Genomic DNA, 56,408 nt, shown 5'->3' with positions numbered 1-56,408 from the left:
CCTGATTGGCCTGCTTGTGGGGTGCTGCTGGCTGGCGGGGTGCGGGCGGCCGGCCCCGGCCGGGGCCGCTACGCCCGGCCGGGGCTGCGCCCGCCTCGTAGCGGCGCAAGTAAACGCTGCCGCCATGCAGCGCCTCGACGGCCCGGCCAGCTGGCGCTACCAGCCCGGCTGGCCGCCGGGCTGGGCTAGCCCCACTACCCTCGACCAAGACTGGCCGCTGGCCGACCCCGACTTTCTGCTGGGCCGGGAGCCGCCCGGCTGGCGCGGCACGGGCTGCTTCCGGCTGCGCTTCACCCTCGACTCGGCGCTACTGGGCCGGGCGCTGGGCTTGTATATTTTGCAGTCGGGCGCTTCAGAAATTTACCTCGACGGCCGCCTGCTGGGGCGCTACGGCACGCTAGGCACCTCGGCGCGCACTACCAGGGGCTTCGAGCCGCGCTACCTGCTGCTGCCGTTTATGCTGCGCGCGGCGGGCCCGCACCTGCTGGCCGTGCGCTATGCCCGCTTCGGGGCGTGGCCGGGGCCCTACGGCGGCCTGTCGCTGCGCGTGGGCCTGGCTAGCCACCTGCTGGCCGAGCAGGTGCGCGTGATGCGCCTGCGCTCGCTGCACCTCCTGGTGGTTACCGGCACCGGGGTGCTGGCGCTGCTGCACTTCTTTCTGTTTTTGTTTTACCGGCCGCTGCGGGCCAACCTCTACTTCAGCCTCTACGCCACGGTGCTCATGGGCACGGCTCTGGTCGTGTACTTCCGGGCTACCGAGATGGATGTGAGCCTGCTGTGGTGGCTGCAGCTGGGCTTCGAGGGTGCGCAGGCGCTCAATACGGTGCTGCTGCTGGCCTTCCTCTACTCGGTGTGCGAGGGGCGCCTGCCCTGGCGCTGGCTGGTGCCGCTGCTGGCGGTGCGGCTGGTGCAGGTAGGGCTGTGGCTGGTGCACCCCACTTCCAAAGCCCAGGAGTGGCCGCAGCAGCCGCTGCTGCTAGCCGCTTTCCTGCTGCCTTGGGCCGATATGCTGCTGGTGCTGGGCCGCGCCCTGCGGCAGCGGCAGCCCGGCATTGGGCTGGTGGCGCTGGGCGTGGTAGCTACCATCCTGGTGCAGGTGTTTGCCTCCTACGATGTCTTTCACGTGTGGCCCCAGCACTATTCGCTGGCCCATATGCTCGTTATTCAGCTAGGCTTTCTGCTGCTGCCGATGTGCATGTCGGTGTACCTGGCCCGCGACTTTGCTACCACGCGCCGCCGCCTGGAGGCGCAGCTGCGGCAGGTGGCGCAGCTTTCGGCCCAGACCCTGGCCCAGGAAACCGAGCGCCGCCAGCTCATCAGCGCCCAAAACGAGCGCCTCGAAGCCACCGTGCAGGCGCGCACCGAAGAAATAAGCCACCAAAACCATACCCTGGCCGCGCAGCGCGACGAGATAAGCGCCCAGGCCGACCGCCTGCGCACCCTCGACCAGGAGAAGACGCGCTTTTTACCAACCTCACCCACGAGTTTCGCACCCCGCTCACGCTCATGCTAGGCCCCGCCGCCCAGCTGCTGGCCGCTACCCACGACCCCGCCACCCGCCAGCAGGCCGCCCTGGTGCAGCGCAACGCCCAGCGCCTGCTGCACCTCATCAACCAGCTGCTCGACCTGAGCCGCCTCGAAGCCGGCCGGCAGCCGCTGCACCTGGCGCCCGGCGAGGTCGTGGCCTTCGTGCGCGGGCTGGCGGGCTCGTTCGAGTCGCTGGCCCAGCAGCGCAGCATCGGGTATTCGTTTGCGGCCGATTGCCCCACGCTCTTCGTGCTCTTCGATGCCGACCAGTTGGAAAAAGTGGTGCTCAACCTGCTCTCCAACGCCTTCAAGTTTACGCCCAGCGCGGGCGCGGTGGCCGTGCACCTGCGCTGGCTGGAAGCTGAGAGCGACGCCTTTGCCGGGCTGGAGCTGACCGTGCGCGACACTGGCTGCGGCATTGCGCCGGCCCAGCTGCCGCACGTGTTCGACCGCTTTTACCAGGCCGATGCCTCCGACACCCGCGAGCACGAGGGCTCCGGCATCGGCCTGGCCCTCACCAAAGAGCTAGTGGAGCTGCACGGCGGCACTATTGTGCTGCGCAGCGAGCCGGGCCGCGGCACCACCGCCGTAGTGCGCCTGCCACTGGCGCCGGCCGCTGCGCCTGCGGTGCCGGCCGGCCCGCACCCCGCCGACCCCGCCGAATGGCTGCCGGCCGAGGGGCCGGCCCCCGCGCTGGCCGCGCCCGCCGAGGCCCCGCTGGTGCTCGTCATCGAAGACAATGCTGACATGCGCGCTTACTTGGGCACGCTCCTCACCGCCGAATATCAGGTGCTGGAAGCCCCCAACGGCGAAGCCGGCCTGGCCCTGGCCCGCGAGCACCTGCCCGACCTCGTGCTGAGCGATGCTATGATGCCCCGCCTCGATGGCTACGGCGTGTGCCGCGCCCTCAAGCTTGACGAGCGCACCAGCCACATTCCGCTGGTGCTGCTCACGGCCAAGTCCGACCTGCCCAGCCGGCTGCAGGGCCTCGATATTGGGGCCGATGCCTACCTCACTAAGCCCTTCCGGCGCGAAGAGCTGCTGGCCCAGCTGCGCAACCTCGTGCTAGGCCGCCAGCAGCTGCAGGCCGCCTACCGCCGCAGCCTGGCCGAGCCCGCCCTGCCGCACCCGCCCACCATGGAGGAAGCCTTTCTGGCGCGGGTGCGGCAGGCCGTGGAAGCCGCCCTCGACGACGAAACGCTGGGGGTTGAAGCCCTGGGCCGCGAGCTAGCCCTGAGCCGCACCCAGCTGCACCGCAAGCTCAAGGCCCTCACTGGCCAGGCGCCCGGCGATTTTATTCGCCTGGTGCGCCTCAACCGGGCCCACGCGCTGCTGGCTGGTGGCACGGCCACCGTGGCCGAGGTAGCTTATCAGGTGGGCTACGGCAACCCGGCCAACTTCAGCACCAGCTTCTCGCGCCACTTTGGCTACGCCCCCAGCGAAACCCGCCGCCGGGCCGCCCTTAAGTAGCGCTGGCTATTGCAAGGGCGCGCAGGTGCTCTGCTGGCGGCGCTAGGGGCCACCAATGGGTCAGTGCCGCCCTACCTGCTGATATTTCTGGCCTCTGGCATAGCAGCAGGGCTGATGCTCACGGTGGGCGAGCTGGGCGCGCGCGTTCATGGGGCCAGGCTCTTTGCGCTCAGCGTACCGGTGGCGGTGAGCGTACTGTTCTACGTGATTACGGCGCTGGTGTCGCTAGGGGGCGCACTGGTGCGGGTCGAGCGCGTGCGCTAGCGACGGGGCAAAGTAGTTTTCAGTAAAGCCAGCGCGTAGCTCCGCTGCACATAGGGGCGTAGCGGCTGGTGTTGCTCAAGCCGTTCGATGGCTTCGCGCTCGCGGCGGTGGCTATACTTAAGCCGGTCTACGAGCATTATTACTAACAGCCCAGTGTTGGCACCCACAGCTACCACCCCTATTATTTGGCGGCCTTGGCGCGGGTCGCTAAGAGCATTCATGCCAGCAGTGATGCCAGTGGTGGCCGCCAGACCCAGCAAGCCCACGCGGCGAGAGTGCCTGAATAGCTGATGCAGCACTGCGGCACTGTCTACCGGCGCGGCTGCTTGGTGGGTAGGGCTACTAATTGGGGCAGCAGGTGCAGCCTGGGCCGCCGCTTGGCGGCCTAGCCCGGCCAGTAGCGCAGTAGCGAGTAATCTGTGCTTCATCGAATTAAGTGCTAATATGATTCGCTGTTGCCGCGAATATAGAAGCCTAATCGCAACTGCTAGCTGAGGGTGACAATAATTTTACACCGCCGCGTAGCTCACCAGCTCGCCGCCCAGCTCGCGCAATATTTCGCTAGCCTCCCCAGTCCGCCAAAAGGTGTATTCGGGCACCCGCATCAGCGGCGAGCCGGGGCGCTCGCTCAGGCCCGGGTGGCTCATAAACTCTACTACGCTAGCCCGCCGAAACGCCGCCGCCACCCCGCGCCGAAACCCCGCCGCGCTGGCCGGCTCGGTCGAAAACGTGCTCACCAGCGCCCCCGGCGTAGCGAAGCCGCGCAGGGCTAGCCGGCTGCTGGCGGCAAAGGCTTGCAGCACCAGGCCGCGCCCATCGCGGCGGCCGGCGGCCGTGAGGCGGCGCACCCGGCGCACGCCCAGCTCGCGCAAAATGCCCAGCAGCGCCGGGCCCAGCAGCGGGTATTGGTGCAGGTGCTGGTGGCTGTCGGCGTGGGTGAGGGCTAGCCCGGCGCCGGCCAGGCGGCGCAGCTGGGCGGCCACTTCCAGCTTCAGGTCGGCGCGGCGCACCTGGCCGCGCAGGTAGCGCTGCCACAGTTGGCTGGAGGGGTAAAACTGCCCGTCCTTATCCACGAGCGAGGGCACGGCCGAGGCGGCGCTCAGCGGCTGGCCGGCATTCAGGGTCAGGTGCAGGCCCACCGAAAGGGTGGGGGAGGCTAGCCGGGCCAGCGCCCGCAGCTCTGCATCGCTGGCGAAGTTGGCCATCACGGTGGTGCTGCTCACCTGCCCGGCGGCGCCCAGCTCCAGAATGGCCTGGGTGGCGGGCGCATCCCAGCCGTAGTCGTCGCAGTTTATGATGAGCTTTTTCACGACAAGGCAGCTAGTAATGCCGCTGGTGCAGGAGCCGCGGAAGCTCCTTATTCAGGTTTGATTCCTAACGAGACTACTCAGTTACCGCACCGGCTCGTGGGCGGCCGAGGTGGCCAGGTGCCGCACCACGTAGGGCTTGCGCGTGCGCCGCGAGTAGTAGTTGTACATCCCAATCTCGGCCAGCACGCCGAAGCAGAGCAGGAAAATACCGGCCATTATCAGAAAAAGGCTGAAGATAAATTCGAGCGGATAGCGCGCTTCAATATTGAGCCCGAAGAAGATGGAGCGCACCAAAAACTGACCCGCCAGCACCCCGCCCGTGAGCAGGCTCAGGAGCCCCGCCAGCCCAAACAGCCGGAACGGCTTGCGCGAGTGCACAATGAAAAAGCGCAGGATAAACAAATCCAGAATAACGTAGAAGAGCTTGCTAATCTTGTAGTTGCTCTGGCCAAACTGCCGCTCGTGAATCTCAATCGGGAACTCGCAGTAGCGCAGGTTTTTGCGCGCTACTAGGGCGCCCAGAAAGCGGTGCGCGTCGCCGAGCATCTCCACGTTCTTCACCAGGTAGCTCCGATACGCCTTGTACGTAGCCCCGAAGTAGCGCAGCTGCACCCCCGACAGGCGCCGGATGATGCCGTGCGCCGTGGTGGCCAGCGCCGTGGCAATGGGCCCCTCGGGGCGCTTGGCCTTGGCGCCGCCCACCATGTCGTAGCCCTCATTGATGAGGCTGATAAACTGCGGGATATACGCCGGGTCGTGCTGCAGGTCGCCGTCCATGGCAATAATAACCTCGCCGCGCGCCTGGGCAAAGCCTGCGCGCAGGCTGATAGTCTGGCCGTAGTTGCCGGCCAGGTCGATGGCCACCAGGTGGCGGTCGTGGGCGGCCAGCTCTTGCATCATCTGCCAGCTGCGGTCGGTACTGCCGTCGTTGACGAGGATAAGCTCGTAGTCGTAATGGTGCTGCTGCATCACGGCGGCCACGCGGCTCACGAGCTGGGCCACGGTATCGACCTCGTTGTATAAAGGAGCAACTACCGAGATGAGGCCGGCAAAAGCAGTGTTGGCAGTGGGCGTGGCGAGCGGCGGCATGAGCAGGGAGTGAAACCACAAAGGTACTGGCTAGGGGGGCGGCCGGGCTAGCCACACTTTTAAGCTCAACGGCTGAATGTTTCTCTTCCAACCCCGGTTAAGGCAGTCGTAACTTTGAAGTATGCAATACCTGGAAGGCCGGCGCTACGTGGTGCTGGCAATTTTTACCCTCGTGGGCCTGCTCTTTGCCAGTCGGCTGTTCTACTTGCAGGTACTCGACGATTCTTACAAGACGGCCGCCGACCGCAATACCCTGCAGCGGCAGGTGCAGGTGCCCTACCGCGGCCTCATCTACGACCGCCACGACTCGCTCATGGTGTCGAACACGCCCGTGTACGACCTGATGGTGGTGCCCCGCGAGGTGAAGCACCTCGACTCGGCTAGGTTTTGCCAGCTCATGCAGATGCCCATCGAGGACCTGCGGCTAGGCCTGCGCACGGCCAAAGTGTACTCGCGGGTGCGCCCCTCGCCGCTCATCCAAAACCTGAGCACGCCCGAGCTGGCTTCTATTAATGACAACCTGATAAACTTTCCCGGCTTTCGGGTGCAGGCGCGCATGGCCAGGGCCTACCGCACCCAAAACCTGGCCCACGCCCTGGGCTACGTGGGCTCCATCACGCCCAAGCTGCTCGAAACCCCCAAGTACGCGCACTATTCGCCGGGCGAAAACGTGGGCATTTCGGGCCTGGAATCGTACTACGAGCCCGTGCTGATGGGCCGGCGCGGCGTGCAGTACCGCCTGGTAAACGTGCGCGGCATCGACAAAGGGCCGTTTCGCGGCGGGCAGTTCGATACGCTGTCGCAGGCCGGGCAGGATTTGCACCTCAGCATCGACGCCGATTTGCAAGCCTACGGCGAGAAACTGCTGGCCGGCCGCCGCGGCTGGATAGTGGCCCTCGACCCCAAAACCGGCGAAATCCTGTGCTTTGTTTCGGCCCCGCACTACGTACCCGAAACGCTTACTGGCAAGGGTATGGGCAACCGTTACATGGACTTGCTGCGCAACCCCGACCGCCCGCTCTTCGACCGCCCGCTAATGGCCACCTTCCCGCCCGGCTCGGTTTTTAAGCTGGTGAATGAGCTAGTGGCCCTGCAAATGGGCGTAGTGTCGCCGGCCACCGGCTTTCCGTGCGACCAGCACCTCATCCACTGCACCCACCGCCACGAGTACCCTAGCAACGTCAACATCGCCATTAAGCAAAGCTGCAACCCGTATTTCTACCAGGTGATGCGCGCCGCCGTAGTGCGCGGGCAGTCGCCCAACCGCTTTGAGGATGCGCGCCTGGGCCTGGGCCAGTGGCAGAAAATGGTGAAAACCTTCGGCCTGGGCGAGCGGCTAGGGGTGGATATGGGCCACGAGAAGCGCGGCCTCATCCCCTCGCCCGAGTTCTACGACAAGCTGCGCGGCTACCACCACTGGAACTTCAAAACAGTGTACTCGCTCAGCATCGGGCAGGGCGAAATTGGCATTACGGGCCTGCAAATGGCTAACGTGCTGGCCACCATTGCCAACCGCGGCTACTACATCACGCCGCACTTTGTGCGGGCCATCGGGGCTAGCGGCCAGCCCATGCCGCAGTACCGCACGCGCCACTACACGGCCGTCGATACCACGCTCTTCAAGTACCTCATTCCGGGTATGCAGGAGGTGGTGGACGGGCGTGGCGGCACGGGCTCGTTTGCCAGCCTGGCGCAGTACGGCATTTCGGTGGCCGGCAAAACCGGCACCGTGCAAAACGCCCACGGCGAAGACCACTCCACCTTCGCCGCCTTCGCCCCCGCCAACGACCCTAAAATCGCCATCGCCGTGTTTATTGAAAACGCCGGCTTTGGCGGCACCGCCGCCGCCCCCGCCGCCGGCCTGATGATGGAAAAGTATCTGCGCGGCAAGGTAGCGCCCCACCGCAAGCGCTGGGAAGACTGGGTGATGTACGGCGACTTTACCAAGCGCCACCACTAGCCCGCACGCGTATCTTAGGGCCATGACTACCACCGCTCAACAGCTTGAAGCCACCCTGCGCGCCCTGCAGCCGATGCTGGCTCAGCGCTTTCACGTGCGCCGGCTAGGATACTTTGGGTCGTTTGCCACGGGGCAGCCTGGGCCCGACAGCGACGTGGATGTGCTAGTGGAGCTGGCCCAGCCGCTGGGCTGGGATTTTTTTGAGTTGGAAGAAGTGCTGGAAAAGGCGCTGCAGCGGCCAGTAGACTTAGTGACGGTCGATGCCCTGAAGGCACAGCTGCGCACCAGGATACTGGCCGAAACATGCTACATCGAGTAAGCCCCGCGCATGGCAACGGCCCGTTCCTACTTGTTGTTTTTAGAAGATATGCAGGCGGCTATGGAGCGCATTGCCCGCTAGTGCGCCGGGCTGGATTTTGCGGGCTTTTGTGCCAATGCCCTAGTAGTCGATGGCGTAGTTCGTAACCTCGAAGTTATTGGTGAAGCGGCCAAAAAAGTGCCGACTACCGTGCAGGAGCTGTATCCACAGTTGCCTTGGTCGCAGATGTACCGAATGCGCAACCGGATTTCGCACGAATACTTTGGGTTGGACCTGGCTACTGTCTGGCGCGTAGCAACCGCGCATATGCCCCAAAACTACCCTGATTTACTGCGCGTGCTGGCCGCCGAGCGGGCACGCCTGGGGCAAGGCACAGCTTAAGCTAGCCAGTCCGCCCCCGGAGCCCGACCTTTGCCGAAAGTTTCCTGAATGTCTCCCGTTACCCCCCGTTCGTCGCGCAGCATCGACTGGCCGCTGCTCTTCCTGTACCTGGTGCTGGTGGGCCTGGGCTGGGTGGCCGTGTACGCGGCCAGCTACTCGCCCGAGGCGCCCGCGCACCCGCTGTCGGTGCTCAGCTTTTCGGAGCTGATGGCCTTCAATTGGTTCAAGCAATTGCTGTGGATGGGCACGGCCGCCGTGCTCATTGTTATTCTGCTAGTTGTTGATTATAAGGCCTATGACACGCTGGCCTACGTGCTGTATGGCGGCATGATAGGGCTTCTGCTCGTCACACTGGTGATAGCGCGGCCCATTGCGGGCTCGCGCTCGTGGCTCGAGTTTGGGCCGGTGCGCCTGCAACCCGCCGAGTTTGCCAAGTTTACCACGGCCCTGGCCGCCTCGCGCTTCATGGCCGGCATCAACCTGCGCAATCAGAACTGGCGCGACCAGGCCGTGCTGGCCGGCCTCACGCTGCTGCCGGTGGCCCTCATCCTGGCCTCCAATGAGACCGGGCAGGCGCTTGTGTTCGCGGCGCTGCTGCTGGCCTATTTCCGCGAGGGCATGTCGCCGCTCATTTTGCTGCTGCTGGCGGCGGGCGGCGTTATTCTGCTGCTGGCCCTACTAGTGCCCAAGCTGTGGCTGGTGGGCGGGTTTACGGTGGTGCTAGGGGTGGCTTTTGTGCTGAATTCGCGGTTATGGCGCCATCATTTGCCGCTGAGCCTCAGCGCCTGGGCGCTGGTGATTGGCATGGTGTTCGGCGTCGATTTCTTCTTCAATAAGGTGCTGCAACCGCATCAGCGCCAGCGCATCGAGATGCTCATCGACCCCGGCAAAGACCCGCTGGGCAAGGGCTGGAACGTGACCCAAAGTAAAATCGCGCTCGGTTCGGGCGGCTGGTTTGGCAAGGGCTTCCTCAACGGCACCCAAACCAAGTTCGACTTCGTGCCCGAGCAGAGCACCGACTTCATTTTCTGCACCGTGGGCGAGGAGTGGGGCTGGGCGGGCTGCCTGGTACTCATCGGGCTCTACCTCACGCTGTTGTGGCGCATTTTGCTGGTGGCCGAGCGCCAGAAATCGGTGTTTGGGCGCACCTACGGCTACTGCGTGGCCAGTATCCTGTTCGTGCACTTCACCGTGAACCTGGGCATGACGATGGGCCTGATGCCGGTGGTGGGCATTCCGCTGCCGTTTTTCAGCTACGGCGGCTCGTCGCTGTGGTCGTTTACCATCCTGGTGTTCGCCCTGCTAGCCCTCGATGCCCACCGCAAGCAGGATTTGCTGCGCTAGCTGGCTAGCTTCCGGCTTACTTTAGCCGGCATGAAAAAATTTCTGCTTCTGTGCGCCTGCGTGTTGGCGCTGGCCGCTCCGCTGCGTGCCCAAACTGGACCAGCCGGAATCGTGGTAGTACGCATTTTTGAATCAAGCACTACTGGTTCTGCTACAGCCGTCATTATGCATGAAGGTGGTAAGAGCGAAACCGTGAAGTTTGAGAAGGGTCACTCTGAAAAAGAGTTGACAAAAACGAGTGAAGTGTATTATCGAATGTTTGAAAGTCTTTATCAGGAAGGGTATCACTTGCAAAGTACATTCGGTACAGCTGAAGGGTATACAACCCTGCTTTTTACAAAAGCGCATTAACGGATGAGCAAATAAATTCCGGCTAGCCCTAGCTTGCGAGCTTGATACCGCGCCGCACCCACTCCTTTCGTCTAAGAACCGGCCGCGCCTGGCCCAGCGGAGCCGTGGCCGGGCTGCTCACGGCCGTTTGCCTGGCGCTACCCACCCACAATGCCACCGGCGATGCCTGGTACTACGCCGCCTGCGCCCGCTGGGGCCAGGAGCTGGGGCAGCCCCACCACCTGCTTTATAACGGCATTGGCTGGCTGTGGCTGCGGCTGGTGGGCGCCAGTGGCCCGGCTCCGGCCGGCCTGCTAGCCCTCACCTGGCTGCAAATGCTGAACGCGCTGGCCGCCGGGGCCAGCCTGCTGGTGCTGGGCCGGCTGCTGTGGCGGGCGGGGGCGCCCACGGCGGCCATTCCGGCGTGGCTGCTGCTGGTGGGCAGCTGCTTCGGTATGCTGCGCTTTGCCACCGAAAACGAAACGTACATCCAGCCCCTGCTGCTGGCGCTGCTGGCTAGCCTGGCCTGGGCGCACGCCGCGTATGCCGAGGCCAAGCCCCGCCGCTGGCTGCTGCTGGCGGGGCTGCTGGCGGCGCTGGCCTGCCTGGTGCACCAGCTGATGGTGTGGTGGTGGCTGGGGCTGCTGCTGGGGCTGCGGCCCTGGCGCCGGGCGGCGCGCGGGGCCGCGCTGAGCTATGCGCTGCCCGCCCTGCTGGTGCTGGTGGCCTACGCCCTGGCCGCGCCAGGCAGTGGTAGTAAGAGCGTGTGGCAATTTGCGTTGCACGACTACCTAACGGGCGCGGCCAGGGTCGAGCTAGGCTACAAGGCGCTGCTGCTGACGCCCATCAGCCTGGTGCGCACGGTGGTGCAATTGCACGGCAACATGCCGCCGCTGCTGCGCCACTGGCCACTGTTGCTGGGCGGCATCGGGCTGGCTAGCCTGGCGCTGGGCGCGTATGGCCTGCTGGGCTGGCGCCGGGCGCGCACACTGCCCGGGCCCAAGGGGGCTAGCCCGGCCCACGCCGTGCGGCGCACCCACGCGCTTATTGGCGTGCTGCACCTGGGCTTTGCGGCGCAGGCAGCCGGCAATGCCGAGTTTATGGTGATGCTGCCGGCGCTGGCTGCCGTGGCGCTGGCCGGCGGGGCGCTGGTAGCCTGGCCGGCCCAGCGGATAGCCGCCCTGGGCACCGCCCTGCTAAGCTGGAATCTGGCCTTTGGGCTGGTGCCGGCGCAGCTGCTCGACTACACGGGCACGGGCCCCGCGCTGCGGGCGCGGGTGCTGGCCGCGCCCGGCGCGTGGTTTTTGCTGCGCGACCCCAATCTGCTGCGCAATCAGCTGCAGTATTTCACGGGGCGGCCCACCAGCGCGCCGCGCATAGTGGGGCTGGCCGGGCAGGATTCCGCGGCTTTCCGGCAATGGCTGGCCGGCCGCCTGGCGGCCGGCGATACCGTGTACACCGATGCCCTGGGCGGCTACCAGCCCTTCGACCGCGCCCGGCTCACGCAGGGCGACCTAGCGGCCCGGCTGCTGGCGGGGTTGCCCGCCCGCCGGGTCGATTCGCTGGCTACGTTTTTTGGCCCGCGCTACCTCTCGCGGCTAGGGTCGGCCGGGGGGCGCGGCCGGCGTAGCCGCCAGCCGCCCCAGCCAGCCGATACCCAGCGCTAGCGCCGCCGTAAAGGCCGGGGCCAGCAGGTAGCCCATCCGGCCGAGGTCAGCCGATAGCAGCATGTGCACGGCCACTACGGCTGCCAGCCCGGCTTCGGGTGCGCCCAGCACCGGGGCCAGCGTGCGCCGGCCGCCAGCCCGCAGCAGCGCCGCCCCCACCGGGAGCCAGAACAAGCCAAAAATACTGCCTAGCTCAGCCAGGCCCTTTAAGGAGAGAATCTTATGCAGGGAGTAGGTGAGGTTTTCGACGTGCGCGAAAGCGTTGGTTACGCTGGCGGTGGCCGGGGCACCAGCGGCGCGGTCTACCACTACGTGCGCGGCGGCCAGGGCGGCCCCGCCCAGCGCCAGCGCGGCTAGCTGCCCGCGCCAGCCCAGCGCCTGCCGCCCGTGCCAGCATAGCCAGGGCAGCAGAAACACGAACGATTCCTTGGCCAGCGGCCCTAGCAGCAGGGCCAGCGCCACGGCCCAACCCGCCCCCGCCCCGCGCCGGGCGGCGTAGTAGCTCAATCCAAAAACCAGCAGGTACAGGCTGTCGGTAAGCGGCAGGCCCGCCGCGTAGCCCGCCCAGCGGCTGCTTAGCACTGCCACCAGCGCCAGCGCGGCGGCCCCCGCGCTAGCCCCCGCCAGCCGGGCCGCCCCGTAAAAGCAAGCCCCGGTTGCGCTCAACAGCAGGCAGTTGACCAGGTAAAACGCCAGCCGCAGCGGCCACTCGCCGGCCGGCCGCGGGGAGCTGGCCGGGTCGCCCAGCACCGCCAGCGGGCGGGCCAGTGCTCCGGCGGCCAGCGGCACCAGCAGGCGGTAGCGCCGCGTCACGCTCACGCTGTCGAAGCGCCCGGCGGCCAGGCGCAGGTAGCTGCGCGTGTCGAGCGAGTGCGAAAAATCGTAGTGCCGGTACGTGGGGTAGGCCGCGTTTAGCAGCACGCCCAGGCTCAGGGCCCAGGGCAGCAGCCAGCGCCGCACCCGCCCGGTGGTCAGCCAGGCCGGCACTAGGCCGCGGCAAACTTGCGCTCAATCAGCTTGAGCAGCTTGCCCACGTGCTCCTGCTTCAGGCTCCAGTCGTGGTTGGTAGCCAACTCCTGTTGCACGTAGGCCGCCGCTTCCTCGGCCGTGGGCAAGGTGTCGAGGTGCTGAATGGCGGCATGATACTCCATGTTTTCGCCGTTAAACAGCTCATTAATAAAGCTGAAGCGCTGGTTAATAGAGATGGCCTCGCGCAGGCTGGTGACCTTGGGCGCGCCGCGCTCGGCCAGCGACGCCGGGCCGCCGGCCGCGCCGCGCAGGGTATCGGCCAGGTGCGCCGTGCTGGGCTGGGTGGCCTTGAGCTTGGCATACAGCGGCGCCTCGGTGGGTGGGCTAGCCGGGGCCGGAGCGGCCGGTGCTTCGACCGGGGCCGCCACTGGCTGGGCGGCGGGGGGCACCGGCGCTGGGGCAGCCGTAGGTTCGGCGGGCGTCGGCGCCGGCGCTGGCGGAGTAGTAACCTGCGGCGCAGCTGCGGGCGCCGGGGCGGGTGGGGTAGGGGCGGGCTCGGGCGCCATTGGGGCGGGGGCCGGGCTAGCCGGCGCGGCGGGCTTGGCCGGGCCGTCGCCCCAGAGGTCGGCTTCGGTGAGGGGCAGCAGGGCGCTGAAAGCGGCTACTACCTGCGCCAGCGCGGGCAGCTCCTTGGCGTGGGCGGCGTGGTAGAGGTCGAAGCGCTGGCGCAAAAACTCGCGGCTTAGGGGCGCATTGCCGGTGGGCAGGCTGTTAACAAAGCCCTCGAAAAAAGGCTTGGCCTGGTCAAAATACCGCAGGTGGTCGCGCAGGGTAGCCAGGGGCACGGCCTCCTCGGTGTCGGCCGTGGCGGGGGGCAGCAGCAGGCGCTCGAAGGCGGTGCCGGCCACGGTGGCCAGCACCAGGGTATCGGCCACGGCCTGGGCCAGCAGCGGCTCCAGGGCCTCGCGGTTGAGGCGGATGTGGCGCGACAATACGTTCATGAACTGCCCTAGCGCAGCCCGCACCGGCGGCGCTTCAAAATCGAAGTAGGGGCTGCGTAACGCATTGGCTTCCTGCTGCCAGCGGCCCAGCAGCTGCCGCAGCACCAGCAGGTTTACCTGCCGGATGGGCGTGAACTGGAGCAGCGCCGGGCCATCGAGGGTGGCGGCGGGCTGCGGGCCGAAAAACTGCTGGCTGAGGCGGGTAGCCAGCCGGCGGCCGTATTGCTCGCACTTGGCGAGGCTATATTTGTCCTGCATAGCGTGGGCCGGCCGCAGGGCCGGATTCAGGCGCCAAGTTAGCCACAAAATGCCCCTGCTGACCATTCTGGGCCTGCCCGGCCCTCCGCTCGATGTGCCCGCGGGCCGCACCGTGCTGGCTGCCATCCACGCGGCCGGCCACGACTGGTGGCACGCCTGCGGGGCCAAAGGCCGCTGCACCACCTGCCGGGTGCGCGTGCTGGCCGGCGCCGAGTTTCTTACCCCACCCACCGCGCCCGAGTTGCGCTACCGCGAAGCCGGCCGCCTGGGCCCGCACGAGCGGCTAGCCTGCCAGGCGCGGGTGCTGCCCGACGTGCTGCCTTGAGGTAGTTCCCCTTCAGGAGTTATATCCATCATTAGTGCTCGTATGGCCTTTCCGCTACCCGCCAATTTTGAAGCCTTGTTTCGCCGCGAGCCGTATCAGGAGCCCGCCTTAACCGGCCGGGAGGCCTTTAACCGGGCCATACTCATTGTGGCTGGAATGGTGCTAGGTGCGGCACTGCTGCCGGAGTTACCTCGCCGGCCTTTTTTTCGCCCGAAGCCGCCAATGAATTTTTGGGTTGCTTTTGGCGTGGTGGTGCTGGTAGGTAGCCACTTCATCTATACCGTAGCTTGGCGGCCCTGGCGCGATGGCCCACCCGGCTACCGATTAGTGGGGGAGTTTGAAGTGCGCGAGAAGGACCACCTATTTTCCAAGTGCTGGGTGCGGCTGGCGCCTGGCGACAACTACCAACTTGAAGTTGAGCCCAAATTGCATGAGCAGTTGCGGGTGGGTAGCCGATTACGCTTGGTATACACGGCCCAGGGCCGGCTGGTCAGCCTGATTCAGCTCCAGTAGTAGTTCAGCTAAGCAGGCAGTGCCGTACTTTGTATGAGTTATCATCGCTAGCCGAGTAGTTATGCAGTTGCAGTCAACGCATAACTTTTAACTCATAACTTTTAACGCATTTTGTTTACCGAACCCCGCCGCTACTCCGATTTTCCGCGCCACCGGGGCTGGCTGGAAATCATTTGCGGCTCCATGTTTTCGGGTAAAACCGAGGAGTTGATTCGCCGCCTCACCCGGGCCCGCATTGCGCGCCAGCGGGTCGAAATCTTCAAGCCAGCCCTCGATACCCGCTACCACGCCCAGGATGTGGTGAGCCACAACCAAACCAGCATCCGCTCGACGCCGGTGCAGTCGCCCAGCGAAATCCTGCTGCTAGCCGGTGGCGCCACCGATGTAGTGGGCATCGACGAGGCGCAGTTTTTTGACGAAAGCCTGGTCGAAGTCTGCAAGCAGCTCGCCGACCAGGGCACCCGCGTCATTGTGGCGGGCCTCGACATGGACTATCTGGGCCGGCCCTTCGGCCCCATGCCCGCGCTGTTGGCCACCGCCGAGTTTGTGACCAAGGTGCACGCCGTGTGCGTGTGCTGCGGTGAGCTGGCGGCCTATTCGTACCGCATCGCGGCCAGCGAAAAGCAAATTCTGCTCGGCGAAACCGACAGCTACGAAGCCCGCTGCCGCCCCTGCTTTCTGGCCGGCGAAACCATTAAGACCACGGGCAACGAGGCCGCTATCGGGAAGCAATAGCGCCCGGCGGCCCTAGCGAAAACCCCCGGCGGCTGGGGCCAGCGCCGCGCCATACTGACTGCCGCCCGCGCGTCGTTACTTGCCCTTTGATACTTGCTTACTGCACCTTGCTTATGCCGCGTTTTTCCGCTTGGGTTTTATTGCTAGGGCTGCTGACGGCCGCCCGGGCCTGGGGCCAGGCGGCCTACGGCGACTGGCAGCTGCACCTGCCCGCCCGGCACCCGCTGAGCCTGGCCGATGCCGGCAACCGCCTCTACGTGGCCGATGAGTCGTCGTTTTATTTCTACGATAAGACCCTGCACACCACGCAGCTGCTCTCGCACCGCGATGGCCTCAGCGACGTAGGGGTGGCGGCCCTGGCCTACGACTCGGCCTCGGCCCAGCTGGTGGTAGCTTACCGCAACGGCAACCTCGACGTGGTGGGCGCTAGCGGCGCGGTGCGCAACCTCACCGACCTGCTACGCAAAACCAGCACCAGTGCCAAAACCGTGTACCAGGTGCAGGTTTACAACGGCCTTGCCTACGTGGGTACCAACCTAGGCCTCGTGGTGCTGGACCTGGCCAAACTCGAAGTGCGCGATACCTACAGCGCCATTGGCGCGGGTGGGCAGGTGGTGAGCGCTTACGCCACGGCTGTGCTGCACGATACCATTTATGCCGCCACTTCGGCCGGCGTGCTGCGGGGGCGCATCAGCTCGGCCATCAACCTGCTCGACTACCGCAGCTGGACGACCGAAATGCCGAACCCCGGCAACGCGGCCCAAATCTACTCGCAGTTGGTAGCTTACCGGGGACACGTGGTGGCGGGCAGCGATTTTCGCAGCATCGATTACCTGGCCGGCGTGGGCCCGGCCCGCGCCTGGCGCTACTCGCCCAACAGCTACGGCACCGCAATGCGCCGCCTGCGCGTGAGCGCCGGCCAGCTGCTGGTGGCCCAGGCGGGCAGCCCCTTGCGGCGCTTCGACGCCCGAACCGGCGTAGTGACGGACGTGCTGCCCGTAGCGGCCGTGGGCAGCCTCGTGACCGATGCCGTGGCCCAGGCCGATGGCTCGTACTACGTGGCCAGCTACGACAAAGGGCTGCTGCGTTTCTCCTCCGGCACGGCGACGCCCGAGCTTATTCAGCCCAACGCGCCCGAGCGGCCCGACGCCTACGGCCTGCTGGCCGATGCGGCCACCAATACGGTGGACGTGTTCAGCGGCGGCTACTCGGGCGATAGCGGCTTGCAGCTCGATAGGCTCAATGGCTTCTACGAATACAAAGCCGGGCAGTGGACCAACTATACGGCCACGACTTACCCCTCGCGCACCGATTTTCCCAACCTGCGCGACCTCTCGCACGGCACCCGCACGCCCGATGGCACGCTCTACATTGCCAGCTACGGCAACGGCCTGCTCGAATGGAAGGGCCCGGGGCAATTTCGGCAGTTTACGCAGGGCACGCCCGGCTCGCCACTGCGCACTGCCCTGCTGCCCTCCGACCCAAACTATGCGGCCAAATACCTCGATTTTGTGCGCGTAACCGACGTGGCCGCCGACCCCAACAGCGGCCGCGTGTGGGTCGTCAACCGCCACCAGCAGGCGGGCGTGCCGGGGCTGCTGCGCTTCCGGCCCAGCAATGCTACCTGGACGGCCGCGCCCGCCTACCCGGGCTTCGAAAACCTCGACCGCATTGCGATTGATAATTTTGGTAACCCCTGGGCCACCGAGTCGCGCCGGGGTGGGCTAGGCCTCGTGGCCTTTGATACCATCACGCAGCGACAATTTTACTTTACTACCAGCAACGGGCTGCCCAGCAACCTGTTATACGCCATTGCCCGCGACCGCAGCGGCGATATCTGGGTGGGTACCGGGGCCGGCGTGGCCGTCTACAACGACCCTAGCCAGCTGCTGAGCGCGGCGGCCAGCGGCACCAGCCAGGGCGCGTTTCGCCAGCCCGTGGTCACGCGCGGCACGGGCACCGGCTTTCAGGCGCTCTACAACGAAACGGTGCGCTGCATTGCCATCGACGGGGCCAACCGCAAGTGGTTTGGCACGCCCAATGGCCTCTGGCTGTTCAGCGCCGACTGCACCGAGGCGCTGCTCAACTTCACCACCGCCAACTCGCCGCTGCCCAGCAACAGCATCGTGGATGTGGCCGTGAACGACAAAACCGGCGAGGTTTTCGTGGCCACCGATGCCGGCGTAGTCAGCTACCGGGGCTCGGCCAGCGTCACCGACGGGGCCCCTAGCTGCGCCCAGGTATCGCCCAACCCCGTGCGGCCCGAGTTTGCGGGCACCGTGGGCATTAGCGGCGTGGTGAACAATGCCCAGGTGCGCATCACCGACGTGGCCGGCCACCTCGTGTATAGCACTCGCGCCGCGGGCGGCACCGTGACGTGGAACCTCACCGACACCGACGGCCGCCGCGTGCGCTCAGGCGTGTACCTGGTGCTCACCGCCGATGCCGAAGGCAAAAATACCTGCGTAAGCAAAGTGGCCGTACTTAGCCGCTAGGGTAGGGCACCAAAGAAAACCGGTGTCCAGGCTGCCGAAGGAAGCATCCTGCCCGTATCCGTGTTAAGAAATTCCTGCCGGGGAAGGTGCTTCCTCCGGCAGCGAGCTGCCTTTTTGCGACTTCCCCTTAGTTACGCTATGCTAATCAAAACCCGCGGTATCGTCCTCAGCTACCTTAAATACCGCGAATCCAGTATCATCGCCCGCGTGTACACCGAGCAGCGCGGCGTGCAGAGCTACCTCGTGAATGGTGTGCGCCGGGCCAAGCCACCGGGGCGCATTGCCCTGTTTCAGCCCTTTACTTTGCTAGAGTTAGTGGCCTATGTGCCGCGCCAGGGCGGCGGCCTCACCCGGCTAGCCGAGTTTCGGTGCGCCGAGCCGTTTCGCTCCTTGCCCTACGAGGTGCGCAAAAGCAGCGTGGCGCTGTTCCTGAGCGAGGTCGTGAGCAAGTCGGTGCGCGAGGAAGAGGAGAACGTGTCGCTATTCCGTTTCCTGCACGATTCCATCCTGGCCTTCGACCAGCAGGAGGTAGGGGTCGAAAACTTCGCGCTGCTGTTCCTGCTGCACCTGGCCAGCTACCTGGGCTTTGGCGTCGAAACCGGCGGCGAACTTATCGACCAGGTGGCGATGGCCGGCCCCGCGCCCACGGGCAGCTACTTCGGCAGCGGCCCGGCTACGCTGCGCCTGCGCGAGTTCGAGCACTACTTCGATGAGCTGCTGCGCACGCCGGCCGCCGTCACCCTTCCCAATGGCGTGGTGCGCCGCGAGCTGCTAGCCGTTGTTATCCGCTACTACCAGCTCCACGTCGAAAATTTGGGCGAAGTCAAGTCGCTGGAAATACTGAGTGAAGTGCTAGGGGGCTAATAGCAAACGGGCCGGGGCCAGGGTATTCACCTGCCTCCGGCCCGTTTGGTTAGTAGCTCCCTAGCGGCTATTTCTTGGTGGTTTTGTGCGGGGTGGCTGCTTTGGTACCAGGCTTGGCCGTATGCTTTGCGGCGGGCTTGGCTGCCGGCTTTTTAGCCGGCGTGGTAGCAGCGCCTTTCACATCCACTAGCTCCACGTCGAAGCGCAGGTTGGCATCGGCTGGAATGTCGGCCCCGGCCCCGCGCGTGCCGTAGGCCAGCGACGACGGAATGAGTAGCGTGGCCGTGCTCCCTTTGGGCAGCATCGCAATGCCCTGGTCCCAACCCGGAATAACCTGCCCCGTGCCCAGCACGAAGTCGAAGGGTGCGCCGCCGTGCTTTGCCGAGGAGTCAAACTCCTTGCCGGTAGCCAGCACCGTGCCGCGGTAGCGCACGCTCACGGTTTGCCCGGTTTGGGGCAGCGGCCCGGTGCCGCGCTTGGTAATAACGTACCAGGTGCCACCGGCGGTTTTTTTGGCTGTCGCGGTCAGCTTATTGTCTTCTAAATACTTAGCAATGGCCGCGTTGTCTTTAGGTGCCTGCTCGGCCTGGTGGGCGCGGGCGCGGCGCTGCTGCTCGGCCTGCACGTCTTGCTGCAGGCGCTGGGCGGCGGCCATTGCCGTGGCCTGGTCTACCATGCGCACGGCCGTGGCCTGTAGCACCAGCACGTTGCCGCTGCGCCGCAGCTCAGCTGGCACTGGCCGGCCCCGAAACAGCGAGTCGGCCGGGATGCGAAACACCGCGCTGTCGCCGGGTTGCAGCATTGCCAGCGCCTCCTCGGGCGAACCCTTGCGGAAGCCGGCGGCCAGGGGCATGGGCACCGGCTGGCCGTGGGTCATTTGCCGCGTGCTTTGCAGCACCGAGTCGCGGCCCGTGAGGTAGCTCATGTGCAGCATCATAAACTGGCCGGCCCGCGAGGTGTCGGTGGGGCTAGGGGCGGCCCCCAGCGGCCGGGGCACGTAGCGGCCCGCCGCGTCGCGCCGAAACAGGCGGTACTCGGTGCCGCTGGGCAGGCGCTCGAAGCCGGGCGTGGGGGCGGTTTGGGCGTGGGCCAGGGCCGGCAGCGCGGCCAGCGGCAGGAAAAGGAGAAAGCGCATGGCGAAGGAATAAAACAAAACCGCCGCGCCAGGTGGCGCGGCGGCAAGTAAACTAAAAATCGAAGCGGCAGCCTAGCGGCCGGCCGGCGGGGCCTGCATAGCAGCCGGCGCGTTGGTGATGTCGGTGAGTTCGATATCGAAGCGCAGCGGCGAGTTGGCCGGGATGGCGGGCGGCGAGCCCTGCTTGCCATAAGCCAGCGACGACGGAATGAGGATGGTAGCCTTGCTGCCTTTGTTAAGCTGCTGCAAAGCGGCATCCCAGCCCGGAATTACCTGGCCGCGGCCCAGCGGGAACGAGAACGGCTGCCCGCCGTGCTTGGCGCTGGCGTCAAACTCTTTGCCATCAAGCAGCAAGCCGCGGTACTGCACCGTCACGGTCTGGCCGGCTTTGGCGTTGGGGCCGGTGCCGGGCTGCGTCGTGATGATGTACACGCCGCTGGGGTCCTTCTTGGCGTTGGTCAGGTTGTTTTTCTTCATGTAATCCTGCAAGGTTACATCGTCGGCTTTATCCTGGGTTTCGGCGTAGGCGCGCATCTGGCGCTGCTGCTCGGCCATCATCTTCTGCTGGTCGGCCATCGCCTCGGCCATGGCGGCGTCGCGGGTTTGCAGGTTCACGGCCTTCACCGTGAGGATGATGTAGTTGCCTTTCTTCTTGAGGTTGGCGGGGGCTAGCTGGTGGGCGTTGCGCTTATACAGCGTGTCGGCGTTGAAGCGGAATACGCCGCTGTCGCCGGGCTGCAGCAACGAAAACGCCTCGGGCTCAGCCCCTAGCTGCTTGGCCGTGAGGGCCTCAAGCGGAATGCGCACCGGAATGCCAAACTGGCGCTCGCGCGACTTCATCATCACCGAGTCGCCGGCCGTGCGGTACTCGATGTGGGCCGACATTACCTTGCCCACGCGGTCCTTGTAGGTGGCATCTTCGCCGCCGGCCACCTCGCGGGGCGAGTAGCCGGTGCCGTCTTTTTTGAAAATCTTGTACTCGATGCCCGACTTGGTTTTGGCATAATCGCCGCCGCCTTTATTGCACGATGACAGGAAGGAAGCTGCGCTGAGCACGCCCGCCGCCAGGGCCAGGTGCCGGGCCGCGCCGGGCCGAAGAGAAAACTGCATGAAAAACAAAAGTTGGAAAAGAGACGAACCAGCCCCAAAGTTAGGCCACGGGCGGCGCAACTACCACCGGCTCGGCGGGCGTGCCGAGTAGCTGGGCCTGGTACTGCGGCAGCAAGCCCACAAAGCGCTCCACGGTAGCATCCAGCGACTCGGTGCTGACGCCGCCCGAGGCGTTGTGGTGCCCGCCGCCGTCGAAATGGTTGCGCGAAAAATCGGCAACCGAAAAGTCGCCCACCGAGCGGAACGATATTTTAACGGCCGAGCTGCGGTCGATAAACACCGCCGCCAGCACGATGCCCTCGATGCTGAGCGCGTAGTTTACGAGGCCTTCGGTGTCGCCGGTTTTGCTCTCGTACTCGCGCAGCTCCTCCTTGGTCACGGCAATGTAAGCCGTGTTGAACTCACGCAGTACCACGAGCTTATCCTTCAAAATATACCCAAGGAAGCGCAGCCGAATTTCGGAGTGCGAGTCGTAAATGCGGCGATGCACCGACGCCAGGTCGATGTGGGCATTGAGCAGCTCGGCAATGATGAGGTGCACGTTGCGCGAGGTGCTAGGGTGCCGAAACGAGCCCGTGTCGGTCATGATGCCGGCGTAAAGCGCCTCACCCATGCCCTGGTCAATCAGCGCCTGGTCGCCCAGGTCGCGGATAATCTCGAAAATAAGCTCGGCGGTGGCCGCCGCCGTAGGTTCCGAAAAGCTGACGTCGGCAAAGTTTTCGGGGCGCTGGTGGTGGTCGATGAGCACCTTGGTGCCCGGCGCCCGGCGCACGTACTCGCCCAGCTCGTTGATGCGGCCCAGGCAATTAAAGTCGAGGCAGAACAGCAAGTCGGCGCGGTTCACGAGGTCGCGCACCTGGCGGTCGTTCTGGCGCGGCTCGTACACCACCACCTCGTCGTTGCCCTGCATCCAGTTGAGGAAAGCCGGGTAATCGGAGGGCGTAACGACGGTCACGGAGTGGCCTTTTTTCTTCAGGTACGTGGCCCAGGCCAGCGACGAGCCCAGTGCGTCAGCATCAGGCTTGTGGTGGGTGGTAATAAAAATCTGCTTGGGCTCGGCCAGCAGCGCTTGCAACTCGGATACGGAAGGAAACATCGACGACGTGAATGGCCTGCGAATGCGAAGAAAAAGCGCCGGGAGTAATTCCCAGCGCAAACGGCCGGCAAAGGTCGGCAGGAATTGGGTTTCAACAACTGAACCCCGCGTGAAGGTTCGGGAAAGCGCGCTGCCTCAATGGGCTGGCTAGGGGTGCTGGCCGCCCCAAAACGCCCTGCGGCTAGCGCCACGGCATTCTGCTCCTACCTTTGCGCCATCAACTAAATTTTCTTTTAAGAATGGCAACCAACCGCACCTTCACGATGATTAAGCCCGATGCCGTGGCCGACAACCACATCGGTGGCATCCTGAGCATGATTGAACAGGGCGGCTTCCGCATCGTGGAGCTTCAGAAAGTGACCCTGACGCCTGAGCGCGCCGGCGAATTTTACGCCGTGCACAAAGAGCGTCCTTTCTACAACGACCTCGTGAAATACATGTCGAGCGGCCCCATCGTGGCGGCTATCCTCGAGAAAGACAACGCCGTGGCTGACTTCCGCACCCTCATCGGCGCCACCAACCCGGCCAACGCCGAGGAAGGTACCATCCGCAAGAAATACGCGAAGAGCATCGAAGCCAACGCCGTGCACGGCTCGGATTCGGACGAGAACGCCCAGATTGAGGGTGAGTTCTACTTCGGCAAATAAGCTGGCTACCGCTTGTCATGCTGACGAAGGAAGCATCTCTTAGGTTAGTTGGTGTAAGCCGTGCTGCCCTAGCAAGATGCTTCCTTCGTCAGCATGACAGACGGGATAAAAGCTTAAAAAGCCGCTCTGCATCGTGCAGAGCGGCTTTTTATTTATACTCAAATCAGACTTTTTTTGTACCAAATTTGTATTGCCGAGCTTAGCTAGCCCGGCCAAAGCCGATGCGGCCACCGCCTTTGGGCTCGCTCACGAAGGTAGCATCTTCGCGGTTATAGATGTCGGCCAAGGACATAGCTTCGGTCACGGGCACCGTTTGGCCGAGTTCCGTGGCTAGGGTCTGGGCTTTGGGTTGGGCCAGGGCCTCGAAGGCGTAGGAGGCAATAAGGCGGCCCTTGCGCAGCAGCGCCTTGTCGATGCGCGCCAGGTCGGCGTTGAAGGTGCAGATAATCTGGATGTGGAAGCCGTCGCTCAGCAGGCCGTCGCTGAGGTTGAGCAGGTTGCTCACGGCATTGCTGCCGGTGGCGTCGCGCTTGGTGAGCAGCTCCTCGGCATCCTCGATGAGCAGGATGGAGTTGGTATTATCGTGCAGCAGGTTGATAAACTCGGGGTCGGCGATGCGCAGCGCCAGATTGGGCGGAATGAACAGCTTGGGCTTATCGGTGAGGCCGCAGAGATGGCGGATGTAGCTGGTTTTGCCGGTGCCGGGCGGGCCGTGCAGGATAACGAGGCCCTTGTCGTCGGGCTTTTGCAGGCGCTTCACGATGGCCTCGTGCACGGGCAGCAGGTCGTCGTTGTAGTTGGTGGCAAGGTCGAGCGCCGGAATTTTAATGGGCAGCGGCGAAAAAGCCAGGTCGCTACCCATCAGGCGCAGCACCTGAATGCGCTGGCGCTCTACCTGCCCGCTTTCGAGCTGGGCCACGAGCAGGCCGCGCAGGCGGGCCAGGGCGCTAGGGTCGGTGCGAGGCGAGTAGTAGAGCGTGGCGCTCTGGTCGCCGTAGCTGCTCACGATGCTGAAGAACAACAGCGTGTGCGGCTCGGGCGAGAGGGCGTAGAACTGCCACTCGGGTGCCTTGTCGGCCTCCTCGATAAACACCGACTGCACCACCGTAATCTGGTCGATATCGTGCGTTTCGGCTAGGCCAGCGAGTACCGTTTTGCGGGCGTCGGCCGTCACGAGCTGGTAGATTTCGCGGCGCGGCAGCTCGCCAAACATTGTATAAAACCACGTGGACGGCTGGAAGCCGTGTTGGTTGTAGCTCGTCGAAAAATCGGGGCTAGCCGCTGGGGGCGGAGGGGAAATACTCATTAAATCAGGCAAGAGAGCCGGGCGCAGGGCCGGCCATTAGGCTGCCACGGCCGGCTCAGAATATTTGTTTTCCAGCGCTTGCGGCTCGTGCTTGTGCTTGAAAATGAACACGAACAGCACCGCAATTACCAGGGCATAGGCCGCGAAGGCTAGCCAGATGCCGTGCCAGTCTTTAATACATTCTTCCTTGCCATTAATCATTTGGCAGGTAGTAAAATAATTCTGGATAACCAGGCCGCTGATGGAGCTGCCCAGCACGGCGCCGAAGCCGTTGGTCATCATCATAAACAAGCCCTGGGCGCTGGCCCGGATGCTGGGCTGGGTCTGGGTTTCGACAAACAGCGAGCCCGAGATATTGAAGAAGTCGAAGGCCATGCCGTACACGATGCACGAGAGAATAATCATCCAGAGGCCGCCGGCCGGGTTGCCGAAGGCCAGCAGGCCGAAGCGCAACACCCAGGCCACCATGCTGAACAGCATCACCTGCTTGATGCCGAAGCGCCGCAGGAAGAAGGGAATGGCGAGGATAAAGAGCGTTTCCGAAATTTGCGAAATCGACATGATGAATGCCGGGTGCTGCACCGAGAGCGTATCGCGGTAGGCCGGTACTTTGTCGAAGTCGTGCAGGAAGGTATCGCCGTAGGCGTTGGTGAGCTGCAAAGCAGCCCCGAGCAGCAGGGCAAAAGCGAAGAAGGTAGCCAGCTTGCGGTCGCGCAGCAGGGCAAACGACTTGAGGCCTAGCGCATCGACCAGCGAGCGGCCCGAGGCACCCTGCGAGGGCGGCGGGCAGGCGGGCAGCGTGAAGGCATACACGCCTAGCAGCAGCGCGGCGCTGGCGGCTACGTAAAACTGATTGGCCGATTTCTCGAAGCCCAGGAACGTAACCGTCCACATGGCCGCAATGAAGCCAATGGTGCCCCACACCCGGATGGGCGGGTAGTCCTTGACCACATCGAGGCCCTGGGTTTTCAGGGCCGAGTACGACACGGCGATGGAGAGCGAGAGCGTGGGCATGTAAAAAATCATGTTCAGCAGGATAATCCAGAAGAACAGGCCCGGGTCGGTAACCAACGGAATGGTGCACAGCGTGATACCGCCGCAAATGTGCAGCACGCCGTAGAGCTTTTCGGCATTCACCCACTTATCGGCCACAATGCCCATGAGCGAGGGCATGAAGATGGACGCGATGCCCATCGTGGAAAAAATGGCGCCAAACTGCGCGCCCGACCAGTTTTTGGTTTGAAACCAGTACGCGCCAATCGTAATCAGCCACGCGCCCCAGATAAAAAACTGAAGGAAGCTCAGGATAGTAAGACGCAGCTTGATGCTCATGGCAGGCAAAGCGTTAAAATTTCGGAAAAGGGGCTTTTGCGCCTAAAGTTACACTATTTTCGGCAGGCGCGGCGCCCGGCGCGTAGCATTGGGGTAACAAGAGTAAGCGCCCACTCAGGTGCCGCTAGGGCACAAAAAAGCCCTCCTGCGCGGGCAGGAGGGCTAGCGGCAGGTAGCGCGGGCTACTTGGCCGCTTCGTAGTTCTTGTTAACCTGGTCCCAGTTGATGAGGTTGAAGAAGGCCGCGATGTAGTCGGGGCGCTTGTTCTGGTACTTGAGGTAGTAGGCGTGCTCCCACACGTCGAGGCCCAGGATGGGGAAGCCCTTGCAGCCGGTGTCGGGCATCAGCGGGTTGTCCTGGTTCGGGGTCGAGCAGATTTGCAGCGAGCCATCTTGCTGCTTGCAGAGCCAGGCCCAGCCCGAACCGAAGCGCGTGGTAGCGGCTTTGGTGAATTCTTCCTTGAACTTGTCGAACGAGCCGAAGGCCTCGTTGATTTTGTCGGCTACTGCGCCCGTGGGCTGGCCGCCGCCGTTGGGGCTCAGGATGGTCCACCACAGCGAGTGGTTCCAGTGGCCGCCGCCGTTGTTGCGGATGGCCGGGCTAGCCTTGGCAATATTGTGCAGAATCTCTTCGAGGCTCTGGTTTTCAAACTCGGTGCCCGCAATAGCGGCGTTGAGGTTGGTAACGTAGGCCTGATGGTGCTTGGTGTGGTGAATTTCCTGGGTTTGCGCGTCAAACGTGGGTTCGAGGGCGTCGTAGGAATACGGCAGCTTGGGCAGTTCAAAAGCCATGATGCGGGTGTTTTAAAGTGAAAAGATGGGTAGGTACAGGTATAACCCCCAACGGGCCGCCGGGGTTACGGCCGCCCGCCGGGCGCCCCCAAAAGTAGGCTAGCCCCGCTTCTCTTTAAAAAAGTCCTGCATAAGGGCTGTGCATTCGGCAGCGCATACGCCGGCCCGCACCTTGGTGCGCGGGTGCAGCAGCCCCAGGGTGTGCCGCCGGTAGCCGGTTTTGGGCTCGTCGGTGCCAAACACTACCGCCCCGAGCTGGGCCCAGGCGCTAGCCCCGGCGCACATCACGCAGGGCTCTACCGTCACGTATAAGGTACAGTGAGTGAGGTATTTATTGCCCAGGTAGTTGGCGGCGGCCGTGAGGGCTAGCATTTCGGCGTGGGCCGTTACGTCGCGCAGCTGCTCGGTCTGGTTGTAGCCCCGGCCAATTATCACGCCATCGAGCACTACCACCGCCCCGATGGGAATCTCACCCGCCGCCAGCGCCCGCCGCGCCTCGGCCAGGGCCTGGCGCATGAAGTAGTCGTCGGTGAGGATATTAATTGGCATCGTCATGCAGAGCGTAGCGAAGCATCTCGCTCGCATCGTTGCTAACGGCAGGAATTACTGCGCCACGCGAGATGCTTCGCTGCGCTCTGCATGACGACGATACGAGCTACTTCAGGCTGATGTCGCCAAGGGCGGCCTGGGCCACCGGGCGCCACTGCGCCTGCTCCTCGGCCGGGGCCGAAAAGGAGAATACGTACAGCTGCTGGCCCTGCACGGCGTACTCGACGTATTCGTACTTTTTGATGGGGGCCAGGGCGTTAGTGCCGCGGCGGCTGTCGCTCATGGTCGAAACAAACTCCAGCGCTACCATGTCGCGGCCATTCACCTTGCGCACCTCCTGGGTCAGGAAATCGACCTTGGTATAGAGGCGCTGCACGCTGGCTTTGTACATGGGCAGCAGCACGTTGTAATCGGGCCCAAACGTGGTGGGCCGCACCGATACGCTGTAATCGACACGCCCGCTAGGGTTGCTGTACACAGCCAGCGGCTTGCGCGGCGACGGAAACTTGACGGCAATGGCCGCGTCGGGCAGCGGCGCAAACCCCACCGGCATGGCTACCGACAAGCCCGGCGCCAGCTTCACGGTCGTCAGCTTGGGCCTCGGGGCAAAGCTGGTGAGGGCGAGGGTAGCGGCGAGCAAGGGCAAGGTTTTCATAAGCAAGGCAAAAATACGGGCTAGCGAACGGGCGAAGGAAAAGAGAGGATGCAACCTGCAAAAAACCGAATCGTCATGCTGCGCCTGCCGCAGCATCTTGCCCATACCGTCAGGTTATATCCTAGCGGAACGAGCAAGATGCTCCGGCAAGCGCAGCATGACGGGTTTGTAGTAGGCAAAAAGCGGCTAGCGGTGCACCACCGTGGGGTATTTGATGCGTACCTTCTTCCAGTACAGGTAGTTGCCGGTTTTGGCTTCTACCAGGTACGTGCCCGCCTGGATGTGGCCCAGGTCTACGGGCTCGCCGGTATTGTTCTGCGGGTCGAGCGCTTGCTGATAAACGACTTTATTTTTGTAGTCGGTCATCACCAGCGTGCCGGGCTTGGTAAACTGCTGCGTGAAGCTGAGCATCACGCTGTTAGAATTGGGCTTCGGGAAAATGTCGATGCCCGAAAGCGTTTCGACGCGCTTGATGGGCCCGTCAAGCGTCACGGCCGGCGCTTCGCCTTTGGTTTTAATCTCGGTGCCGCCGTCGTACTTGTTTTTGGTCTTGACTTTCGTTTGGGCCTGGGCCGCACCGGCCGCGAGCAAAGCGGCCGCCAGGGCCAGCGAAGAAAGAAATTTCATATCAAAGAGAGAAAAAGATGCCGCGCACCAGCGCCGCAAAGCCTGCTTTTGCATACTTCATACCAAACCCAACGGTTGCGGCCCCCAACCCGAACTAACTTTGCCCCTGTGCGGCCTGTCTCCAAAAGGCCCCTCTCACCAGCGAATAGCCAGCCTGCGCAGCAGGCGTATCAGCGAAATCCGTTAAATCCGTTAAATCTGCGGTTTATGTTAAGAACCCACACCAACGGCGAGCTTCGCCAAGAGCACGTCGGCCAAACCGTCACCCTAGTCGGCTGGGTGCAGCGCACCCGCGACAAAGGCGGCATCCTCTGGATTGACCTGCGCGACCGCTACGGCATCACGCAGCTAGCCCTCGAAGAAGGCGTGGAAAGCGAGGCGGTGCGCGAAAAAGCCCGCACGCTGGGCCGCGAGTTTGTAGTATCGGTAACCGGCAAAGTGGCCGAGCGCTACTCCAAAAACGCGCATATTCCGACCGGCGACATTGAAGTGCGCGTGGAAAAGCTAGAAGTGCTTAATCCTGCTAAGCTGCCGCCCTTCCTCATCGAAGACGACACCGACGGCGGCGACGAGCTGCGCATGAAGTATCGCTACCTCGACCTGCGCCGCACGCCCGTGCGCAACAACCTGATGCTGCGCCACCGCATGGCCCAGGCCGTGCGCCGCTACCTCGACGGCCAGGACTTTATCGAAGTAGAAACGCCCGTGCTCATCAAAAGCACGCCCGAAGGCGCCCGCGATTTCGTGGTGCCCTCGCGCATGAACCCCGGCGAGTTTTACGCCCTGCCGCAGTCGCCCCAAACGTTCAAGCAGCTGCTCATGGTGTCGGGCTTCGACCGCTACTTCCAGATTGTGAAGTGCTTCCGCGACGAAGACCTGCGCGCCGACCGCCAGCCCGAGTTCACGCAGATTGACTGCGAAATGGCCTTTGTGGAGCAGGAAGACATCCTCAACACCTTCGAGGGCCTGGTGCGCTACCTGTTCAAGGAAATTAAGAACCTTGATTTCCCCACCGTGCCCCGCATGGAATACGCCGACGCCATGCGCTGGTACGGCAACGACAAGCCCGACGTGCGCTTCGACATGAAGTTCGTGGAGCTGAACGACGTGGTAAAAGGCCAGGGCTTCCCGGTTTTCGACAGCGCCGAACTGGTGGTGGGTATCAACGCTGCCACCTGCGCCGCCTACACCCGCAAGCAGCTCGACGAGCTGACCAATTTCGTGAAGCGCCCGCAGCTAGGTGCCACCGGCCTCGTGTACGCTCGCGTGGAAGCCGGCGGCGTGGTGAAGTCGTCGGTCGATAAATTCTACTCGCAGGAAGAATTGCAGAAATGGAAAGCCGTCTTCAATGCCAATGAAGGCGACCTGCTGCTCATCCTGGCTGGCCCGGCTGACAAAACCCGCAAAGCCCTGAGCGAGCTGCGCCTCGAAATGGGCCAGCGCCTCGGCCTGCGCGATAAGGACACCTTCGCCCCGCTGTGGGTCGTCAATTTTCCGCTGCTGGAGTATATCGAAGAGGAGGGCCGCTACTTCGCCATGCACCACCCCTTCACCTCGCCCAAGCCCGAAGACCTGCACCTACTTGATAATCCCGATACCATCGGCCAGGCCCGCGCCAATGCCTACGACTTGGTTATCAACGGGGTGGAAGTGGGCGGCGGCTCCATCCGCATCCACGACCGGGCAGTGCAGGCCCGCATGTTCTCACTGCTAGGCTTCTCGCCCGAGGAGGCGCAGGCCCAGTTTGGCTTCCTGCTCGACGCCTTCGAGTACGGCGCGCCGCCCCACGGCGGCATCGCCTTCGGCTTCGACCGCCTGTGCTCGCTTTTCGGCGGCGCCGACAGCATCCGCGACTTCATCGCCTTCCCTAAAAACAACTCGGGCCGTGATGTGATGATTGACTCGCCCTCGCCGATTTCGGATAAGCAGCTGACGGAGCTGAGTATCAAAACGGATGTGATAGTGAAGTAGGGTATGAAGCGCCGAAGATTCAAGCCGGCTGAAATAGTTTACGAATACCGCATAGGCTACTCGCAGGGTACTATTTTATTCGATTTGGTATTCGGATTCTTTTTGTTTATCGGCGGCGTGATACTCTCATTTTGGATAAAAAGCTGGCTAGGCCTCTTTTGGCCACTACTCGGCGTATTTTCATTGTGGCAGGCAGTCAAACGCTTTCGTCAGCAGGGACCTCAAATAAAAATTGGTCGACAAGGTATATGGAGCGTCAAAACAGATTTCTTGCCTTGGGGAAGAACTCTCCCAATTGTGAAGATGGAATTGGGTTATCGTTCTGTTTCTACTTATTTAGTACTCCTTAACCGGTTCAATCAGCATCAAGAACTGGCAAAATTCAACCTGCGCGAATTAGATATTGACGTTCGTACATTGAAAATGTATATAAACGAGCTTGCTCCAAAGTTTTAATGAAAACGAAAGGGGGCGACTGAGGAATTAGTTGCTCCCTTTCGTTTTTATTACAACCACTCCACGTTTTCCTTAAACTCCATTGGGTACATATTGAGGTATTGCACGATGCGCGGGTAGGAGCTTCGGTTGGCGCTGCTGCCGTGGGGAAGGAAGTGGTGCCAGATAACCATATCGCCGGCCTCGGCAGCAATGGGCTGGGCTAGCCCGGTTAGGTCGATGCTGCGCGGGCTGGTGCCGGTGGGCAGGCCGGCTAGCCAGCTTTCGAGCCGGCGGTGAAAACCGGGTACGCATTGAAATGCTCCTTGCTCGGCCGGGGTGTCGCAGAGGTAAATAAGGCCCTGAGTGCCGAAGTAGAACGGCGGGCGCAGGCTCATATCCCAGTGCAGCGGCGTACCCTGGTGGCAATAAGTGGCCGTTTCGGGCGGGTTGAGGCTGGTGCGGTCGGTGGTAGCCCATAAGTCGGCCGTGCCCCAGAGCTGGGCAAAGGCCTTGTGGATGCGCGCCGACTGGCGATTGGCGCGCAGGGTGGGGTGATGGTAAAAATCCATCATAATGCCTTGGCCGATAGGCTTCTCATACCACGAGGCCGGCTTGTCAGGCTGCATTTCCAGCGCCTCCCACACGGCCGCTTCCGTGGCCTGGGCCTGCTCTTTGGTAATGGCACCACGCAGAATAACATACCCATTCTCCTGCCAACAGGATAAGTCCTGCTCGCTCAGCACATTGGGGCTCGCCTCGATTTGGCGCAGCTGCTCGGCTAGCTGCTCATTATATGGCTTGCCCGCAAAAACACTATTTAGGCGCTCGATGCGCAAGGGAGCAATTTGGCCGTTGTTCTTCGCTACCACCCACTGCTCAAACTCCTCGAAAGTTGGCGCGGCTTGCATCAAGTGCCGCATGGTTTCCTGGAGCGGCAGGCCTAGCCCATTCAGCAGCAAGTTGTTGAAGCGCCAATCGTGCGCAGCGGGCTCTGTCAAGATGCCTTGGCGCTTGGCCAGCGCCTGGGCCCAAAACCGCTTTAAATGCCGCACGCCAAGCTGGCCGGTTTCTTCTGAGCTGACAAGTACTGCCTGTTTTTTCATGGCGCGACCTTCTTTAGCGCTGTATGCAAAAGTTAGGTCGGCAAGATACTGACTGGCCCACATGCAAAGCGGCCACCGAAATCTCAGTGGCCGCTTTGCATTTGGACAGCAGTTGCGCTTAAAAATTCCGTTCGCCCGTCTCGCGCTTGCCGAGCATCACCGAGCCAACCATTGCGGCCAGTAGCAGAATGGAAGCTAACTCGAAGGGCAGCGAATACTCTTTGAATAATACGAGGCCTAGCCGGTCTACCATGCCCACCTGCGAGCTGAAGGTAGCCGCATCGTAGCCCACCGGCTGCACATTGCGCAGGGCCACCACCATAATGAGCAGCAGCGAGCCACCCGCAATGGTGGCCGCTATTTTGGCTAGGGCTGGCTTATGCGGCTCGGTATCCTCGTTGAGATTCAAGAACATAATTACGAACAAGAACAGCACCATGATGGCCCCGGCGTACACGATGATGTTGACAGCAGCCAGAAACTGCGCATTCAGCGTGAGGTAATGAGCCGAGAGGGTGAAGAACGTGAGGATGAGAAACAGTACGCTGTGCACCGGGTTTTTAGCCAGCACCACGCCTAGCGCACTCAGCAAAGCCACGAACGACAGGAAAAGAAAGAGGGACATAACAGGTAGGGTAAGCTTCGGCTCGCCGTTCGGCTTGTGGTTTTATTAATCGGCAAGCGAAAGCTTACCGCACGCGGCGCTAGGCCAGTTGCGAGCGCAGCTTTTCGGCTTGCTCGGGCGTGAGCTGGATGCCGCGCTTCGAGCGGTTATCGGGCGATACGGGCTCTACCAGGCGGTCTTTGCCGTAAATGAACTCGTCGCGCTCGTAGCGCGGCGGTGCCATCTTGTCGGCTTGCAGGTAAATGGCGGCCTTCGGGCAAGCCTCCTCGCAAAGGCCGCAGAAGATGCAGCGCAGCATGTTGATTTCGTAGCTGACGGCGTATTTCTCCTCGCGGTAGAGGTTTTGTTCGCCCTTCTTGCGCTCGCCGGCCACCATCGTAATAGCTTCGGCCGGGCAGGCTACGGCGCAGAGGCCGCAGGCCGTGCAGCGCTCGCGCCCTTGCTCATCGCGCTTGAGCACGTGCAGGCCCCGGAAAACGGGCGAAAACGGGCGCGTCTCCTCGGGGTAGCGAATGGTAACCTGTTTTTTGGTTGCAGCCCGGAAAAAGTGCTGCATGGTAATGGACAAGCCCTGAAAAATCGCCGGCAGGTAGGCCCGCTCGGCGAGCGTCATCGGCTTCTTTTCCAGTTTCTTGGCGCGGTTGCTTAGCGATTCCATAGTCGTTAGTTAATTACGCCGAACGTAATCAGGCCGCCGGTGAGCAGAATGTTGAAAATAGCCAGGGGGATGAGAATCGTCCAGCCCAGGCGCATCAGCTGGTCGTAGCGAAAGCGCGGGAGCGTCCAGCGCACCCACATGAAGAAAAAGATGCCCGTAAAGATTTTCATGAACATGGCCACCACGCCCATCAGCACGAACAAGTTGTGCGCCCAGTCGGGCGACAAGCCAGCTTTGTTCAGGAAGTCAAGAAACTCGTACTGAAAGGGATAGTTGAAGCCGCCAAAGTAGAGCACCGACATCACGGCCGTAGCCACGAACACGTTTACGTACTCCGCAAACAGGTACAGGCCCATTTTCATGGAGCTATATTCGGTGTGGTAGCCGCCCACCAGCTCGGTTTCGCACTCGGGCAGGTCGAAAGGCGTGCGGTTGGTTTCGGCAAATGCGCAAACGATGAAAATAACAAAGCCCAGCGGCTGCTTGAACACATTCCACGTAAAAATGTCGCTGAGATGCCAGCCGCCCGTGTGGGTTTGCTGCAAGGTTATGTCGCGCAGTGAGAGCGAGCCCGACATCATGAGTACCGCAATCAGGGCCAGGCCCATTGCCAGCTCGTAGCTGATGTTTTGCGAAGCCGCGCGAATGGCGCCCAGCAGCGAGAACTTGTTGTTGGAAGCCCAGCCGCCAATCATGATGCCATATACCCCTAGCGACACGATGCCGAAGATGTAAAGCATACCCACGTTGATTTCGATGCCCTGCAAGTGCACCTGCGTGTTCCCAAATTTCAAGAAACTGCCGAACGGAATAACGGCCGACGACATAAGCGCCGTAATCATGGCCAGGCAGGGGCCGAAGATGAACAGTGCCTTATTAGCACCGCTCGGGAAGAACTCTTCTTTGGTGAAAAGCTTCACGGCATCGGCCAGGGGCTGGGCCAACCCCCAGGGGCCAGCGCGGTCGGGGCCCACGCGGTCTTGCAAAAACGCGGCAATCACGCGCTCGGCGTAGGTGCAATAGGTGGCAATCAGCAGCGAGACGCCGAATACCACCAGTACAACGAGGCCTTGCCAGCCTAAAGATTCGAGAGACATAACGTAAAGAGTATCAGCTTAGAAAGAAGTGCCGTTGGGGCCGCCGAGCTTCAGGGGCGGGTTTTTCTCCAGTTCGCGCACCGTGCTTTCGGGTAGGTCGGCAATCACCTGGGGGTTGATAACCGGCAGCTCGTAGTGGTTGGCCGAGATTACCGACGAGCGGTCGATGTGCGCCGGGCCTTCGATAACCCAGTCCGAAGTCTCCTTTTTCTCGAAGCGGCACTCGTTGCAAATCCACTCTTTTACCTCGCCGTACTCGTCTTTGCGGGCCGTTACGCGCAGCACGTCTTTGCCTTTGTACCACAGCGTTACGTGGCCGGTGCATTTCTCGTGCGAGCATTCGCGGTGCGCGTTTACGGGCTTGGTAAACCACACGCGCGACTTGAAGCGGAAGGTCTTGTCCGTCAGCGCGCCCACCGGGCACACGTCTATCACGTTGCCGCTGAAATCTTTATCAATCGAGTTTTCGATATACGTACCGATTTCGGCGGCATCGCCCCGGCCTAGCACGCCGTGCACGCGGCCCTCGGTGAGCTGGTCGGCCGTGTACACGCAGCGGTAGCACAGGATGCAGCGCGTCATGTGCAGCTGGATGTAGGGGCCGATGTCGATTTTCTCGAACGTGCGGCGTTCCTCCTCGTAGCGCGTGGTGCTCACGCCGTGCTCGAAGGCAAAGTTTTGCAGGTCGCATTCGCCCGCCTGGTCGCACACCGGGCAATCGAGCGGGTGATTGATTAGCAGCATCTCCACGATACCCTTGCGCACGTCGAGCACCTGTTGGCTAGTGGTATTTTCGACCACCATGCCATCCTGCACCGGCGTAATGCACGAGGCTACCAGCTTCGGCATCGGGCGCGGGTCCTTAGCCGAGCCGGCAGCTACGCGCACCAGGCAGGCGCGGCACTTGCCGCCGCTGCCTTTAAGGGGCGTGTAGTAGCACATGGCGGGCGGCACCACGCTGCCCCCGATTTTGCGGGCCGCGTTGAGAATAGTGGTGCCATCGGGCACTTCTACCTCAATTCCGTCGAAGGTTATTTTAGCCATTATCTTTTTCGAATACAAATACTAAGAACACCGCCTAGTAAAGCTAGGCCATTACCAGGTTGCCCCGGTACACTGCGCCCGGCTGGGTAGCCTCCTTCGGATGCGTTACGTGCCATTCAAACTCGTCCCGGAAGTGGCGCACAGCGGCAGCTACCGGCCACGCGGCGGCTTCGCCCAGCGGGCAAATGGTATTGCCCTCAATCTGCTTGGCCACGCTCACAATCAGGTCGATGTCGTGCATCGAGCCGTGGCCGTGCTCTAGCCGGTGCAGTACTTTTTCGAGCCAGCCGGTGCCTTCGCGGCAGGGCGAGCACTGGCCGCAGCTTTCGTGGTGGTAGAAGCGGGAGAAGTTCCAGGTGTTCTTCACGATGCACGTCGTCTCGTCCATCGCGATGAAGCCACCCGACCCTAGCATGGTACCCGTCACAAACCCCCCATCGCTGAGCGACTCGTAGGTCATGAGGCGGTTTTCACCCGCGGCGGTTTTCAGAATCAGTTCTTTCGGCAGAATGGGCACCGACGAGCCACCGGCCACTACTGCCTTCAGCTCTCGGCCTTTCCAAATGCCACCGCAATACTCATCCGAGTAAATGAACTCCTCTACCGGCACCCCTAGCTCCAGCTCGTAGATGCCCGGCTTATTCAGGTGGCCACAGGCCGAGAAGAGCTTGGTGCCGGTGCTCCGGCCCACCCCAATCTTGGCATATTCGTCGCCGCCCATGTTCAGGATGGGCACGACGGCGGCAATGCTCTCCACGTTGTTCACCACCGTGGGGCGGGCATACAGGCCCTGCACCGCCGGAAACGGCGGCTTGTTGCGCGGGTTGCCGCGCTTGCCTTCCAGCGATTCCAGCAACGCCGTTTCCTCCCCGCAGATATAGGCGCCACCGCCGGGGTGCACGTGCAAATCAAGCGAGTAGCCTGAGCCTAAGATGTTTTCGCCCAGAAAACCAGCAGCGTAGGCCTCAGCAATAGCCTTCTCCAGAATGCGCAGCACGTACAGCAGCTCGCCGCGAATGTAGATGTAGCTGGTGCGGGCCCCTAGCGCGTAGCTGCCCGCAATCATGCCCTCAATGAGCAAGTGCGGGAGCTTCGACATCAGGTAGCGGTCCTTGAACGTGCCGGGCTCCGACTCGTCGGCGTTGCAGACGAGGTAGCGCGGCACGCCCTCCGGCTTGGCCAGAAAGCTCCATTTCATACCCGTGGGAAAGCCTGCCCCGCCGCGCCCGCGCAGGCCCGACTTCTTCACTTCTTCCACCACTTCGTCGGGCGTCATTTTCAGCGCCTTCTCTACGGCGCGGTAGCCGCCGTGCTTGCGGTATACGGCAAAGGTTTCGATGCCTTCGACGTTGACGTGTTCGGTTAATAGCTTGCGTCCCATAATCTTAAGCTAGTCGCTAGTAGTTGTTTTGCAGTGAGGTAGGCAAGCCGTTTTCTTCCCAAGGCAGAATGGGCCGATGCACCAGGCTTTTCAGCTCCGTCAGCATGGCATTCACATTCTCTTCCGTATCGAGCGACTCATAATACTTCTCGCGCACCTGCACCACGGGAGCAAAGCCGCAGGCCGCCAGGCATTCCACTTCTTTCAGCGTGAACAGGCCATCGGGGGAATTGCCGCCAACCTTGGCGCCGGTAATGCGCTCTAGATGAGCCGTTAGCTCGTCGGAGCCGCGCAGCATACAGGGGCCGGTGCGGCAGATTTCCAGCACGTGCTTGCCCACTGGCTTGAGGTTGAACATGGTGTAGAACGTGCTCACCTCGTACACCTCAATCGGGCGCAGGCCTAGCGTTTCGGCCACCAAGTCCTGCACCTCGGGGCTTACCCAGCCGCCGAATTCGGCCTGCGCAATGTGCAGCACCGGCAGCAAAGTCGACTTCTTGCGGTCGTCGGGGTAGTGCGTGAGCAGGCGTTTGATTTCCGCCTGGGCAGCGGGCGAAAACTGGGGTTTGGCAGCGGCGGTAATCGGCTCCATATCAGGTACTTTCAACTTAAAAACTAGGCGTCCAGCTCGCCGGCAATTACGTTCATCGACGACAAAATCACGATGGCATCCGAGAGGCTTGTGCCCACCACCATCTCCGAATAGGCTTGGTAATAGATGAAGCACGGGCGGCGGAAGTGCAGGCGGTAGGGCGTGCGGCCCCCATCCGAAACCAGGTAGAACCCTAGCTCGCCGTTGCCACCTTCTACCGAGTGGTATACTTCACCCACCGGGGCGTCAATCTCGCCCATGATGATTTTGAAGTGATAAATCAGCGCCTCCATGTTCTTGTACACGGCCTGCTTGGGAGGCAGGTAGTAGTGCGGCGCATCGGCGTGGAACGGGCCATCGGGCAGGCGGTCAAGGGCCTGATTGATAATGCGCAGGCTCTGCCAAATCTCCTCGTTGCGCACAATAAAGCGGTCGTAGGTATCGCCGTTGGTACCTACCGGAATATCGAACTCAAAGTCTTCGTAGGAAGAATACGGGTTCATCACCCGTACGTCGTAATCGACGCCGGCGGCCCGCAGGTTGGGGCCGGTGAAGCCGTAGTTCAACGCCTTTTCCGCCGTAATCGGGCCCACGTTTACCACGCGGTCCATAAAAATGCGGTTGCGGTTGAACATGGCCTCAAATTCCTTCATCACGGCCGGAAACTCTTTCAGCCACTTGCGCAGCTTTTCAATGGCTACCGGCGAAAGGTCGCGCTCCATGCCGCCCACGCGGCCCATGTTGGTAGTGAGGCGCGAGCCGCAGACTTCCTCGTAAATCTCGTAAATCTTCTCGCGCTCCTGAAACACGTAGAGGAAGCCGGTGAAAGCGCCGGTATCTACGCCCAGGATGGAGTTACAGATAAGGTGGTCGGCAATACGCGCCAACTCCATCATTATCACCCGGATGTACTGCGCCCGCTTGGGCACCGTCACCCCTAGCAGCTTCTCCACCGTCATGTGCCAGCCCATGTTGTTGATGGGCGACGAGCAGTAGTTCATGCGGTCGGTGAGCGGCGTAATCTGGTAAAAGGGCCGCCGCTCGGCAATTTTCTCAAATGCGCGGTGGATGTAGCCGATAGTGGGCACACCCGAGATAATGCGCTCGCCATCCATTTGCAGGATGTTCTGGAAAATGCCGTGCGTGGCGGGGTGAGTCGGGCCCAGGTTGAGGGTCGTTAGCTCCTGCGAGAAGTCGTTGAGCGTGGGCACGAGCTGACCGCCCTGCTGCTCCTTGGCTTCTTCAATAATCTTGTGGGTGCCTGCCAGGGCGTCGTTTACTGCCATAACCTCACCCCCCGGCCCCCTCTCCTTGGGGAGAGGGGGAGCCTGACGACTCGGGAGGATTTATGTGTCAGATTAACTTGTAGTTGTAAAGCGATTAACGACCGAAGAACAGGTCGGTTTTGTCTTCGCGGGTACCATCTTCAAGCGGGTACTGCCGGCGCATGGGATGGTAATCCATATCCTCCACATTGAGAATGCGGCGCAGGTTGGGGTGGCCCGTGAAGATGACGCCGAAAAAATCATAGGCCTCGCGCTCCATCCAATTGGCGGTGGCGTAGAGGTCAGTGAGCGTGGGCACCACCGGGTCGGCCAGGGGGAAGAAAATCTTGATGCGCAGCCGCACATTGTGCACCAGGCTATGCAGGTGGTAAATCATCCCAAGCTCCTGGTTCAGGTTTTCGGGGTAATTGATGCCGCACATGGTGGTCAGGAAGTGAAACTTAAGCGTTTCATCCTGCTGCAAACCCGCCACGATATTGTGAATATGCTCGCGCTTGGTCGTGACGGTGAGCAAACCATACGGCTCGTGCACGTCCGTGAAAGTGGCTTCGCCAAACAAGCTGTGCAGCAGTGCCAGTACCTGCGCATTTTGCTGAGCGGTAGGGTCTAGCGCAGCAGCAGTTTCCTGGGCGGCGGGCGATTCTTCTTTGGTGGGGTCAGCCATAGATAAGCTGTGAGCTTGTGGCTGGTAGCGGGTAGCTTTTTGCTGCCAGACTCTGAAAACGGGAGCTGACAGCTAATAGCTAAGGGCTAGCAGCTCAAAATTATTTAATGTTGTAGGAAGCCAGCAGGGCCTGGTACTCGGGCGAGTTGCGGCGGCGGATACTCTCGTTCTTGGCGAGGTCCTGCACGCGCATCAGGCCGTCGAGCACCTGCTCGGGGCGGGGCGGGCAGCCGGGCACGTACACATCGACCGGGATAATGCGGTCGATGCCTTGCAGCACCGAATAGCTGTCGAAAATGCCGCCCGAGCAGGCGCAGGCACCCATAGCCAACACCCAGCGGGGCTCGGCCATTTGCTCATATACCTGCTTCACGATGGGGGCCATTTTCTTGGCGATGGTGCCCATTACCATCAGCAAATCGGCCTGGCGGGGCGAGAAGCTGGGGCGCTCGGAGCCAAAGCGCGAGATGTCGTAGTGCGCGCCCATTGTTGCCATGAACTCAATGCCGCAGCACGAGGTAGCGAAGGGCAGGGGCCACAGCGAGTTAGCGCGAGCAATGCCCACTACTTTCTCCAGAGAGGTAGCGAAGAAGCCTGCACCCTCAATGCCCTCGGGGGCCGGCACAGATTTGATTTCGGGAACGCGGGTATCAACCATGAGAATACGTCAATTTAAGCAGCCTGCGCAGCAATAGCGGGCTGTTTTTCCAACACCGGCTTGGCGGCGAAAGTTTGGCTGGGAACAGCTTCGTTCCAGCGCAGAATCCCTTTCTTGATAACGTAGCCAAAGCCGGCCATCAGCAGGGCCATGAAGATAATCATCTCCACGAAGCCGGCGGTGCCCAGCTGGCGGAAATTCACGGCCCAGGGATACATGAAAATTACTTCCACGTCGAAGAGCACGAACAGGATGGCCGTGAGGAAATACTTCACCGAAATGGGCGTGCGGGCATTGCCCACGCTCTCGATGCCGCACTCGAAGGAGGCGTCTTTTACTTTGCTGTGGCGCTTGGGGCCCACGAGGTGCGACACGACCATGGCGAAGGCCACGAAGGCTACCGCTAGCCCAAACTGAATGAGAATGGGCAGGTAGTCGCTGGGCTGATACGAAGAATTAACGGCGAGTAGCATAAAAGACAGCTAGTTAGGTAGCGGGCGCACTGGCGCGGACAGGCAAAGGTACACCCAAGCCGGTTTGAGCGAAAGCGAAAAGTAGCCCGCTGCAGCCTAGCGCGGGGTTTCGGTGGGTGGCGGAGCCACGCTAGGGGCACCGGGCTCGCCGGTGGGCTCCCCATTCATGGCGCCGTCGAGGTTGCCGCCATTGAAGTAGTTTTCGGTGAAAATGCGGTAGCGGTCGAAGATGGAGCGCACCGAGCGCACCAGCACGTACTCGCCCCGAATACCCTCGGGCACGGTTACGCCCGAGGCGTAGCCGTTCCAGATGGCGTTGTCGGTTTTGGTATCGATAAGCGTGACCATGAGCGTGCCGTCGAGCATAAGCAGGCGGGTGGGCTGGTAGGCGTGGCGCTGCTCTTCGGGCGTTTCTTCGTTTTCGGCCTCGTTGTTTTTCACCCAGCGCGTGATGTCTTCCTGCACAAAGCCCGGGAAGCGCATATCGCCTTCAAAAAGCTTGTAGCTCACCATCAGGTCGGGGTTGCGGCGCGAGTATTTGTAGCCTTGCAGGCGCAGGCGCTGCTTGATGGCATCGCGCAGCGACTCGCTGAGGCGGGTGCTATCGGCGGCCAGGCCATTGCCGCTCAAAAAGCCGTAGGTGCGGTAGTGGCGGAAGCGCCCGCGGTAGCTGTAGCTCGATTCGATGCGGGCGTCGCGCGAGGTGAGGCAGCTGGAAAGCAAGCCCAGGCTCAACAGGCAGATTAGCTGGATGGTAGAAGTAAGTTTCATGGGAAAAGATGGGAATTCAATGAATACCCTAAGCTACACCAAGAAATTTACTTTTTAGCTACTGCTCAGCTTATTGACCCAAGCCGCCGGGTAGTGGCTGGCCGCGCAACCCAACGTTTGAATTGACCAAGCCGCCAAATGATAGGCCACGCCAAACCAAAACCGCGGTGTGCTGGCCTATTAGCCAGGGCAGGTAGCGGCCGGGTGAATGCCTTGCCGATGCCTGGTGAGGGTGGGGCGCTTGGCCTTGCCTCTGGCGCCGCCGCCGCTGAAATCGATGGTCCAGATGCTGTCGAAGTCCTCGTCGGGCCACTCCAGCTCCTCATCCAGGCCTAGCTGCTTGGCGATTTCCGAAATGGCATTGTGTTCCCATACTACCAAGGCCGTACCGCGCTGGCGGCGCAGCTCCTGGGCCAGACCTTTTGCATTATCGACCGCATAGTCGCTGTTTACGCACAGGTTGTGCCGCACCGCATAGGGCGTAATGGTTTGGAACATGCGGGCCTGGCTGGTACTGTCGTCGTTGGTGCCGATGATGGGCACGTAGGCATAGTTGGGCGGCGTGGGCAGCAGCCGGTCGAGCACGGCCGGTAGAGCCAGCGCCCGGTTGAGGCCGGCGCACGATAGGTTATCGCCATCCGCAGGCTTTTCGCCGTGCCGGATAATGACCACCCGCAGCACCCGGGGCCGGCGCACGGGCGGCGCCAGCGGGCTAAGGCGATACAGCAAATACAGGCGGGCTTTGTCGAGTGCGGTAAAGTCGGGCATTGGGGACAGAAGGTGAGGAACTGGCGGCCAAACAGGGCTGGTAAGTATAAGGTTAGGGGCGCGGCAGGCGCCGGGGCCTAGCGGTAGCCGGCAGCCTGCAGCTGAAACAGCTCGGCGTAGCGGCCATTATTGGCCAACAGCTCCTCGTGCGAGCCGATTTCCTGCACCCGGCCGTGCTCTACCACTAAAATGCGGTCGGCCATGCGCACGGTGCTGAAGCGGTGGGAGATGAGCACGGCGGTTTTTCCCTGGGTCAGCTCCTTGAAGCGCTCGAACACCTCGTACTCGGCGCGGGCGTCGAGGGCGGCGGTGGGCTCGTCGAGGATGAGCAGCTGGGCCTCGCGCATGTAGGCGCGGCCCAGCGCAATTTTTTGCCACTCGCCGCCGCTTAGGTCCACGCCGCCGTTGAAGCGGCGGCCTATCATCTGGTCGTAGCCGAGCGGCAGCTTGGCGATAACCGAGTCGGCCAGGCTCTGGTGGGCGGCCTGCTCGATGCGGGGCTGGTTCTGGCGCTCCTCGATGCGGCCCACGGCCAGGTTCTGGCCGGCGGGCAGCTGGAAGCGCACAAAATCCTGGAAGATGACGCCGATTTCCTGGCGCAGCTCGGCGGGGTCGTACTCGCGCAGGTCGTGGCCGTCGAGCAGGATGCGGCCTTCGCTAGGGTCGTAGAGGCGGGCCAGCAGCTTGACGAGCGTGGTTTTGCCGGCGCCGTTTTCGCCCACCAGGGCCAGCTTTTCGCCGGCATGCAGCTCAAAGCTCAAATGGCGCAGGGCCCATTTTTCGGCGTTCTTGTACTTAAAGCCCACATCCTCAAACGTGAAGCCCTGCCGGATGGGGCGCGGAAACGGTCGCACGGCCTGCCCCACGGTGGGCCGCACAATGCGCGGCGTAATCTGAAAGAAGTCGAAAAAGTCCTGCAAGTACAGCGCGCCGTCGGCCACCTGGCTGAAACGGCTCAGGATGCCTTCGAGCAGCGCGCGCAGCCTAGCGAAAGAGCCCGCCAGAAACGTGAGCTGGCCGATGGAAATAGCCCCGCTCACGGCTTGCTTAATAATATATAAGTACGCCCCGTAATAGCCCGCCGCGCCGATGGCCGCGAACACCGTGCCCCAGCCGGCGCGGCGCAGGGCCAGCGCCTTATTCTGGCGGTAAAACTGGTCGGAGAGCGTGGAGAAGCGGGCGATGAGAAAATCAGAAAGGCCGAAGATTTTGACTTCCTTGGCGGTTTCGTCGCTAGCCCCGGTTTGGCGCAGGTAGTCGAGTTCGCGGCGCTCGGGCGTCCAGGAGTGCGAAAGCGAGTAGCTGCGCTCGTTGAAGTGGCTCTCGCCCAAAAAGGCGGGCACCACGGCCAGCAGCAGCAGCCCCAGCAGCCAGGGCTGGAAGGCCACGAGCCCCCCGGCCAGCAGCACGAGCGTGATGGCATCCTGGCCCTGGGCCAGCACTTGGCTCATGAGCACCGACCGCGAGAGCGTTTGGCGGCGGGCGCGCTCCAGTTTGTCGTAAAAGGCACTGTCCTCAAACTGGTCCAAGTCCAGCTCGGCGGCGTGGCGCATGAGGCGCACCGAGCTGGCATTGGCAAAGAGGTCGCCGAGCAGCGAGTCGAGCAGGGCCACGGCGCGGCCCAAGGCGTCGGTAAGCAGCACGAGGCTAAACTCCAGCGCCACCAGCCCGAACACCGGTGACACGGCCCGGCCAGCCGCTGGCAGCCGGCTCAGCTGCACAACATCATCCAGAATAAGGCGCCCGATGTAGAGCATGGCCAGCGGCAGCGCCGCCCGCAGCAGGCGCAGGGCAATGTTGCCCAGCGTGAGGCCCGGCGAAGTGAGCCAGATAAGCTTCAGAAAGGCCGGCAGGTGGCGCAGCGCCGATACCCGCTCGCGCACGCTCACGGCGGGCTTATCGGGGCCGCGCCCGTGGCCGGGGTTTTTGGCAGAAATACTTGTTAGGAGGGAGGTTAACCAATTCATAGGCTAGCGGTACGGCACATTTGGGGCCGGGGTGGGATAGAGGCCGTTTTGGCAGGCCGAATTATTTTACCACGCCCGCAATGGAAATGAGCCCGACCTTTGCGGCACTTATGCTTGGTTCGTATTCGCGGGGCTTCTGGCTGATGTGCCTGTCGTCGTTTCTGTTTTTTGCTTCATTCAACTTATTGCTCCCCGAACTGCCTGGCCACCTCACGCGGCTGGGCGGCGGCGAGTACAAAGGCTTTATCATTGCCTTGTTTACCCTCACGGCGGCTATTTCGCGGCCGTTTTCGGGCAAGCTGGCCGACACGGTGGGGCGCATTCCGGTGATGGTGCTCGGGTCGCTGGTATGCGTGCTCTGCGGGCTGGTGTATCCGTGGGCGCTCACGGTGGCCAGCTTTCTGGGGCTGCGGCTGCTGCACGGCTTCAGCACCGGCTTCAAGCCCACGGGCACCGCCGCTTTTGTAGCCGACATTGTGCCCGCCGAAAAGCGTGGCGAGGCCATGGGCCTGCTCGGCATGACGGGCAGCCTGGGCATGGCCATCGGGCCGTGGTTTGGCACCCAGGTGGTCGAGCACTTCTCGCTCAATACCATGTTCTACTGCTCGGCCGGCATGGCTTTGCTGTCGGTACTGGTGCAGGGCTCGCTCACCGAAACCCTGCCGCTGGCGCAGCGGCGGCGCTTCAGCTTCGCCCTGCTCCGGCTCGACTGGCGCCAGGAGGTGCTGGAGCCCCGGGTGTTTGCCCCCGCGCTCACTACCATTCTGTGCTTGTTTCCGTTTGGGGCGGTGCTCACCGTTATTCCCGACCAAAGCCAGGTGCTGGGCCTGCCTAGCAAAGGCTTGTTTTACATCTACTACACGGTGGCGGCCCTGGTGGTGCGGCTGGTGGCGGGCAAGGCCAGCGATACCTACGGCCGGGTGCCGGTGCTGCGCTGGTCGGCCGGCATTCTGGCGCTGGGGCTGGCGGTGCTGGTGTGGTCGCCGTCGGTGCCGGTGTTTTTGCTGGGGGCCGTCATATTCGGCGTAGGCACGGGCCTGAACTCGCCCACGCTCTACGCCTGGACCATCGACCTGAGCCACCCCGCGCGCCGGGGCCGGGGCGTGGCCACCATGTACATTGCCCTCGAAGTGGGCATCGGCATCGGGGCGCTGCTGGCCGGCTGGATTTTCGACAACCAGCCCGCCCGCCTGCCCTGGGTGCACGCCCTGAGCCTGGCGAGCGTGCTCGCGGCCCTGGCCTACCTCTGGCTGGGCGTGCAGGCGCAGCCGCCCGGCCCGGCCGAAAACGACGTGCCCGCCGCCCAGGCCCTGGCCGTGGGCGCGCCCGAGGAAGTGGTGTAGAATAGGTGAGGAAGAGTTGGTAATTAGCTGGCAGAAGCCTACTTTTACCGAGCTGCGCTAGGCTATATAAGCCTTTTTTAACCCAGCAGCTTTCTCTTCCTGCTATGGTTACAAAATTACTCGTAACAGTCCCACTGGCAATGAGCGCGGCTATGCTGCTAGGCCCCGCTGCCGCCGCCCAGCAGGCTCCGGCCGTGCAGCCCGTCGAAATAAAATTTGGCAAGCCGGAGCCCGTCGATTTTCAGGCCAAAAGCTTTGTGGGCGACAGCGCCGCGCCGGCCGTGGTGCTCTACGACTACGGCGTCACGCGCTTCCGCCTCACTAACAACAGCTTTCAGCTGGAGTCGGAGCGCATAACGCGCATCAAGATTCTCAAAAAAGCCGGCTACGAGATGGCCACGGTGGAAATACCACTTTACCACCAGGGAACGAGAGAAGAAAAAATAGTGGGCCTGCGCGGTTTCACCTACAACGAGGTGGGCGGCAAAATCGAAAAGGTGAAGCTCGAAACGGGCCAGGCCTTTACGGAAGAGCGCACCAAAAACCTGAAGGTGCGCAAGTTTACGCTGCCTGGCGTGCGCGAGGGCGCCGTGATTGAGTACGCCTACACGGTAACGTCGGACTTCCTGTTCAACTTCCAGGACTGGACGTTTCAGCGCGAAATACCCACCCGCTGGAGCGAGTTTCAGGCCGAAATTCCGGAGTATTTCGACTACAAGATGCTGATGCAGGGCTACGTGCCACTGACGCTGCAAACCCAGGAAAAGAGCCAGACGCAGTATATGCTGCATACCGCGGGCGGCTTTACCGAAGGAGGCAGCGACTTTAATGGAACCGTGGGCCGCGTGGCAGCCAGCAGCGAAGCCTTCAAAGCCCAGGTTACCAACTATCACTGGGCCATGCAGAACGTGCCCGCCCTGCGCGACGAGCCCTACATGACGACCACCCGCGACTACGTGGCGCGCATCAACTTTGAGCTGGCCGGCCAGCGCATGCCCGGCGACACGTACCGCAATGTGAGCGGCTCCTGGGAAAAAATCAATACCGACCTGCTGGCCAGCGACGAGTTTGGCGGCCAGCTAGGCCGCGCGGGCTTTCTGGCCGAAGCCATTAAGCCCTTGGTTGCGCAGTACCCCGACCCGGCCGCGCGGGCGGCGGCGGTGCGCGAGCTGGTGCTGAAGAGCGTGAAGTACGACGGCACCAACCGCTACTCGGCCAGCGGCCCGCTCAAGAAGAGCTACGAGCTGCACCGCGGCACGTCGGCCGACGTGAACCTGCTGCTGATTGCGGCCCTGCGCCAGGCGGGGCTGGCCGCCCAGCCCGTCATCCTCAGCACCCGCGCCCACGGCCGCGTCAACCAGGCGTTTCCGCTGCTCGAGCAGTTCAACTACGTAATTGGCGTGCTGCCGCTGGCCGATAACAAAGAGCTGCTGCTCGACGCCACCGAGCCGCTGCTGCCGTGCGGCGTGCTGCCCACCCGCTGCCTCAACCAAACCGGCCGCCTCGTGGCCGACAAAGACCAGGCCGGCCGCTGGGTGAACCTGCTGCCGAGCCAGCGCCACAACCACTACCAGGAAATAAAGCTGACGCTGGACGAGCAGGGCAACCTCACGGGCAAGGTGCACGAAGAGCACGCCGGCTACTCGGGCGCCGCCATGCGCGAAAAACTCCAGCAGCTGGGCGAGAAAAAATACCTCACCGAGCTAGCCAGCCGCCACCCCAGCTGGGAGTTTCCGGCCTACACCTTCGGCGAAGTGGCCGAGGTGAGCAAGCCCCTGACCCTGAACTACGAGGTGCGCCAGCCGGCTAGCACGCCGGGCACGGCCAAGGAGCTGTACGTGAGCCCGCTGGCCGCCTTTGGCGAAAGCCAGAATCCCTTTCGCCACGCCGAGCGCACCTACCCGGTAGATTTCGGGGCCGCCAACCAGGAGGTGATTATGCTGACCCTGACGCTGCCCGCCGGCTACACCGCCGAGCTGCCCAAGCCGGCCGCCATCTCGCTGCCCGAGCAGGGCGGGCGCTACGTGTACGCGGCCAGCAGCCCCACGCCCGGCACCGTGCAGCTGGTGAGCCGCCTCTCGCTCGACAAGCCTTTTTACAGTGCCGAGGAGTATGCCTCGCTGCGCGAATTTTACCGCCTGGCCCTGGCCAAGCAGGCGGAAGCATTGGTAATCAGAAAAATGTAGGGCGAAGCTGCCGGGCCGGCGCACGCGGCCCGGCAGCTTGCTTTGTCTGTAAAGTATATGGTTTGGATGAAAACCCGGCCCTGGTGGGCCCTGGCGGCGCTGGCCTGGCCCCTTAGCACAGCCCTAGCCCAAACGCCGGCTCCGAAAGAGCCCGCGCCCTTGCCGCTGCGCTTTGGCCAGCCCGACCCGGCCGACTTTGAGGCCGCCAGCTTTGCGGCCGATAGTGGCGCGGTAGCCGTGGTGCTGTGCGACTATGGCACGGCCCGCTTTGGCAGCGTGGCCGGCGAGATGAGCATTATTCACGAGCGCACGGTGCGCCTCAAGATTCTCAAAAAAGCCGGCTACGACTACGCCACCGTGGAAGTGCCGCTCTACCACAACAATGAGAATTCCGAAAAGCTGAGCAATCTGCGGGGCTTTACCTACGTGCGCGGTGCCGATGGCAAGCTGGCCAAAACCAAGCTCGACGCCAACACTGCCTTCGAGGAAAAGCGCACCAACAACCTGCAGGTGCGCAAATTTACGCTGCCCGGCGTGCAGGAAGGCGCCGTGATAGAATACGCCTACACGGTGACCTCGACGTTTTTCACTAACTTCCAGGACTGGACCTTTCAGCGCGAGATACCCACCCGCTGGAGCGAGTTTCGCACCAGTATTCCGCAGGTATACCAGTACAAGGCCCTGTACCAGGGCTACTTGCCTCTAGCCATCAATGAGATGGGCAAAGGCTCGGTAACGATGCTGCTGACGCGGCGGGTAGGCGAGGGCGCGGGCGCCCTGGCCGGCACCATGAGCGGCGAATCGAGCGTGAGCCTGAGTACCGAGCAGCACCGCTGGGTTATCCGCAACGCGCCCGCCTTTCGCGAGGAGCCCTACCTCACGACTGCCTCCGACTACCTGGCCCGCATGAACTTCGAGCTGGCCGGCATTCAGATGCCCGATGAGCCGTTTCGCGACCTCACCGACAGCTGGGCCAAGAAAAACAAGGTGCTGCTGGAAGATGAGTTTTTTGGGCTGGCCCTCAAGCACGGCAGCTTTCTGGCCGAAGCGATTAAGCCTTTGATTGCGCAGTACCCCGACCCGGCCGCCCGGGCAGCGGCGGTGCGCGAGCTGGTGCTGAAGAGCGTGAAGTACGACGGCACCAACCGCTACTCGGCCAGCGGCCCGCTCAAGAAGAGCTACGAGCTGCACCGCGGCACGTCGGCCGATGTGAACCTGCTGCTGATTGCGGCCCTGCGCCAGGCGGGGCTGGCCGCCCAGCCCGTCATCCTCAGCACCCGGGCCCACGGCCGCGTGAGCCAGGAGTATCCGCTACTCGAGCAGTTCAACTACGTGATGGCCCTGGTGGAGCAGCCCGGCCAGCCCGACCTGCTGCTCGATGCCACCGAGCCCCTGCTGCCGGCCGGCGTGCTGCCCCGGTACTGTCTCAACCGCATTGGCCACACCGTGCCCGAAGCCGGCGACGGCCGCTGGGTGAGCCTGGAGCCCAGCCAGCGCTACCTGCATTTCCAAAACGTGCAGCTTACGCTCGATGCCCAAGGCAACCTGGCCGGGCAGGTGCAGGAAGAGTACAGTGGCTACGCCGGCCTCGAAGCCCGCGAGCAGATTCAGCAGCTAGGGGAGAAGAAATACGTGGCGCAGCTGGCGGCCACGCACCCCGGCTGGGAAATACCCACCTATGCCTTTAGTGCGCAGCAGCAGGTGAGCAAGCCGCTGGCCCTGCGCTACGACCTGCGCCAGCCCGCTGCCACGCCGGGCACCGCCCAGGAGCTGTACCTGAAGCCGCTGGAAGCGTTTGGCGAGGCGCAAAACCCGTTTCGGCACGCCGAGCGCAGCTACCCGGTCGATATCGGCATGGTGCAGCACGAAATAATTGTGCTGACCCTGGCGCTGCCCGCCGGCTACACCGCCGAGCTGCCCAAGCCGGCCTCGCTGATGCTGCCCGACAAGGGCGGGCGCTACGTGTACGCGGCCAGCAGCCCCACGCCCGGCACCGTGCAGCTCACCAGCCGCCTCACCCTCGATAAGCCCGTGTACAGCGCCGAAGAGTACCAGGGCCTGCGCGAGCTTTACCGCCAAATGCTGGCCAAGCAGGCCGAGGCGCTGGTTATCAGGAAGGCGGGCTAGGGCAGGTAAAAGCTTGATTTTTTAAAATTATTCAGTAGCTAGTGTTATGCTCCTTCCCGTTTTTGCCTCTCTGGTGCTGCTAGCCCCGCCCGCGCCCAAGTACCCGGCCGATGCCATTGCCCCTGCCCTGCGCGAAAACGCCCACGCCGTGGTGCGCGCCTACGACAAGGTGGTGGTAGTGAAATCGGCGGGCCAGCTCGTCGAAACCGTGCACAAAGTTGTGACGGTGCTCGACGAGGCCGGCAGCGACGACTACGGCCTCCTGACGGTGCCCTACGACGTGCTCAACCACATCAGCTACCTGCGCGGGGCCGTGTACAATGCGCAGGGCCAGCTGCTGCACCAGCTGCGCCCGGCCGAGGTGCACGACCAGGGCCTGGGCAGCGACGGTGGCAGCCTGATGACCGACAACCGGGTGCGCTACGCCGACCTGCGCCAGCCCGCCACGCCCTACACCGTAGAGTTTGACTACGAGATAGTATCGGAAAACACCCTCTTTTACCCCGATTGGCAGCCCCAGCACGCCGAAAACCTGGCCCTGGAAGGCGCCACCCTGCAAGTAACCACGCCCACCGCGCTGCCCCTGCGCTACCAGGAGCTGCTGCTGCCCGCCGGGGCAGCCAGCGCGCCGGTAGTTGCTAATAATCAAACTACGTACCGCTGGCAGCTGCCCGCCCACCCCGCCGTAGACGACGAGCCGCTGGCCCCTTCGCTGGAAGAGCAGCTGCCCGCCGTGCACCTGGCCCCGGCCACGTTTGAGGTGCAGGGCCACGCCGGCTCGCTGGCCTCGTGGCAGAGCCTGGGGCAGTGGGTGTATGCGCTAGGGCAGGGGCGCGACGTGCTGCCACCCGCCCTCACGGCCAAGATGGCCCAGCTGATTACCGTGGCGCCCGACCCCCGCGAGCGGGCCCGCAAGGTGTACGAGTTTTTGCAGGGCTCGACCCGCTACGTATCGGTGCAGCTGGGCCTGGGCGGCTGGCAAACGGCCCCGGCCAGCGCCGTAGTCAGCGGCGGCTACGGCGATTGCAAAGCCCTGAGCAACTACACCTGCGCCCTGCTGAAGGCCGCCGGCCTGCCCGCCTACGTGGCGCTGGTGGGCGCCGGGGCCGACCACGCCGACGTGCGCGCCAGCTTCCCGAGCAGCCAGTTCAACCACGCCATTCTGTGCATGCCGCTGGCCGCGTACGGCACCGTGCCGGCCGATACCGTGTGGCTGGAGTGCACGAGCCAGACCGAGGCGTTTGGCTACATGGGCAGCTTTACCGGCAACCGCCACGCGCTGCTGCTCACGCCCGAGGGCGGCCGCCTGGTGGCTACCCCGCGCTACGGCGCCCAGGCCAACCGCCAGCAGCGCCGCACCGACCTCTGGCTGACTGCCGATGGCGGTGCCAAAGCCACTGTGCGCACCCGCCGCCTGGGCCTGGCCCAGGACCGCTACGCCCAGCTGCTGCACGATGGTGACCCCGAGGAGCAGAAAAAATACGTCTCCAACCGGCTGCGCCTCAGTCATTTCACCATCACGAGCCTACGCCTGGCGGCGGCTCCTAGCGCTACCTTGCCCGGCGTGGTCGAAACCATGGGCCTGGAGCTGGCCAGCGTGGGCACGGCGGCCGGCCAGCGCATGTTGCTGGCCCCCAACGTGCTAGGGCGCCTGGGTGCGCTGCCTCCCCAGGTAGGCCCTCGCCAGGCGCCGCTGGCGCTGCCGGCCCCCGGCCTGTATCAAGACACTGTGCGCCTACACTTGCCCACCGGCTTCAAGGCCGAAAACCTGCCCCAGCCCACGCAGCTTACCACGGCCTACGGCACCTACTCCAGCACCTGCACCACCCTGCCCGATGGCACGCTGCAGTACGTGCGCCAGCTCGAAACCCGCCGCCCGGGCAGCGGCGCGCCCCTGCCCGCCACCAAATACACCGAGTACCAGGACTTCCGCCGCAAAGTGAGCCAGGCCGACAATGCGCAGGTAGTACTGGTGAAAACCGACGCCTAGCGGAGCATCCGCAAAATTATATAAAAGGACTTGGCTCGCCGTTTATCCAGTGCATGGTTTGCTTAATGGGTAAACGGCGAGCCAAGTCCTTTTTAAAGCTTGTAGCGCACCTGGGCCGTCACTTCCGAGCGGGCGTTGCCCTGAATCTGCTCCAGCCCCGAGCCAACAGTAGTTTGGTGGCGGTAGCGCGTATCGGCGTAGCGTAGCCATAGGGTAAAATGTTTGTTTAGAGTAGCTTGTATAAGGGCGTAGGCTCGTGTGCCCTGCCCGTAGAGCGCTGGCACCGACACGGCGTACAGCACATCCTGCTCAAAAATATACTGGCGCGTGTCGTAGTCGTCGGTGTCAAATACGGCGTAGCGGGCGGCCAGGCTCACGCGGCGCGCCAGCTGCACCGTGGCATCCTGGCTGAGCACGTAGCCGCGCCGCCAGGGTAGGTTGTCGTCGGCGCGCAGGTAGGTGGCCTGCAGGCGCGTGCGCAGCCCTAGCTGGGCCGTGGGCTGCACATCGCAATACAGCAGCAGCGAGTGGCGTAGTTGCTGGCCGGGCAGCGGTACCGCCCGCCCGGTAAGGCTGGTGGGCAGGTCGAGCGGCTTGAGGCGGGCGCGGTACTGGGCGTAAAGCAGGCTGGTTTTGGTGGGCGCGAAGGCTAGGCGCAGCAGCGCATCCTGGCCGTGGCTGGGAGCGCTCACGCGGTAGCGCAACCACGAAAACCGGAACTGGTCGAAGTACATCGTTATGTGGAATAAAGAATTTAACATAGAATATTGATTGTCAGTTTTTTGAAAATTTATTCGAAAAACATTGTAACTTGAAGGAAGCTATGGATCCTATTGATGAAGTGAAGGAAAGACTAGCTCAGAAAAGAGAAGAAATGGTCTGCCTGCGACAAGCACTACTGCATGAGCAACAGCAATTGAGCATGAATGAAATAGAAAAATAATTTATTATTAAAGATATTAATAATAAATTATTGAAATATTGAGAAAATATTGAGAAAATGGATTGGGCATTGCGACTATTTTCAGGTCAGGTCACTGCTCTTGAACTAGGTGAATCCCGTGCCTGAACGGACCTTTCAAGGGATAGTTTATGCTTAATGCGGACCAATCGCCAGCCTATCTATGATAGGTGTAGCAGGACTCTACTGGCACTGAATAGCTGTCTGATTTATGTTAGAGGGATTACGCAGTTATTTCAAAAAAGGCTGGTCAGGGGTAGTGGTCTGCGAACAGTATATAACCTCCTTAGCTGTTCTGTATAATGAAGTTGCCTCTGACAACCGGGGACTGACGCGCTGGTCCCAAACTAGTCGAACAAGTCAAGTGTGAGCCACCGGGGCACGCCGCTGGCCAGACAATCAGTCGAAATAATTCCAGCGCGGGCAGAAGTATCATCAAAGCGTGCAGGAACAGGAACTTCCGTATGCCTTATGACCTGTACCCAGCCGGGTAGTAGCCCCTCACTGACCAGACGCATCGGCCTCACCCACAAGAGGCTATCGTGTCGTTCAATCCCACCATTATCTGGTGAGACCTGCCACAGCAGGTAGTGTCCTGCCTGCGTCCCCAGTAGGGCATTCAGCAAATCAACTACGGTGTCTGTTGTAGTTGCCTCGTAGCCGGTAAGCTCCAGTAGAGTGCGTGCATTATGAGCTAGCCACCTTCGGGAAACACCCGCATGAACCAGTAATGTCTGCCCGACAGCAAAAGCAATCTGGAAATACGTCCTATGCCGCTGGTACGGCTCGGCCAGACGTGGGGCTAAGGCAGGTTAAAATCCCGCGCACCGAAAGGCCGGGTCGGGGTAGAGCAGATAGGGCAGGCAGTGGTTCCCCAGAAGCAATACTACCTGAACCAGATGCTGTCGTTTCAGAAGTAGGATGGCCCGGAAGTTGACCAGCATCGGTTCGTCGGCCACTTCAAAACTGTCGTTGTAGTCGCCCTACCCGGTCAGCCGCTTCTGCCGTGGACAGGAATACCTTTACCAGTTTACGTCAGTATGAGCGACCATGCAGGTCAGACACCACCAGGACTCTCATGAAATCAAACCACTTTATTAAAGATAATTTTCAAATATATAAGATGCTAAATTAGCGCTGAACTTTATTGCAAACGAGTGAAAATCATCATTTTTACTACCATCCGCAAAGTCTACAACAGACTTAATTGATAGAGGTTTAGGCTTAGGTAGAAAGCCTTCCTGAGATGCCAAGAATACTGAATAAGACTCCATTTCTATACCCAGCAACTTCCTTTGCTGCTTGTTTTCAATGTCTTTGATCATCTTACCATCAGCCAAGACAGCTGCTCCCGATCCAATAGGACCCAAGTGCAAATTTGGTTCTGTTCTAGGCTTATGATAAGTGATTTTACTTTTTATCTTGAATAAAATTTCAGGTGTTCTTTTTATTCGTTCTATAATTGCCTTTAATTCTGAGTCAAGAGGAAACTGATATGGCTCAGGCAAGAAATTTATTTCATTATCATTTAAAGAGAATTTTCCGCTACCATAATCCCAAACAGGGTCAGCAACTACTACATCTCCTAGTTCAACTCTACCCTTAACACCAGCCATGATACCAGGCATAATTATGTACTTTGGCTGAAAAAGCGCAATCATCTTAGTCGATAAAACAGCAGCAGCAGTTAACCCAACTCTGGAACAGCTAGCAGCATAAAATTTACGCACTTCCCCATTAACCACAATATTTGCCTTATAATATAAAGTGTGATCGTTAGATGTATCGGCTTCCTCCCATACCCAACCGTTCTCTAAAACACCAGTAAGTTCAGATTCCAATGCACATATAAATACCCCGAATGCATTGTATTCATTTCTCTTACGAGTAGGTTGATTGGCCAAAATCATTTGGTTAACTTTTGAGGATAACAAGTCAGACCACTTTTCAGAAGTTTCGTCATATTCTATAACAGTAAAGTTTTTATCAGAAAACTTATCCCTTATACTTGCAAACCTTTCTGACAATTGTGTTAGACCAATAACAAATGAAGGTGCACAATAATTACGATTGTCAGTTATGTCATGCAATAAATCAATGCCTCCATTAGGGTTCAGTTCTTCATTAAGCCTTGATGGTATTACAACATCCAAAATCATTAAATCGTAATTATTTTTAATCAAATTCCTTTTTGCCGCATACGAAGTTGTAACGTGCTCTATGCTTTCTATACTGATCCCGCATAACACTAGAGAAGCTGATACCTTTCTGCACTTGTTAGCGTCATCTTCGACTATAAGTACCTTCATATATGATTAACTAGTATAGATAAGTCCTCCTTCCAGCCCTCCAAGGCATTGTTATAGTAAACTATACCCTTATACATTGGAAGGTTTGCATTTATAAGCTCATTATTTAACTCATTTATTGTCATTTCTTCTTCATTCTCGCCGAACTTATGAAATTGTGTAACAATAATTACTGGAGTATAAATTTTCCTTCTCTTCATTTGAAACAATATCTCTCTACCGGCGAAAGCTTGAGGTCTACCGCCATCATCATACAGATTAATGTCAAATGTGGGCATTGTCATATCAAGTATGATTAGTCTAAAGTCATTATTTACAATAGCCTTCATTCCACTTTGAAATGACTTAGCTATCTCCAATCTAGTCAAATCCAAGGTTTCTTCAAGAAATGATATTATACGAGATCTTTTAACCTCGTCGTCTTCTACTACTAAAATATCCATAGTACTATTCAAAAATTATTACCATTGAACAACACTGGCAAGTATATTTCTACAAAAAACCTTCTACTTGATTCAGACTCATAACCGAAATTTAAGACAGGCTTATTGTCACTAAATTGAGTTGCAAAATCGTGAGTCAAGATTTTTTGAATCTTAAAGAACCCTGAGCCCCCTTCAGATTTAACATACGAAGCGGTCCTATTTTCTTTAATTTTATTTTTAATATCGATAACATCACGTCTACTTTTTTCTAGTATCTTGTCATCAAGAACATTATTCTCAATCTTGATAGTCATGTACTCACTCTCAATAGAGAGTTCAATAGAAGTTGCCGCCCTAGTAATATCACCCGAATACTTAGCAATATTTTCAAAAACATTGAATAGCATATCAACATAGCTAGGCAAATAGATTCCTTTTATTGATATCTTACTGACGCGAGGATCTATAACTTTGATGGAAATATCAAAGTCAGAATTAATCGTCTTTATACTTGCTAAACTAATAGCAACGGCATCTTCAATGTAGAAAGGCTCATTAGCGATAGTCTTAGATAGTCTGAACCATTCGGAAGTCCTATCAAAAGCAAGCTGCACTTCATTATTCGCCTTGTGAATTGCAGCATTTATCTCAGAAGCATCAATAAAGGCTGGCAACTGATTTAGACCTTTGTTAAGCTCAATAAACAGGTCGTTAGCCTTAGGTTTCGCTTCCAATATAATTCTGTCACGAACGATACTCAACACTTGTTCGAGTGTATAGAATAAATTTTGAAAAACCTCATCAACGAACTCATTAATTGTTATCTCCTCAGTAATAACACCGGAGAATATTTTTATTCCATCCTTCGATAGCATGAAATCGAAAAGCCCTTTGTCTTCTGGCTTTTTCTTTATCTGAATCCATTCAGCTATTATAGTATTAATAAGTTTATCAAATTCAGTAGAAAATTCCGTAAGTGCATTACTTACCTTTTCCTCGTAAAAACTTCCATTAACGGAAAGACGATCTAACCAATACTTATTTTTTTTGTAAGCATTATTAGAGCTCTCCCTTTGAGTGATAAGATGAGCTTGCTCAATAGAGCTTCTTAAGTGACCAGATAGAGTTCCATGACGAATTCTAACACTGAGATAAGCATCTAGCCCATGTTCTGAATTTGAAAGGAAATGGTCCATTATCTCATATATTAATGACTCAAATAAAGCATATGTCTCATTTTGAGGAATAGAAATTATCATCAAAGAATCTCTTACATCCTTCTTATTTCTTTCGTGTATTGATGCTTCAATAACTGCCTGAATTCTAGCTATAGAATCTGCATCTATCCCCTCTTTTATTAAAGATAAATATCTATTAAACTTATCTTGTATTCCTTTTGGCAAGGAAATTTTAAGACCTTCCGTATCTACATATATTTTACTTAGCTCTACTTGGACCCCTCTTTCCTTTATCATTATTTTTCTCTGTATATCCTTAATCTC

Annotated in this window: 51 protein-coding genes and 1 pseudogene (2 of these 52 only partly in view); 21 read left to right on the top strand and 31 right to left on the bottom strand. The window is 60.9% G+C overall.

Annotation, left to right across the window (positions count from 1 at the left end; all coding sequences use genetic code 11):
• The 3 genes in view from Q5H89_RS19960 to Q5H89_RS19950 are tightly spaced (at most 9 nt apart) and all read left to right on the top strand, a layout consistent with a single transcriptional unit that may run on beyond the window.
• Window positions 1-1,513, top strand: partial view of a 7TM diverse intracellular signaling domain-containing protein gene (locus Q5H89_RS19960; RefSeq protein WP_305021113.1) — the 3' portion only. It extends 14 nt beyond the left edge of the window; only the last 1,513 of its 1,527 coding nucleotides appear in the window; the start codon falls outside the window, past its left edge; its stop codon occupies window positions 1,511-1,513.
• Window positions 1,507-2,997, top strand: a complete 1,491-nt coding sequence (locus Q5H89_RS19955; protein ID WP_305021112.1) for a hybrid sensor histidine kinase/response regulator transcription factor — start codon at window positions 1,507-1,509, stop codon at window positions 2,995-2,997. The genes Q5H89_RS19960 and Q5H89_RS19955 overlap by 7 nt, the downstream gene beginning before the upstream one ends.
• A gap of 9 nt (window positions 2,998-3,006) precedes the next feature.
• On the top strand, window positions 3,007-3,261 hold the full coding sequence (locus Q5H89_RS19950) for a hypothetical protein (protein WP_305021111.1): 255 nt from the start codon (window positions 3,007-3,009) through the stop codon (window positions 3,259-3,261).
• Between the two features lie 509 nt (window positions 3,262-3,770).
• Here the strand turns inward: Q5H89_RS19950 and Q5H89_RS19945 are convergent.
• Window positions 3,771-4,571 carry a carbohydrate deacetylase gene (locus Q5H89_RS19945; protein WP_305021110.1) on the bottom strand — a complete coding sequence of 267 codons (801 nt, stop codon included), beginning with the start codon at window positions 4,569-4,571 and terminating at the stop codon, window positions 3,771-3,773.
• A gap of 81 nt (window positions 4,572-4,652) precedes the next feature.
• Window positions 4,653-5,660 carry a glycosyltransferase family 2 protein gene (locus Q5H89_RS19940; RefSeq protein ID WP_305021109.1) on the bottom strand — a complete coding sequence of 336 codons (1,008 nt, stop codon included), beginning with the start codon at window positions 5,658-5,660 and terminating at the stop codon, window positions 4,653-4,655.
• A gap of 121 nt (window positions 5,661-5,781) precedes the next feature.
• Between Q5H89_RS19940 and Q5H89_RS19935 the strand changes: the two genes are divergently transcribed.
• From Q5H89_RS19935 to Q5H89_RS19915, 6 genes are all read left to right on the top strand, one after another.
• The gene (locus tag Q5H89_RS19935) at window positions 5,782-7,620 is read left to right on the top strand and encodes a penicillin-binding transpeptidase domain-containing protein (RefSeq protein ID WP_305021108.1); all 1,839 of its coding nucleotides are present in this window, start codon (window positions 5,782-5,784) and stop codon (window positions 7,618-7,620) included.
• A 22-nt stretch (window positions 7,621-7,642) separates the two neighbouring features.
• Entirely contained in the window at window positions 7,643-7,939 is a 297-nt protein-coding gene (locus tag Q5H89_RS19930) for a nucleotidyltransferase family protein (protein ID WP_305021107.1), read from the top strand.
• A gap of 90 nt (window positions 7,940-8,029) precedes the next feature.
• Entirely contained in the window at window positions 8,030-8,320 is a 291-nt protein-coding gene (locus Q5H89_RS23340) for a HepT-like ribonuclease domain-containing protein (protein WP_369810685.1), read from the top strand.
• 48 nt (window positions 8,321-8,368) lie between these two features.
• On the top strand, window positions 8,369-9,664 hold the full coding sequence (gene rodA, locus Q5H89_RS19925) for a rod shape-determining protein RodA (RefSeq protein WP_305021106.1): 1,296 nt from the start codon (window positions 8,369-8,371) through the stop codon (window positions 9,662-9,664).
• A gap of 30 nt (window positions 9,665-9,694) precedes the next feature.
• Window positions 9,695-10,015: a hypothetical protein gene (locus Q5H89_RS19920; protein WP_305021105.1), complete on the top strand. Its 321-nt coding sequence runs from the start codon at window positions 9,695-9,697 to the stop codon at window positions 10,013-10,015.
• 41 nt (window positions 10,016-10,056) lie between these two features.
• Window positions 10,057-11,661 (top strand): hypothetical protein, encoded by a 1,605-nt coding sequence (locus Q5H89_RS19915; protein WP_305021104.1) that lies wholly within the window; start codon window positions 10,057-10,059, stop codon window positions 11,659-11,661.
• Here Q5H89_RS19915 and Q5H89_RS19910 read toward each other — a convergent pair.
• Window positions 11,593-12,648: a hypothetical protein gene (locus Q5H89_RS19910; RefSeq protein WP_305021103.1), complete on the bottom strand. Its 1,056-nt coding sequence runs from the start codon at window positions 12,646-12,648 to the stop codon at window positions 11,593-11,595. The genes Q5H89_RS19915 and Q5H89_RS19910 overlap by 69 nt on opposite strands.
• On the bottom strand, window positions 12,648-13,889 hold the full coding sequence (locus Q5H89_RS19905) for a hypothetical protein (protein WP_305021102.1): 1,242 nt from the start codon (window positions 13,887-13,889) through the stop codon (window positions 12,648-12,650). The genes Q5H89_RS19910 and Q5H89_RS19905 overlap by 1 nt, the downstream gene beginning before the upstream one ends.
• A gap of 49 nt (window positions 13,890-13,938) precedes the next feature.
• Here Q5H89_RS19905 and Q5H89_RS19900 point away from each other — a divergent pair, with 49 nt between their 5' ends.
• From Q5H89_RS19900 to recO, 5 genes are all read left to right on the top strand, one after another.
• A complete protein-coding gene (locus Q5H89_RS19900; RefSeq protein WP_305021101.1) occupies window positions 13,939-14,214 on the top strand; it encodes a 2Fe-2S iron-sulfur cluster-binding protein in 276 nt (91 codons plus the stop codon).
• 75 nt (window positions 14,215-14,289) lie between these two features.
• The gene (locus tag Q5H89_RS19895) at window positions 14,290-14,727 is read left to right on the top strand and encodes a hypothetical protein (RefSeq protein WP_305021100.1); all 438 of its coding nucleotides are present in this window, start codon (window positions 14,290-14,292) and stop codon (window positions 14,725-14,727) included.
• A 111-nt stretch (window positions 14,728-14,838) separates the two neighbouring features.
• Window positions 14,839-15,462, top strand: coding sequence for a thymidine kinase (locus Q5H89_RS19890; protein WP_305021099.1), 624 nt, complete (start codon window positions 14,839-14,841; stop codon window positions 15,460-15,462).
• 113 nt (window positions 15,463-15,575) lie between these two features.
• The gene (gene porZ, locus Q5H89_RS19885) at window positions 15,576-17,957 is read left to right on the top strand and encodes a type IX secretion system anionic LPS delivery protein PorZ (RefSeq protein WP_305021098.1); all 2,382 of its coding nucleotides are present in this window, start codon (window positions 15,576-15,578) and stop codon (window positions 17,955-17,957) included.
• Between the two features lie 138 nt (window positions 17,958-18,095).
• Entirely contained in the window at window positions 18,096-18,821 is a 726-nt protein-coding gene (gene recO / locus Q5H89_RS19880; protein WP_305021097.1) for a DNA repair protein RecO, read from the top strand.
• Window positions 18,822-18,888: 67 nt separating this feature from the next.
• Here the strand turns inward: recO and Q5H89_RS19875 are convergent, their stop codons facing one another.
• From Q5H89_RS19875 to Q5H89_RS19865, 3 genes are all read right to left on the bottom strand, one after another.
• Window positions 18,889-19,956: an FKBP-type peptidyl-prolyl cis-trans isomerase gene (locus tag Q5H89_RS19875; RefSeq protein WP_305021096.1), complete on the bottom strand. Its 1,068-nt coding sequence runs from the start codon at window positions 19,954-19,956 to the stop codon at window positions 18,889-18,891.
• 72 nt (window positions 19,957-20,028) lie between these two features.
• A complete protein-coding gene (locus Q5H89_RS19870) occupies window positions 20,029-21,066 on the bottom strand; it encodes an FKBP-type peptidyl-prolyl cis-trans isomerase (protein WP_305021095.1) in 1,038 nt (345 codons plus the stop codon).
• Window positions 21,067-21,106: 40 nt separating this feature from the next.
• Entirely contained in the window at window positions 21,107-22,162 is a 1,056-nt protein-coding gene (locus Q5H89_RS19865) for a DHH family phosphoesterase (RefSeq protein ID WP_305021094.1), read from the bottom strand.
• 239 nt (window positions 22,163-22,401) lie between these two features.
• Between Q5H89_RS19865 and Q5H89_RS19860 the strand changes: the two genes are divergently transcribed.
• The gene (locus Q5H89_RS19860) at window positions 22,402-22,809 is read left to right on the top strand and encodes a nucleoside-diphosphate kinase (RefSeq protein WP_305021093.1); all 408 of its coding nucleotides are present in this window, start codon (window positions 22,402-22,404) and stop codon (window positions 22,807-22,809) included.
• Between the two features lie 199 nt (window positions 22,810-23,008).
• Here the strand turns inward: Q5H89_RS19860 and Q5H89_RS19855 are convergent, their stop codons facing one another.
• The 6 genes from Q5H89_RS19855 to Q5H89_RS19830 form a co-directional block, all read right to left on the bottom strand.
• Window positions 23,009-24,115, bottom strand: coding sequence for an AAA family ATPase (locus Q5H89_RS19855; protein ID WP_305021092.1), 1,107 nt, complete (start codon window positions 24,113-24,115; stop codon window positions 23,009-23,011).
• Between the two features lie 36 nt (window positions 24,116-24,151).
• Window positions 24,152-25,447, bottom strand: coding sequence for a nucleoside permease (locus Q5H89_RS19850; protein WP_305021091.1), 1,296 nt, complete (start codon window positions 25,445-25,447; stop codon window positions 24,152-24,154).
• Window positions 25,448-25,629: 182 nt separating this feature from the next.
• Window positions 25,630-26,238 carry a superoxide dismutase gene (locus tag Q5H89_RS19845; RefSeq protein WP_305021090.1) on the bottom strand — a complete coding sequence of 203 codons (609 nt, stop codon included), beginning with the start codon at window positions 26,236-26,238 and terminating at the stop codon, window positions 25,630-25,632.
• Window positions 26,239-26,337: 99 nt separating this feature from the next.
• A complete protein-coding gene (locus Q5H89_RS19840; RefSeq protein ID WP_305021089.1) occupies window positions 26,338-26,793 on the bottom strand; it encodes a nucleoside deaminase in 456 nt (151 codons plus the stop codon).
• 100 nt (window positions 26,794-26,893) lie between these two features.
• On the bottom strand, window positions 26,894-27,442 hold the full coding sequence (locus Q5H89_RS19835) for a hypothetical protein (RefSeq protein WP_305021088.1): 549 nt from the start codon (window positions 27,440-27,442) through the stop codon (window positions 26,894-26,896).
• 186 nt (window positions 27,443-27,628) lie between these two features.
• Complete coding sequence (locus tag Q5H89_RS19830) at window positions 27,629-28,069, bottom strand: T9SS type A sorting domain-containing protein (RefSeq protein WP_305021087.1); 441 nt, start codon at window positions 28,067-28,069, stop codon at window positions 27,629-27,631.
• A gap of 207 nt (window positions 28,070-28,276) precedes the next feature.
• Here Q5H89_RS19830 and aspS point away from each other — a divergent pair, with 207 nt between their 5' ends.
• Both aspS and Q5H89_RS19820 read left to right on the top strand, forming a co-directional pair.
• Window positions 28,277-30,040 (top strand): aspartate--tRNA ligase, encoded by a 1,764-nt coding sequence (gene aspS / locus Q5H89_RS19825; protein WP_305021086.1) that lies wholly within the window; start codon window positions 28,277-28,279, stop codon window positions 30,038-30,040.
• An 84-nt stretch (window positions 30,041-30,124) separates the two neighbouring features.
• Window positions 30,125-30,496, top strand: a complete 372-nt coding sequence (locus Q5H89_RS19820) for a hypothetical protein (protein WP_305021085.1) — start codon at window positions 30,125-30,127, stop codon at window positions 30,494-30,496.
• A 50-nt stretch (window positions 30,497-30,546) separates the two neighbouring features.
• Here the strand turns inward: Q5H89_RS19820 and Q5H89_RS19815 are convergent, their stop codons facing one another.
• From Q5H89_RS19815 to Q5H89_RS19750, 14 genes and pseudogenes are all read right to left on the bottom strand, one after another.
• On the bottom strand, window positions 30,547-31,581 hold the full coding sequence (locus Q5H89_RS19815; protein ID WP_305021084.1) for a phytanoyl-CoA dioxygenase family protein: 1,035 nt from the start codon (window positions 31,579-31,581) through the stop codon (window positions 30,547-30,549).
• Window positions 31,582-31,699: 118 nt separating this feature from the next.
• Complete coding sequence (locus Q5H89_RS19810) at window positions 31,700-32,206, bottom strand: NADH-quinone oxidoreductase subunit J family protein (protein WP_305021083.1); 507 nt, start codon at window positions 32,204-32,206, stop codon at window positions 31,700-31,702.
• Window positions 32,207-32,285: 79 nt separating this feature from the next.
• Window positions 32,286-32,864, bottom strand: a complete 579-nt coding sequence (locus Q5H89_RS19805) for a NuoI/complex I 23 kDa subunit family protein (protein WP_305021082.1) — start codon at window positions 32,862-32,864, stop codon at window positions 32,286-32,288.
• Window positions 32,865-32,869: 5 nt separating this feature from the next.
• Window positions 32,870-33,961 (bottom strand): NADH-quinone oxidoreductase subunit NuoH, encoded by a 1,092-nt coding sequence (gene nuoH / locus Q5H89_RS19800; protein ID WP_305021081.1) that lies wholly within the window; start codon window positions 33,959-33,961, stop codon window positions 32,870-32,872.
• Window positions 33,962-33,979: 18 nt separating this feature from the next.
• Window positions 33,980-35,005, bottom strand: coding sequence for a 2Fe-2S iron-sulfur cluster-binding protein (locus Q5H89_RS19795; protein ID WP_305021080.1), 1,026 nt, complete (start codon window positions 35,003-35,005; stop codon window positions 33,980-33,982).
• A gap of 43 nt (window positions 35,006-35,048) precedes the next feature.
• Entirely contained in the window at window positions 35,049-36,386 is a 1,338-nt protein-coding gene (nuoF, locus tag Q5H89_RS19790; RefSeq protein ID WP_305021079.1) for an NADH-quinone oxidoreductase subunit NuoF, read from the bottom strand.
• Window positions 36,387-36,402: 16 nt separating this feature from the next.
• Window positions 36,403-36,978 (bottom strand): NADH-quinone oxidoreductase subunit NuoE family protein, encoded by a 576-nt coding sequence (locus tag Q5H89_RS19785; RefSeq protein ID WP_305021078.1) that lies wholly within the window; start codon window positions 36,976-36,978, stop codon window positions 36,403-36,405.
• A 23-nt stretch (window positions 36,979-37,001) separates the two neighbouring features.
• Window positions 37,002-38,264: an NADH dehydrogenase (quinone) subunit D gene (gene nuoD / locus Q5H89_RS19780; protein ID WP_305021077.1), complete on the bottom strand. Its 1,263-nt coding sequence runs from the start codon at window positions 38,262-38,264 to the stop codon at window positions 37,002-37,004.
• Window positions 38,265-38,358: 94 nt separating this feature from the next.
• Complete coding sequence (locus Q5H89_RS19775) at window positions 38,359-38,928, bottom strand: NADH-quinone oxidoreductase subunit C (RefSeq protein WP_305021076.1); 570 nt, start codon at window positions 38,926-38,928, stop codon at window positions 38,359-38,361.
• A gap of 100 nt (window positions 38,929-39,028) precedes the next feature.
• On the bottom strand, window positions 39,029-39,586 hold the full coding sequence (locus Q5H89_RS19770; RefSeq protein WP_305021075.1) for an NADH-quinone oxidoreductase subunit B: 558 nt from the start codon (window positions 39,584-39,586) through the stop codon (window positions 39,029-39,031).
• Window positions 39,587-39,681: 95 nt separating this feature from the next.
• Window positions 39,682-40,059: pseudogene (locus Q5H89_RS19765) on the bottom strand (NADH-quinone oxidoreductase subunit A); the annotation flags it as partial.
• Between the two features lie 96 nt (window positions 40,060-40,155).
• The gene (locus Q5H89_RS19760; protein ID WP_305021074.1) at window positions 40,156-40,830 is read right to left on the bottom strand and encodes a DUF4136 domain-containing protein; all 675 of its coding nucleotides are present in this window, start codon (window positions 40,828-40,830) and stop codon (window positions 40,156-40,158) included.
• A 180-nt stretch (window positions 40,831-41,010) separates the two neighbouring features.
• A complete protein-coding gene (locus Q5H89_RS19755; RefSeq protein ID WP_305021073.1) occupies window positions 41,011-41,598 on the bottom strand; it encodes a histidine phosphatase family protein in 588 nt (195 codons plus the stop codon).
• 77 nt (window positions 41,599-41,675) lie between these two features.
• Complete coding sequence (locus Q5H89_RS19750) at window positions 41,676-43,565, bottom strand: ABC transporter ATP-binding protein (protein ID WP_305021072.1); 1,890 nt, start codon at window positions 43,563-43,565, stop codon at window positions 41,676-41,678.
• 80 nt (window positions 43,566-43,645) lie between these two features.
• Between Q5H89_RS19750 and Q5H89_RS19745 the strand changes: the two genes are divergently transcribed.
• The 4 genes from Q5H89_RS19745 to Q5H89_RS19730 all read left to right on the top strand — a co-directional run bounded on the left by Q5H89_RS19745 (window position 43,646) and on the right by Q5H89_RS19730 (window position 51,211).
• Entirely contained in the window at window positions 43,646-44,908 is a 1,263-nt protein-coding gene (locus Q5H89_RS19745; protein ID WP_305021071.1) for an MFS transporter, read from the top strand.
• A gap of 104 nt (window positions 44,909-45,012) precedes the next feature.
• Window positions 45,013-47,094 (top strand): DUF3857 domain-containing protein, encoded by a 2,082-nt coding sequence (locus Q5H89_RS19740; RefSeq protein ID WP_305021070.1) that lies wholly within the window; start codon window positions 45,013-45,015, stop codon window positions 47,092-47,094.
• A gap of 57 nt (window positions 47,095-47,151) precedes the next feature.
• Window positions 47,152-49,221 carry a DUF3857 domain-containing protein gene (locus Q5H89_RS19735; protein ID WP_305021069.1) on the top strand — a complete coding sequence of 690 codons (2,070 nt, stop codon included), beginning with the start codon at window positions 47,152-47,154 and terminating at the stop codon, window positions 49,219-49,221.
• Window positions 49,222-49,267: 46 nt separating this feature from the next.
• Window positions 49,268-51,211: a DUF3857 and transglutaminase domain-containing protein gene (locus Q5H89_RS19730; protein ID WP_305021068.1), complete on the top strand. Its 1,944-nt coding sequence runs from the start codon at window positions 49,268-49,270 to the stop codon at window positions 51,209-51,211.
• A gap of 92 nt (window positions 51,212-51,303) precedes the next feature.
• Here the strand turns inward: Q5H89_RS19730 and Q5H89_RS19725 are convergent, their stop codons facing one another.
• From Q5H89_RS19725 to Q5H89_RS19710, 4 genes are all read right to left on the bottom strand, one after another.
• Window positions 51,304-51,972 (bottom strand): hypothetical protein, encoded by a 669-nt coding sequence (locus Q5H89_RS19725; RefSeq protein WP_305021067.1) that lies wholly within the window; start codon window positions 51,970-51,972, stop codon window positions 51,304-51,306.
• Window positions 51,973-53,269: 1,297 nt separating this feature from the next.
• Entirely contained in the window at window positions 53,270-54,481 is a 1,212-nt protein-coding gene (locus Q5H89_RS19720) for a phosphorylase family protein (protein ID WP_305021066.1), read from the bottom strand.
• Window positions 54,478-54,924 (bottom strand): response regulator, encoded by a 447-nt coding sequence (locus Q5H89_RS19715; RefSeq protein ID WP_305021065.1) that lies wholly within the window; start codon window positions 54,922-54,924, stop codon window positions 54,478-54,480. Before Q5H89_RS19715 ends, Q5H89_RS19720 begins: the two co-directional genes overlap by 4 nt.
• An 8-nt stretch (window positions 54,925-54,932) precedes the next feature.
• On the bottom strand, window positions 54,933-56,408 hold the final stretch of the coding sequence (locus Q5H89_RS19710) for a hypothetical protein (protein ID WP_305021064.1). It continues 2,091 nt past the right edge of the window; only the last 1,476 of its 3,567 coding nucleotides appear in the window; its start codon lies beyond the right edge, outside the window; it ends in the stop codon at window positions 54,933-54,935.

Origin of the sequence: Hymenobacter cheonanensis (assembly GCF_030581075.1) — a bacterium.
Lineage (GTDB): Bacteria > Bacteroidota > Bacteroidia > Cytophagales > Hymenobacteraceae > Hymenobacter.
The sequence above is the reverse complement of the archived record's forward strand: the minus strand, read 5'-3'. Positions and strand labels throughout refer to the sequence as shown.

Excerpts from the sequence above, each read along its gene's own strand:
- Q5H89_RS19955 (WP_305021112.1), top strand. The coding sequence starts at position 1,507 with ATGCTAGGCCCCGCCGCCCAGCTGCTGGCCGCTACCCACGACCCCGCC.
- Q5H89_RS19940 (WP_305021109.1), bottom strand. The coding sequence starts at position 5,660 with ATGCCGCCGCTCGCCACGCCCACTGCCAACACTGCTTTTGCCGGCCTC.
- Q5H89_RS19935 (WP_305021108.1), top strand. The coding sequence starts at position 5,782 with ATGCAATACCTGGAAGGCCGGCGCTACGTGGTGCTGGCAATTTTTACC.
- Q5H89_RS19930 (WP_305021107.1), top strand. The coding sequence starts at position 7,643 with ATGACTACCACCGCTCAACAGCTTGAAGCCACCCTGCGCGCCCTGCAG.
- rodA (WP_305021106.1), top strand. The coding sequence starts at position 8,369 with ATGTCTCCCGTTACCCCCCGTTCGTCGCGCAGCATCGACTGGCCGCTG.
- Q5H89_RS19920 (WP_305021105.1), top strand. The coding sequence starts at position 9,695 with ATGAAAAAATTTCTGCTTCTGTGCGCCTGCGTGTTGGCGCTGGCCGCT.
- Q5H89_RS19905 (WP_305021102.1), bottom strand. The coding sequence starts at position 13,889 with ATGCAGGACAAATATAGCCTCGCCAAGTGCGAGCAATACGGCCGCCGG.
- Q5H89_RS19900 (WP_305021101.1), top strand. The coding sequence starts at position 13,939 with ATGCCCCTGCTGACCATTCTGGGCCTGCCCGGCCCTCCGCTCGATGTG.
- porZ (WP_305021098.1), top strand. The coding sequence starts at position 15,576 with ATGCCGCGTTTTTCCGCTTGGGTTTTATTGCTAGGGCTGCTGACGGCC.
- recO (WP_305021097.1), top strand. The coding sequence starts at position 18,096 with ATGCTAATCAAAACCCGCGGTATCGTCCTCAGCTACCTTAAATACCGC.
- Q5H89_RS19875 (WP_305021096.1), bottom strand. The coding sequence starts at position 19,956 with ATGCGCTTTCTCCTTTTCCTGCCGCTGGCCGCGCTGCCGGCCCTGGCC.
- Q5H89_RS19870 (WP_305021095.1), bottom strand. The coding sequence starts at position 21,066 with ATGCAGTTTTCTCTTCGGCCCGGCGCGGCCCGGCACCTGGCCCTGGCG.
- Q5H89_RS19865 (WP_305021094.1), bottom strand. The coding sequence starts at position 22,162 with ATGTTTCCTTCCGTATCCGAGTTGCAAGCGCTGCTGGCCGAGCCCAAG.
- Q5H89_RS19860 (WP_305021093.1), top strand. The coding sequence starts at position 22,402 with ATGGCAACCAACCGCACCTTCACGATGATTAAGCCCGATGCCGTGGCC.
- Q5H89_RS19855 (WP_305021092.1), bottom strand. The coding sequence starts at position 24,115 with ATGAGTATTTCCCCTCCGCCCCCAGCGGCTAGCCCCGATTTTTCGACG.
- Q5H89_RS19850 (WP_305021091.1), bottom strand. The coding sequence starts at position 25,447 with ATGAGCATCAAGCTGCGTCTTACTATCCTGAGCTTCCTTCAGTTTTTT.
- Q5H89_RS19845 (WP_305021090.1), bottom strand. The coding sequence starts at position 26,238 with ATGGCTTTTGAACTGCCCAAGCTGCCGTATTCCTACGACGCCCTCGAA.
- Q5H89_RS19840 (WP_305021089.1), bottom strand. The coding sequence starts at position 26,793 with ATGACGATGCCAATTAATATCCTCACCGACGACTACTTCATGCGCCAG.
- Q5H89_RS19835 (WP_305021088.1), bottom strand. The coding sequence starts at position 27,442 with ATGAAAACCTTGCCCTTGCTCGCCGCTACCCTCGCCCTCACCAGCTTT.
- Q5H89_RS19830 (WP_305021087.1), bottom strand. The coding sequence starts at position 28,069 with ATGAAATTTCTTTCTTCGCTGGCCCTGGCGGCCGCTTTGCTCGCGGCC.
- aspS (WP_305021086.1), top strand. The coding sequence starts at position 28,277 with ATGTTAAGAACCCACACCAACGGCGAGCTTCGCCAAGAGCACGTCGGC.
- Q5H89_RS19815 (WP_305021084.1), bottom strand. The coding sequence starts at position 31,581 with ATGAAAAAACAGGCAGTACTTGTCAGCTCAGAAGAAACCGGCCAGCTT.
- Q5H89_RS19810 (WP_305021083.1), bottom strand. The coding sequence starts at position 32,206 with ATGTCCCTCTTTCTTTTCCTGTCGTTCGTGGCTTTGCTGAGTGCGCTA.
- Q5H89_RS19805 (WP_305021082.1), bottom strand. The coding sequence starts at position 32,864 with ATGGAATCGCTAAGCAACCGCGCCAAGAAACTGGAAAAGAAGCCGATG.
- nuoH (WP_305021081.1), bottom strand. The coding sequence starts at position 33,961 with ATGTCTCTCGAATCTTTAGGCTGGCAAGGCCTCGTTGTACTGGTGGTA.
- Q5H89_RS19795 (WP_305021080.1), bottom strand. The coding sequence starts at position 35,005 with ATGGCTAAAATAACCTTCGACGGAATTGAGGTAGAAGTGCCCGATGGC.
- nuoF (WP_305021079.1), bottom strand. The coding sequence starts at position 36,386 with ATGGGACGCAAGCTATTAACCGAACACGTCAACGTCGAAGGCATCGAA.
- Q5H89_RS19785 (WP_305021078.1), bottom strand. The coding sequence starts at position 36,978 with ATGGAGCCGATTACCGCCGCTGCCAAACCCCAGTTTTCGCCCGCTGCC.
- nuoD (WP_305021077.1), bottom strand. The coding sequence starts at position 38,264 with ATGGCAGTAAACGACGCCCTGGCAGGCACCCACAAGATTATTGAAGAA.
- Q5H89_RS19775 (WP_305021076.1), bottom strand. The coding sequence starts at position 38,928 with ATGGCTGACCCCACCAAAGAAGAATCGCCCGCCGCCCAGGAAACTGCT.
- Q5H89_RS19770 (WP_305021075.1), bottom strand. The coding sequence starts at position 39,586 with ATGGTTGATACCCGCGTTCCCGAAATCAAATCTGTGCCGGCCCCCGAG.
- Q5H89_RS19760 (WP_305021074.1), bottom strand. The coding sequence starts at position 40,830 with ATGAAACTTACTTCTACCATCCAGCTAATCTGCCTGTTGAGCCTGGGC.
- Q5H89_RS19755 (WP_305021073.1), bottom strand. The coding sequence starts at position 41,598 with ATGCCCGACTTTACCGCACTCGACAAAGCCCGCCTGTATTTGCTGTAT.
- Q5H89_RS19750 (WP_305021072.1), bottom strand. The coding sequence starts at position 43,565 with ATGAATTGGTTAACCTCCCTCCTAACAAGTATTTCTGCCAAAAACCCC.
- Q5H89_RS19745 (WP_305021071.1), top strand. The coding sequence starts at position 43,646 with ATGGAAATGAGCCCGACCTTTGCGGCACTTATGCTTGGTTCGTATTCG.
- Q5H89_RS19740 (WP_305021070.1), top strand. The coding sequence starts at position 45,013 with ATGGTTACAAAATTACTCGTAACAGTCCCACTGGCAATGAGCGCGGCT.
- Q5H89_RS19735 (WP_305021069.1), top strand. The coding sequence starts at position 47,152 with ATGGTTTGGATGAAAACCCGGCCCTGGTGGGCCCTGGCGGCGCTGGCC.
- Q5H89_RS19730 (WP_305021068.1), top strand. The coding sequence starts at position 49,268 with ATGCTCCTTCCCGTTTTTGCCTCTCTGGTGCTGCTAGCCCCGCCCGCG.
- Q5H89_RS19725 (WP_305021067.1), bottom strand. The coding sequence starts at position 51,972 with ATGTTAAATTCTTTATTCCACATAACGATGTACTTCGACCAGTTCCGG.
- Q5H89_RS19720 (WP_305021066.1), bottom strand. The coding sequence starts at position 54,481 with ATGAAGGTACTTATAGTCGAAGATGACGCTAACAAGTGCAGAAAGGTA.
- Q5H89_RS19715 (WP_305021065.1), bottom strand. The coding sequence starts at position 54,924 with ATGGATATTTTAGTAGTAGAAGACGACGAGGTTAAAAGATCTCGTATA.